This window comes from Comamonas resistens (assembly GCF_030064165.1).
GTDB classification, from domain to species: Bacteria; Pseudomonadota; Gammaproteobacteria; order Burkholderiales; family Burkholderiaceae_C; genus Comamonas; species Comamonas resistens.
In genome coordinates, this window is sequence record NZ_CP125947.1 from 1,139,238 (window position 1) to 1,196,535 (window position 57,298).

At 62.1% G+C, this 57,298-nt stretch carries 50 protein-coding genes and 2 riboswitches (2 of these 52 only partly in view); of the genes, 35 read left to right on the plus strand and 15 right to left on the minus strand.

Translation table 11 applies throughout. From position 1 onward, the window contains the following. The 5 genes from QMY55_RS05160 to pbpC all read left to right on the plus strand — a co-directional run. Window positions 1-411: the final stretch of a carbohydrate ABC transporter permease gene (locus QMY55_RS05160; RefSeq protein WP_283487606.1), read on the plus strand. The gene continues 444 nt to the left of window position 1, outside the view; only the last 411 of its 855 coding nucleotides appear in the window; its start codon lies beyond the left edge, outside the window; its stop codon occupies window positions 409-411. Window positions 412-465: 54 nt separating this feature from the next. After that, the gene (locus QMY55_RS05165; protein WP_283487607.1) at window positions 466-861 is read left to right on the plus strand and encodes a VOC family protein; all 396 of its coding nucleotides are present in this window, start codon (window positions 466-468) and stop codon (window positions 859-861) included. A gap of 97 nt (window positions 862-958) precedes the next feature. Beyond that, window positions 959-1,831 (plus strand): endonuclease/exonuclease/phosphatase family protein, encoded by an 873-nt coding sequence (locus QMY55_RS05170; RefSeq protein ID WP_283487608.1) that lies wholly within the window; start codon window positions 959-961, stop codon window positions 1,829-1,831. A 54-nt stretch (window positions 1,832-1,885) separates the two neighbouring features. Further along, window positions 1,886-2,440: an HdeD family acid-resistance protein gene (locus QMY55_RS05175; RefSeq protein WP_283487609.1), complete on the plus strand. Its 555-nt coding sequence runs from the start codon at window positions 1,886-1,888 to the stop codon at window positions 2,438-2,440. Window positions 2,441-2,565: 125 nt separating this feature from the next. After that, window positions 2,566-4,962: a penicillin-binding protein 1C gene (gene pbpC, locus QMY55_RS05180; protein ID WP_283487610.1), complete on the plus strand. Its 2,397-nt coding sequence runs from the start codon at window positions 2,566-2,568 to the stop codon at window positions 4,960-4,962. Window positions 4,963-4,973: 11 nt separating this feature from the next. On the opposite strand, the gene QMY55_RS05185 is transcribed toward pbpC, so the two are convergent. After that, window positions 4,974-5,873 (minus strand): LysR family transcriptional regulator, encoded by a 900-nt coding sequence (locus QMY55_RS05185; RefSeq protein ID WP_283487611.1) that lies wholly within the window; start codon window positions 5,871-5,873, stop codon window positions 4,974-4,976. 80 nt (window positions 5,874-5,953) lie between these two features. On the opposite strand from QMY55_RS05185, the gene QMY55_RS05190 reads away from it, so the two are divergent. Both QMY55_RS05190 and QMY55_RS05195 read left to right on the plus strand, forming a co-directional pair. Next, window positions 5,954-6,574, plus strand: coding sequence for a nitroreductase family protein (locus QMY55_RS05190; RefSeq protein WP_283487612.1), 621 nt, complete (start codon window positions 5,954-5,956; stop codon window positions 6,572-6,574). Then, a complete protein-coding gene (locus QMY55_RS05195) occupies window positions 6,571-7,446 on the plus strand; it encodes an EamA family transporter (protein ID WP_283487613.1) in 876 nt (291 codons plus the stop codon). Before QMY55_RS05190 ends, QMY55_RS05195 begins: the two co-directional genes overlap by 4 nt. Before the next feature lie 33 nt (window positions 7,447-7,479). Here the strand turns inward: QMY55_RS05195 and lldD are convergent, their stop codons facing one another. From lldD to QMY55_RS05215, 4 genes are all read right to left on the minus strand, one after another. Continuing rightward, complete coding sequence (gene lldD, locus QMY55_RS05200; protein WP_283487614.1) at window positions 7,480-8,616, minus strand: FMN-dependent L-lactate dehydrogenase LldD; 1,137 nt, start codon at window positions 8,614-8,616, stop codon at window positions 7,480-7,482. Next, the gene (gene lldR, locus QMY55_RS05205) at window positions 8,613-9,383 is read right to left on the minus strand and encodes a transcriptional regulator LldR (protein WP_283488887.1); all 771 of its coding nucleotides are present in this window, start codon (window positions 9,381-9,383) and stop codon (window positions 8,613-8,615) included. The genes lldD and lldR overlap by 4 nt, the downstream gene beginning before the upstream one ends. Window positions 9,384-9,400: 17 nt before the next feature. Beyond that, entirely contained in the window at window positions 9,401-11,065 is a 1,665-nt protein-coding gene (lldP, locus tag QMY55_RS05210; RefSeq protein ID WP_283487615.1) for an L-lactate permease, read from the minus strand. A 470-nt stretch (window positions 11,066-11,535) separates the two neighbouring features. Further along, on the minus strand, window positions 11,536-13,194 hold the full coding sequence (locus tag QMY55_RS05215) for an L-lactate permease (protein WP_283487616.1): 1,659 nt from the start codon (window positions 13,192-13,194) through the stop codon (window positions 11,536-11,538). A 205-nt stretch (window positions 13,195-13,399) separates the two neighbouring features. Here QMY55_RS05215 and QMY55_RS05220 point away from each other — a divergent pair, with 205 nt between their 5' ends. Beyond that, window positions 13,400-14,578, plus strand: a complete 1,179-nt coding sequence (locus QMY55_RS05220; protein WP_283487617.1) for an alpha-hydroxy acid oxidase — start codon at window positions 13,400-13,402, stop codon at window positions 14,576-14,578. A 55-nt stretch (window positions 14,579-14,633) separates the two neighbouring features. Here QMY55_RS05220 and QMY55_RS05225 read toward each other — a convergent pair whose 3' ends face one another. Beyond that, window positions 14,634-15,392: a tetratricopeptide repeat protein gene (locus tag QMY55_RS05225; RefSeq protein ID WP_283487618.1), complete on the minus strand. Its 759-nt coding sequence runs from the start codon at window positions 15,390-15,392 to the stop codon at window positions 14,634-14,636. A 390-nt stretch (window positions 15,393-15,782) separates the two neighbouring features. After that, a complete protein-coding gene (nhaA, locus tag QMY55_RS05230; protein WP_283487619.1) occupies window positions 15,783-17,171 on the minus strand; it encodes a Na+/H+ antiporter NhaA in 1,389 nt (462 codons plus the stop codon). A 352-nt stretch (window positions 17,172-17,523) separates the two neighbouring features. Between nhaA and QMY55_RS05235 the strand changes: the two genes are divergently transcribed. Next, the gene (locus QMY55_RS05235; RefSeq protein ID WP_283487620.1) at window positions 17,524-18,456 is read left to right on the plus strand and encodes a DMT family transporter; all 933 of its coding nucleotides are present in this window, start codon (window positions 17,524-17,526) and stop codon (window positions 18,454-18,456) included. Window positions 18,457-18,623: 167 nt separating this feature from the next. Here QMY55_RS05235 and QMY55_RS05240 read toward each other — a convergent pair whose 3' ends face one another. Beyond that, window positions 18,624-20,051 (minus strand): amino acid permease, encoded by a 1,428-nt coding sequence (locus QMY55_RS05240; RefSeq protein ID WP_283487621.1) that lies wholly within the window; start codon window positions 20,049-20,051, stop codon window positions 18,624-18,626. Window positions 20,052-20,151: 100 nt separating this feature from the next. After that, window positions 20,152-21,420: a D-amino acid dehydrogenase gene (locus QMY55_RS05245; protein WP_283487622.1), complete on the minus strand. Its 1,269-nt coding sequence runs from the start codon at window positions 21,418-21,420 to the stop codon at window positions 20,152-20,154. A gap of 53 nt (window positions 21,421-21,473) precedes the next feature. After that, window positions 21,474-21,594, minus strand: a riboswitch (glycine riboswitch). Beyond that, window positions 21,595-21,693: riboswitch (glycine riboswitch) on the minus strand. Window positions 21,694-22,236: 543 nt separating this feature from the next. On the opposite strand from QMY55_RS05245, the gene QMY55_RS05250 reads away from it, so the two are divergent. From QMY55_RS05250 to QMY55_RS05265, 4 genes are all read left to right on the plus strand, one after another. Beyond that, a complete protein-coding gene (locus QMY55_RS05250; protein ID WP_283487623.1) occupies window positions 22,237-23,769 on the plus strand; it encodes an amino acid permease in 1,533 nt (510 codons plus the stop codon). A gap of 122 nt (window positions 23,770-23,891) precedes the next feature. Continuing rightward, complete coding sequence (dinB, locus tag QMY55_RS05255; protein ID WP_283488888.1) at window positions 23,892-25,109, plus strand: DNA polymerase IV; 1,218 nt, start codon at window positions 23,892-23,894, stop codon at window positions 25,107-25,109. Between the two features lie 132 nt (window positions 25,110-25,241). Continuing rightward, window positions 25,242-26,798, plus strand: coding sequence for a methyl-accepting chemotaxis protein (locus QMY55_RS05260; RefSeq protein ID WP_283487624.1), 1,557 nt, complete (start codon window positions 25,242-25,244; stop codon window positions 26,796-26,798). A gap of 93 nt (window positions 26,799-26,891) precedes the next feature. Continuing rightward, entirely contained in the window at window positions 26,892-29,219 is a 2,328-nt protein-coding gene (locus QMY55_RS05265) for a hypothetical protein (RefSeq protein ID WP_283487625.1), read from the plus strand. 153 nt (window positions 29,220-29,372) lie between these two features. Here QMY55_RS05265 and queF read toward each other — a convergent pair whose 3' ends face one another. The 4 genes from queF to QMY55_RS05285 all read right to left on the minus strand — a co-directional run bounded on the left by queF (window position 29,373) and on the right by QMY55_RS05285 (window position 35,211). Beyond that, window positions 29,373-30,218 (minus strand): NADPH-dependent 7-cyano-7-deazaguanine reductase QueF, encoded by an 846-nt coding sequence (gene queF / locus QMY55_RS05270; RefSeq protein ID WP_283487626.1) that lies wholly within the window; start codon window positions 30,216-30,218, stop codon window positions 29,373-29,375. A gap of 74 nt (window positions 30,219-30,292) precedes the next feature. Beyond that, entirely contained in the window at window positions 30,293-31,192 is a 900-nt protein-coding gene (locus QMY55_RS05275; protein ID WP_283487627.1) for a 2OG-Fe(II) oxygenase, read from the minus strand. 45 nt (window positions 31,193-31,237) lie between these two features. Next, window positions 31,238-32,023 (minus strand): peroxide stress protein YaaA, encoded by a 786-nt coding sequence (gene yaaA, locus QMY55_RS05280; protein WP_283487628.1) that lies wholly within the window; start codon window positions 32,021-32,023, stop codon window positions 31,238-31,240. A gap of 191 nt (window positions 32,024-32,214) precedes the next feature. Further along, a complete protein-coding gene (locus QMY55_RS05285) occupies window positions 32,215-35,211 on the minus strand; it encodes an Rne/Rng family ribonuclease (RefSeq protein ID WP_283487629.1) in 2,997 nt (998 codons plus the stop codon). Window positions 35,212-35,808: 597 nt separating this feature from the next. On the opposite strand from QMY55_RS05285, the gene QMY55_RS05290 reads away from it, so the two are divergent. From QMY55_RS05290 to QMY55_RS05305, 4 genes are read left to right on the plus strand one after another with little or no spacing between them, the layout of a single operon-like run. Then, window positions 35,809-36,813: an RluA family pseudouridine synthase gene (locus QMY55_RS05290; RefSeq protein ID WP_407650631.1), complete on the plus strand. Its 1,005-nt coding sequence runs from the start codon at window positions 35,809-35,811 to the stop codon at window positions 36,811-36,813. Between the two features lie 10 nt (window positions 36,814-36,823). Then, window positions 36,824-37,519: an HAD family hydrolase gene (locus QMY55_RS05295; protein ID WP_283487631.1), complete on the plus strand. Its 696-nt coding sequence runs from the start codon at window positions 36,824-36,826 to the stop codon at window positions 37,517-37,519. Window positions 37,520-37,529: 10 nt separating this feature from the next. Then, on the plus strand, window positions 37,530-37,895 hold the full coding sequence (locus QMY55_RS05300) for a Rieske (2Fe-2S) protein (RefSeq protein WP_283487632.1): 366 nt from the start codon (window positions 37,530-37,532) through the stop codon (window positions 37,893-37,895). Between the two features lies 1 nt (window position 37,896). Next, window positions 37,897-38,937, plus strand: a complete 1,041-nt coding sequence (locus QMY55_RS05305) for a S49 family peptidase (protein WP_283487633.1) — start codon at window positions 37,897-37,899, stop codon at window positions 38,935-38,937. A 196-nt stretch (window positions 38,938-39,133) separates the two neighbouring features. On the opposite strand, the gene QMY55_RS05310 is transcribed toward QMY55_RS05305, so the two are convergent. Both QMY55_RS05310 and QMY55_RS05315 read right to left on the minus strand, forming a co-directional pair. Further along, window positions 39,134-39,922 (minus strand): SAM-dependent methyltransferase, encoded by a 789-nt coding sequence (locus QMY55_RS05310; protein WP_283487634.1) that lies wholly within the window; start codon window positions 39,920-39,922, stop codon window positions 39,134-39,136. Continuing rightward, entirely contained in the window at window positions 39,919-40,527 is a 609-nt protein-coding gene (locus QMY55_RS05315) for a Maf family nucleotide pyrophosphatase (protein WP_283487635.1), read from the minus strand. Before QMY55_RS05315 ends, QMY55_RS05310 begins: the two co-directional genes overlap by 4 nt. A gap of 25 nt (window positions 40,528-40,552) precedes the next feature. Between QMY55_RS05315 and QMY55_RS05320 the strand changes: the two genes are divergently transcribed. The 18 genes from QMY55_RS05320 to recO all read left to right on the plus strand — a co-directional run. Beyond that, window positions 40,553-41,107, plus strand: a complete 555-nt coding sequence (locus QMY55_RS05320) for a YceD family protein (RefSeq protein WP_283488889.1) — start codon at window positions 40,553-40,555, stop codon at window positions 41,105-41,107. 149 nt (window positions 41,108-41,256) lie between these two features. Beyond that, window positions 41,257-41,439, plus strand: a complete 183-nt coding sequence (gene rpmF / locus QMY55_RS05325) for a 50S ribosomal protein L32 (RefSeq protein ID WP_003058062.1) — start codon at window positions 41,257-41,259, stop codon at window positions 41,437-41,439. A 182-nt stretch (window positions 41,440-41,621) separates the two neighbouring features. Beyond that, complete coding sequence (gene plsX / locus QMY55_RS05330; RefSeq protein WP_283487636.1) at window positions 41,622-42,662, plus strand: phosphate acyltransferase PlsX; 1,041 nt, start codon at window positions 41,622-41,624, stop codon at window positions 42,660-42,662. Between the two features lie 8 nt (window positions 42,663-42,670). Beyond that, window positions 42,671-43,651: a beta-ketoacyl-ACP synthase III gene (locus QMY55_RS05335; RefSeq protein WP_283487637.1), complete on the plus strand. Its 981-nt coding sequence runs from the start codon at window positions 42,671-42,673 to the stop codon at window positions 43,649-43,651. Between the two features lie 51 nt (window positions 43,652-43,702). Next, window positions 43,703-44,647 (plus strand): ACP S-malonyltransferase, encoded by a 945-nt coding sequence (gene fabD / locus QMY55_RS05340; RefSeq protein WP_283487639.1) that lies wholly within the window; start codon window positions 43,703-43,705, stop codon window positions 44,645-44,647. Then, a complete protein-coding gene (gene fabG / locus QMY55_RS05345) occupies window positions 44,644-45,387 on the plus strand; it encodes a 3-oxoacyl-ACP reductase FabG (protein WP_283487640.1) in 744 nt (247 codons plus the stop codon). Before fabD ends, fabG begins: the two co-directional genes overlap by 4 nt. Window positions 45,388-45,545: 158 nt before the next feature. Continuing rightward, the gene (acpP, locus tag QMY55_RS05350; protein WP_003058049.1) at window positions 45,546-45,785 is read left to right on the plus strand and encodes an acyl carrier protein; all 240 of its coding nucleotides are present in this window, start codon (window positions 45,546-45,548) and stop codon (window positions 45,783-45,785) included. Between the two features lie 36 nt (window positions 45,786-45,821). Continuing rightward, window positions 45,822-47,069, plus strand: coding sequence for a beta-ketoacyl-ACP synthase II (gene fabF / locus QMY55_RS05355; protein ID WP_283487642.1), 1,248 nt, complete (start codon window positions 45,822-45,824; stop codon window positions 47,067-47,069). Between the two features lie 122 nt (window positions 47,070-47,191). Beyond that, entirely contained in the window at window positions 47,192-47,674 is a 483-nt protein-coding gene (locus tag QMY55_RS05360; RefSeq protein WP_283487643.1) for a hypothetical protein, read from the plus strand. A gap of 39 nt (window positions 47,675-47,713) precedes the next feature. Beyond that, window positions 47,714-48,343 carry an RNA polymerase sigma factor RpoE gene (rpoE, locus tag QMY55_RS05365; RefSeq protein ID WP_283487644.1) on the plus strand — a complete coding sequence of 210 codons (630 nt, stop codon included), beginning with the start codon at window positions 47,714-47,716 and terminating at the stop codon, window positions 48,341-48,343. A 26-nt stretch (window positions 48,344-48,369) separates the two neighbouring features. Next, entirely contained in the window at window positions 48,370-49,167 is a 798-nt protein-coding gene (locus QMY55_RS05370) for a sigma-E factor negative regulatory protein (protein WP_283487645.1), read from the plus strand. Window positions 49,168-49,445: 278 nt separating this feature from the next. Continuing rightward, window positions 49,446-50,942: a DegQ family serine endoprotease gene (locus tag QMY55_RS05375; protein WP_283487646.1), complete on the plus strand. Its 1,497-nt coding sequence runs from the start codon at window positions 49,446-49,448 to the stop codon at window positions 50,940-50,942. Window positions 50,943-51,369: 427 nt separating this feature from the next. Beyond that, a complete protein-coding gene (gene lepA / locus QMY55_RS05380; RefSeq protein WP_283487647.1) occupies window positions 51,370-53,178 on the plus strand; it encodes a translation elongation factor 4 in 1,809 nt (602 codons plus the stop codon). Beyond that, a complete protein-coding gene (gene lepB, locus QMY55_RS05385) occupies window positions 53,178-54,155 on the plus strand; it encodes a signal peptidase I (RefSeq protein WP_283487648.1) in 978 nt (325 codons plus the stop codon). Before lepA ends, lepB begins: the two co-directional genes overlap by 1 nt. 132 nt (window positions 54,156-54,287) lie before the next feature. Then, complete coding sequence (locus QMY55_RS05390) at window positions 54,288-54,638, plus strand: DUF4845 domain-containing protein (protein ID WP_283487649.1); 351 nt, start codon at window positions 54,288-54,290, stop codon at window positions 54,636-54,638. Between the two features lie 9 nt (window positions 54,639-54,647). After that, a complete protein-coding gene (rnc, locus tag QMY55_RS05395; protein WP_283487650.1) occupies window positions 54,648-55,331 on the plus strand; it encodes a ribonuclease III in 684 nt (227 codons plus the stop codon). After that, window positions 55,328-56,431 (plus strand): GTPase Era, encoded by a 1,104-nt coding sequence (gene era, locus QMY55_RS05400; RefSeq protein ID WP_283487651.1) that lies wholly within the window; start codon window positions 55,328-55,330, stop codon window positions 56,429-56,431. Before rnc ends, era begins: the two co-directional genes overlap by 4 nt. Window positions 56,432-56,699: 268 nt before the next feature. Next, on the plus strand, window positions 56,700-57,298 hold the 5' portion of the coding sequence (recO, locus tag QMY55_RS05405; protein WP_283487652.1) for a DNA repair protein RecO. Its footprint extends 181 nt past the window's final position; the window shows 599 of its 780 coding nt (coding positions 1-599); its start codon is at window positions 56,700-56,702; its stop codon lies off the right edge, out of view.

Here is a 57,298-nt window from a genome sequence, read left to right on the forward strand (position 1 = left end):
CTGGGCATAGGCCTGCCGTATTTCGCCTCGGCCTTTGCGATCTTTCTGCTGCGCCAGACCTTTATGGGCATCCCCAGGGAGCTGGACGAGGCCGCGCGCGTGGAAGGCGCCAGCACGTTGCAGATCCTCTGGCGTGTCTACGTGCCGCTGGCAAAGCCCGTGTACACGGCGTTTGCACTGGTGTCGGTGAGCTTTCACTGGAACAACTTCCTGTGGCCGTTGATCATCACCAACAGCGTGGAATCGCGTCCGCTCACGGTGGGCCTGCAGGTGTTCTCCAGCGTGGAGTCGGGCGTGGAGTGGTCCACCATCTGTGCGGCCACGCTGATGACCTCGGGCCCGCTGCTGCTGGCCTTTTTGCTGTTCCAGCGCCAGTTCGTGCAAAGCTTTATGCGCGCCGGCATCAAGTGATTAGCAGGCGGGCGGCGGGGTACAGTGGCGTTCTTGTGTAATGGAGTATTTGCCATGTCCGGACCCGCTGCAGCAGGCGTGCTGATCTACGCCAAACACCGCGATGCGCTTGCGAACTTCTACGGCAGCGTGCTGGGCATGCAGCAGCTGTATCGTGACGAGCATCTGACGGTGATCGCGTCGCCGCAGCTGCAGCTGGTCGTCCATGCCATTCCCGAAGCCATTGCCAGCCAGGTCGGCATTGCCTCGCCGCCGGCGCGGCGCGAGAACGTGGCGCTCAAGTTCTTTGCCACCGTGCCTTCCATTGCCGAGGCCGCCAGGGCTGCCGAGGTTCTGGGTGGCCAGGTCTTCGACGAGCGCTGGCAGGGAGCGGGTTTTGCGGTCTGCAATGCCATGGACTGCGAAGGCAATGTGTTCCAGCTGCGCGAATGGACGGCGGTCCAGGAGTGACGCAGCGCCTCTGGTCTGGCGTTGCAGGCTTTTAAAACGATAGCTGAAGGCACTTGCTGAATCGGCGTTAGCCCCTTGTTTGATGCAAAGGAAAAACATGCAGATACTGACCTGGAATACGCAGTGGTGCTGTGGCATGGACGGCATGGTCAGCGTGGAGCGCATAGTCCGTCACGCCCTGGAAATGGGCGAAGCAGCTGGCGGGCTGGATGTGCTGTGCCTGCAGGAAATCGCGGTCAATTACCCGGCGCTGCAGGGCTCTCCTGGCGATCAGTTGGCCGAACTGCGTGCGCTGCTGCCGGGCTGGGCGGTATTCATGGGCGCCAGCGTGGACGAGTTCACCGCTCAGGGGCGCCAGCGTTTTGGCAATGTGATTGCCACCCGCATGCCCGTGCTGCAGCTGCAGCATCACCTCTTGCCCATGCCGGCGGATGCCGATATGCGTTGCATGCAGCGCATGTGTTCGGTGGTGACGGTCAGCGATGCAGCTCTGGGGCTGGTGCGCATCATGACCACGCATCTGGAATATTTTTCAGGGATTCAGCGCATGGCCCAGGCCCAGGCATTGCGTGCCCTGCAGATGCAGGCCTGTGCATTGGCCGATGTACCGCCTCGGCCCGCCAGCGATGGCTCTCCCTACCAGACCAAGCCGCACACCCGCCATGCCGTGCTGTGCGGAGACTTCAACTTCGAGCCGCATGAGGCCGAGTATGCGCAGCTGTCTGCACCATGGGACGGAACCAGCGATGGTGCAAAGCCCGGTCGGTGGCTCAACAGCTGGAGCGTGCTGCATCCGGACAAGCAGCAACCGCCCACTTTCCGCCTGCTCGATAGAACCTGGGGGCCAGCGCCCGGAGCCTGTGATTTCCTGTGGGTCAGCGATAGCCTGCAAAGCCATGTGAGGGACTGGCGGGTGGACAGCAGCACTCAGGCGTCCGATCATCAACCTGTATTGCTGGGGTTGGGCTGATCTTGGCCAGAGGCCTTGTGCCCATGTTTTGATAGTCATCTGAAGGAGGATTTCATGCATAGCAATATTGCTTCCATGTCCGTCATGTTCCGTCGCAACTGGTGGGCACTTCTGTTGCGTGGTCTGGCCGCCATCGTGTTCGGCGTGCTGACCTGGCTGCAGCCCGCCGCATCGGCGGCAGCCCTGGTGCTGGTGTTCGGCATCTATGTGCTGGTGGACGGTGTGCTGGCCATTGTTTCTTCCTTCCAGAGCCGTCAGGAGTCACGCCACTGGTGGGTGGTATTGATCTGGGGGCTGATCAGTGCCGTGGTGGGTCTGCTGATGCTGTTCCAGCCTGCGGTCACGGCGCTGGTGATGACGATCTATATCGGAATCTGGGCGCTGATGACGGGAGTGATGGAGATCGTGGCGGCTATGCGTCTGCGCAAGGAAATCCAGGGGGAATGGCTGTTGATCCTGGGCGGCTTGATTTCCGTGCTGTTTGGAATTTTTGTCCTCATGCAGCCGGCTGCCGGAATGATGGCCATGCTATGGGTGCTGGCTACCTATGCTGTGGTGTTTGGCGTGTTGATGGTGATCCTGGCTTTCAAGGTCAGAAGGGCTTTCTGAGGGCAGGGAGCCGATCAGCAGCGGCCCCGGTGCAGGGCCGCTTTTTTGTGTCCATCCGTTGTGCGTGATGCTCCTGTGCCTGGAGCTGCTGCGCATCTTTGGGACAATGGCTCAAAAGGCAAACCATGCAGACAACGGACAAGCAACAAGGCAAGAAACTGGCAGGCAGCGCAGCGAGACGGCTGCTATGGGGCGGTACGCTATGGCTGGGACTGATTGGCAGCAGTCATGCATTGCCGAACTTTGACGAGGTCCGGCGTGAGCATCGTTCGTCGGAGACCCTGCTGCTTTCACGCGAGGGCGAGGAGCTGCAGCGCATACGTACCGACAGCACCGTGCGCCGTGGCCCATGGGTGGGCCTGGGCGATGTGTCGCCGGCGCTGCGTACAGCGCTGGTGCTCAGCGAGGACAAGCGGTTCTATGAACACAGCGGTGTGGACTGGGCGGCGGTGACGGCTGCGGCCTGGGGCAACCTCTGGAACAGCCGCACGCGTGGTGCCAGCACCATCACCATGCAACTGGCCGGTCTGCTGGACGGCGACTGGCGCCAGGGCCCTGGCGGCCGCACGGTGGTGCAGAAGATCGGCCAGACGGTGGCCGCCCAGGTGCTGGACCGGCGCTGGCGCAAGGATCAGATTCTGGAAGCCTATCTGAACATGGTGCCGTTTCGCGGCGAGATCGTGGGCATCGAAGCCTTGTCTCAAAGCCTGTTCGGCAAGGCGCCGCATGGCCTGGATGCGCGAGAGGCGGCCATTGCGGCAGCGCTGGTGCGTGCACCCAATGCCTCGGCCGAACGTGTGGGCCAGCGTGCCTGCGGTGTGCTGCAGGTGATGGCGCCGGACGATGTGGCGGCCAAGGATTGCAGCGCCATGCAGCTGTATACGGCCAGCGTGTTGCAGCGCAGGCAGTGGCAGCCGGTGGAAGGCATAGCACCGCACTTTGCGCGGCGCTGGCTGGCGCTGCCGCAGAACAAGGGGCAGGAGCAGGTGCGTTCCACCCTGAGCGCGCCGCTGCAGCGCTTTGCGGTCAGCAGTCTGCAGCAGCATCTGCGCGAGCTGCAGGGCCGCAATGTGGAGGACGGTGCACTGGTGGTGCTGGACAACCGCAGCGGTGAAATTCTGGCCTGGGTGGGCTCTTCGGGCACGCTGAGCCAGGCCTCGGAAGTCGATGGCGTCACCGCCATGCGCCAGCCCGGCTCCACGCTCAAGCCTTTTCTCTATGCACAGGCGATTGCGGAAAAGCGCATCACCGCTGCATCGCTGATCGAGGATTCCTCGGCCCATATTCCCACGCAGAACGGCCTCTACATCCCGCAGAACTACGACCGGCGCTTCAAGGGCTGGGTTTCTGCGCGCACGGCGCTGGCTTCTTCGCTCAACGTGCCGGCGGTGCGCACCCTGGTCATGGTCACGCCCGATGCATTTTTCGACCAGCTCAAACGCCTGGGCCTGCCGCTGCGCGAAAGCGGCGGCTATTACGGCTTCAGCCTGGCGCTGGGCAGCAGCGAAGTGCCCTTGCTCTATCTGACCAATGCCTACCGCGCGCTGGCCAATGGCGGCCAATGGCAGCCCGTGAATTGGGGAGAGAAAACAAAGGAGGGTGCCGTGCAAGCCGTGGATGCGCGTGCTGCCTTTATCGTGGGCGATATTCTTTCCGACAATATGGCGCGTGCCCCGACCTTCGGTACCGACAGTGTGCTGGCCACGCGCTTCTGGACTGCAGTGAAGACCGGCACCAGCAAGGACATGCGCGACAACTGGGCCGTGGGTTGGTCGCAGCGCTACACGGTCGGTGTCTGGGTGGGCAATGCGCGTGGCGAGGCCATGCACTCGGTCAGCGGCACCAGCGGGGCCGCGCCCATCTGGGCCGAGGTCATGGGCTTTTTGCACCGCAATACGCCAAGCCGTGCGCCCAAGGCTGCACAGGGCCTGGTGCAGCAGCAGGTGCAGTTCGGCGCAGGAGCAGGCGGCTCTCCCATCGAAAGCCAGCGTAGCGAATGGTTTGTCGCGGGAACGCAGCAGGCGGTTTTTGCTATGGATCACATAGCTGATGGCGCTGGACCATCAAGCGCTACAGGCCAAAAAGGCTCAAAGACTGGCGGCACCACAGGTGCGGTGAGCTCAGTGCGTATCTCGCGTCCGGCCAACGGCACCATCCTGGCATTGGATCCAGACATCCCGCCCGACAGCCAGCGCGTGCAGCTGATTGCCCGTCAGGCTGGCATGGCCGCAGAGCAGGACTGGCGCGACAGCAGCTTGCGCTGGCGTCTGGTCACGCGCCAGTATGTGGCGCCGCCCAAGGCTGCAGATGGCAAGCCGCAAGCGGTGACCCCTGTGGTGCGAGAAGTCCCGCGCGAGCTGGGGCGCGGCAGCCAGCTGGGCTGGTTGCCCTGGCCGGGCCGCCACCGGCTGGAGCTGCTCGACGCCTCGGGCAAGGTGCTGGACAGCATCCAGCTGGAGGTGCGTGGGGCAGGGGCTCTGGTGGCCGGACCCGAGCAGATCCGCAGCACGCCACGGCGCTGAGTGCCCGCGCTTCAGCCGCTCTTGCCCTGATCGAACTGCGCTACCAGAAAGTCCAGCAGTGCACGCAGCTTGGGGGCCATATGCTGGCGCGATGGATAGACGGCATAGAGCGTGGTCTTCACCGTGCTCCAGTCCTCCAGGGCGGCCTGCAGCCGGCCTGTGCGCAGGTCTTCCTCGACATAGGGGCGCGGGATCAGGCTGATGCCAAAGCCCGCGCGCAGCGCATCGCGCACCGCCAGGCTGGAAGACACCGAATAGCGGGCGTTGACGGCAATTCGTTCCATGTGCCCGTCTTGCTCGAATTCCCAGACATCCGCGTGGCCCGAAAGGCTGAAGCGTATAGGGTCCAGGCCCTTGAGATCGGCTGGCGTGCGGGGGCGGCCATGCTTTTCGAAGTAGCCGGGAGCGGCGCACAGCACATGTGACATGGCCGTCAGCGGGCGCGCGATCAGCGAGCTGTCCTCGAGCCGGTCGCTGCCGCGTATGGCCAGATCGAAGCCTTCGCGCACGATATCGACACGCCGGTCGTCCAGGTGCAGATCCAGCTGCAGCTCGGGGTAGCGCTCCAGGAAGGCGGGGATGGCAGATGAGATCTGCGTCAGCGTGAATGTCATCGGGGCGCTGACCTTGAGCAGCCCGCTGGGCGAGGCCTTGATGGGGCATAGCGCCCTGTCGGCATCGGCCAGCGCATCCAGCGCCCGAGTGACATGTTCCAGATACAGGCGGCCTTCTTCCGTCAGCGCCATGCGCCGCGTGGTGCGATGGATCAGGCGTGCGCCCACATGAGCTTCCAGCTCGGCGATGTTCTTGCTGATGGCGGCGGGTGACAGTCCCAGGCTGCGGCCGGCCTCGGCAAAGCTGCCGCGCTCGGCTACGCGGTGAAAGACTTGCAGGGCAATCAGTCGGTCCATGGGATTCTTATTTATTGGTGAATGGTTTCTTTTGAAATACGCCAATTATCAATTGATAGTGAATTATCTACAGTCGAGCCATGACCACACCACATCCCACGCTTACCCTCATCGAGCAGCGCATCTCGGCCAACCGCTTCGATGCCTCCCACCGCCTGGCGGACGCCGAGATCGAACGGTTGGTAGAGCTGGCCACGCGCGCCCCTACGGCCTACAACCTCCAGAACTGGCGTTTCATCGCCGTGCGCACGCCTGCGGCCAAGGCCAGGCTGCGTGCCGTGGCCCAGGACCAGGCCAAGGTGGAAGAGGCGGCCGTCTGCTTCATCGTCTGCGGCGTACTGGCCGACCCTCAGTCCCTGGCCGAGCGGCTGCAGCCATTCGTGGGCGCGGGCTTCATGCCTGCGGGCATGGCACAGGGCTGGCTGCAGGCCGCGAGCCAGCAGTACGCCAGCGCGCAGGCGGTGCGTGATGAGGCCCTGCGTTCGGCCAGCTTGGCCTCCATGACGCTGATGCATGCGGCGCAGGCGCTGGGTCTAGCATCCTGTGCGATGACAGGCTTCGACGCCGAAGGCGTGGCAAGTACCTTCGGCCTGGCGCCCGAGGAGGTGCCGGTCATGCTTGTCACCGTGGGCCGTGCCGCAGCGGGCAACTGGCCGCAGAAGCCGCGCCGGCCGCTGGCGCAGGTGCTGGAGCTGGCATGAGCGTCCATCAGTCCGAGCGGGCACAAGCATCGGCACGCGATCTGCTGCTGACGGCGCTGGCTCCAGCTATCTGGGGCAGCAGCTACATCGTCAGCACCGAGCTGCTGCCCCAGGTACCGCCGATGACAGTGGCCCTGCTGCGTGCTCTGCCCGCAGGCTTACTGTTGCTGGCGTTTGCACGGCGCCTGCCGCAGGGCATCTGGTGGTTGCGGGTGTTCATCCTGGGGGCGCTCAATTTCTCGGTGTTCTGGAGCATGCTGTTCGTCTCAGCCTACCGCCTGCCGGGTGGCGCGGCCGCCACCGTCGGGGCCGTGCAGCCACTGGTGGTGGTGTTTCTTGCGGCCTGGGTGCTGGGCAGCGCGGTGCGGCCGGCTTCGGTGCTGGGGGCTCTGGCCGGGCTGGCGGGCGTGGCCTTGCTGGTGCTTACGCCGGGCGTGGCGTTGGATGCGACGGGCATTGCGGCAGGTCTGGCCGGAGCGGTCTCCATGGCCTGCGGCACGGTACTCACGCGCAAATGGCGCCCGCCCGTGCCGCTGCTGACTTTCACCGCATGGCAGTTGACGGCTGGCGGCCTGTTGCTGCTGCCGGTGGCACTGTGGGCAGGGCCGGATTTTCCGTCTCCCACGCTGGGTCATCTGATCGGGCTGGCCTGGCTGGGCCTGGTGGGCGCGGCGCTGACCTATGTGCTGTGGTTTCGCGGCATTGCCCGGCTGGAGCCGGGCGTGGTGGCATCGCTGGGCTTTCTCAGCCCGGTGACGGCGATTGTGCTGGGATGGATGGCTCTGGGCCAGACGCTGACGGCCGTGCAGGTGGCCGGCGTGGTTCTGGTCCTGGGCGGCATCTGGCTGGGGCAGAGAGGCGCGGTGCGCTGATTTCCCCAGTCTGGGCAGGCAGCTATCGAGTTGTCATTCCCGCACCAGCAGATCGCCGGTGATCTCGCCCACGTTCTTGACGCTGGTCAGCGTCATGGCCACGCGCATTTCCTTTTCGAGCAGCTCGAGCAGATGGCTGACGCCGGCGCCGCCTTCGGCCGCCAGCGCATAGATGAAGGCGCGGCCGATCATGGTGCAGTCGGCGCCTAGGGCCAGCATGCGCACGATGTCCAGGCCGTTGCGGATGCCGGAGTCGGCCAGGATCTTGATCTGACCCTTGACGGCGTCGGCGATGGCCGGAAGGGCTCGGGCCGAGGAGAGGGCGCCGTCGAGCTGGCGGCCTCCGTGGTTGGAGACGATGATGCCGTCGGCGCCAAAGCGCACCGCATCCCTGGCGTCCTCGGGGTCGAGAATGCCCTTGATGACCATGGGGCCCTTCCAGAAGTCGCGTATCCATTCCAGGTCCGCCCACGAGATCGAGGGGTCGAAGTTCGCGCCCAGATAGCCCATGTAGTCTTCCAGGCTGACGTTCTTGCCCAGGTAGGTGGAAATATTGCCCAGCGTGTGCGGACGGCCCAGCAAACCCACGTCCAGCGCCCACTGCGGATGGGTCACGGCCTGTAGATAGCGGCGCATGGCCGCATTGGGGCCGCTCATGCCTGAATGCGCATCGCGGTAGCGGGCGCCGGGCACGGGCATGTCCACGGTGAACACCAGCGTGGAGACACCGGCGGCCTGGGCGCGCTCCAGCGCATTCTTCATGAAGCCGCGGTCCTTGAGCACATAGAGCTGGAACCACATCGGGCGGCCCAGCTTGGGGGCCACTTCCTCGATCGGGCAGACCGAGACGCTGGACATGGTGAAGGGGATACCCTTCTGATCGGCGGCCATGGCGGCCTGTACCTCGCCGCGGCGCGCATACATGCCGGTCAGGCCGACGGGGGACAGCGCCACGGGGAGGGAGAGCTTTTCGCCGAACAGCTCGATGCTGGTGTCGAGCTGGCTCATGTCCTTGAGCACGCGCTGGCGCAGCGCCACATCGGCCAGATCGTCGACATTGCGGGCTAGCGTCTTCTCGGCGTAGGCACCGCCGTCGATGTAGTGGAACAGAAAGGGCGGCAGGCGCTTTTGCGCGGCCGCGCGGTAGTCGGTGGTGGAGGAGATGATCATGAAAAAATGACTGCGGAGGATGAGAAACGGTCCAGGCGCTTGCGCCGGGCCGCTTCTGCATCCGATTCGGACAACTTGTCGTGAACGTAGGCCAGGTGTTGGCCGATGGCGCTTCTGGCCTGCTCGGGATCGCCGTCGACAATGGCCTGCATGAGGTTCTGATGTTGGGCGGTCAGATGCTCGAGTGTCGAGAGATCGTCGTGCACAAACATCAGGCGCCGGTTCTGAGCCACGGTGCCCAGCACCAGCTCGAAGAGGCTGCCCATGAGCTGCACCAGCACAGCGTTGTGCGAGGCCTCGGCAATGGCCAGATGGAACTGGGCATCGGAGCGGGCGGCGCTGGCCGCGTCGTGCGCCTGCTGGTGGCGCAGCATGTCGTCAAAGCAGCGGCGGATGCGGTCCCGGTCCTTGTCGGTGGCGCGCTGGGCTGCGTACCAGGCGGTGCTCAGCTCCAGCGCCTGGCGAGCTTCCAGCACGTCGTAGCGGTACTGGGGGTCGTCGCGCAGCAAGGACTCCAGCGGCGCGACGGCCTGCTCGTGCCACAGCGGCTGGCGCGACCCCACAAAAGTGCCGGCACCCACGCGGCTTTCGAGCACGCCGCGGCTGGCGAGCTTCTGAATCGCCTCGCGCAGCGCCGTACGAGAGACGCCCAACTGCTCGGCCAGCGCCCGTTCGGTGGGCAGCTTGTCGCCGCTCTGGAGCTGAGTGTTCTGGATCAGCTCCAGCAGTTGCTGGGCAACGCGGTCGGACAGGCGTAGGGCGGGCATGGGATCGGGCTTGAGTTTCAGGTGGTTGGAATCATCCACGGAAACACATAAGCCTGCAGCGTGCAGATGATGCCGATCAGCACCAGAAAGGCCAGGCTGTGCTTGACGGTGAAGCGGAACAGGTCTGATTCCTTGCCGGCCAGGCCCACGGCCGCGCAGGCAATGGCAATGGACTGGGGCGAGATCATTTTGCCGGTCACGCCGCCGGTGGTGTTGGCGGTCACCGCCAGTACCTCGGGCAGGCCCAGCTGCGCCGCTGTCGTGGCCTGCAGCGCGCCGAACAGCGCATTGGCCGAAGTGTCCGAGCCCGTGAGGAACACGCCAACCCAGCCCAGGAAGGGCGAGAAGAACGCAAAGGCCTTGCCGGTGTGGGCCAGGGCCATGGCCAGCGTGGTGGACAGACCCGAGTAGTTGGCGATGAAGGCAAAGGCCAGCACCATGCCGATGGAGTAGATGGGCAGGGCCAGTTCCTTGAAGGTCTCGCCCAGGGTGCGCACGGCCACCGAAGGCTTCAGGCGCAGCAGCGCGATGGCGATCACCGCCGCGATCAGGATGGCCGTGCCCGTGGCCGACAGCCAGTTGAAGGAATAGACCGCACCATAAGGCGTGGGCGTGGCGACGACGGGAGCCATTTTCTGCACCAGGTTGTGCAGCATGGGCACTGGAATGCTGACCACTGTGCCGGCCAGCGCGCCGCCCGAGGCGAACAGTGCCTTGAAGGGCTTGAGGCTCCAGATGGTCACCATGGCCGTGAGGATGATGAAAGGCGACCAGGCCTTGAGCACCACACCGGCCGTCAGCTTGACGGAAGACGTGGTCTGGATCTTGGCTGCGCCGGGCTCGGTTTCGAAGCGGAAGATGCGCTTGGGCTGCCAGAACTTCAGGAAGGTGGTCAGCGTCACCAGGGCGAAGATGGCCGAGGTGATGTCCGGCAGCTCGGGGCCCACGTAGTTGGCCGTCAGAAACTGTCCGAGCGCAAAGCTGCCGCCGCCTACCAGCACGGCAGGCCAGGTTTCCTTGACGCCGCGCCAGCCGTCCATGATGGCCATGAGCCAGAACAGCACGATGATGGTCATGAACGGCAGCTGGCGGCCGGCCATCTGGCTGATGGCCATGGCGTCCACGCCCGAGACCTGGCCCGCCACGATGATGGGAATACCCATGGCGCCGAAGGCCACCGGTGCCGTATTGCCGATCAGGCACAGCCCTGCTGCGTACAGGGGACGAAAACCCAGGCCCACGAGCAGCGCCGCCGTGATGGCCACGGGCGCACCGAAACCGGCGGCGCCTTCGAGGAAGGCGCCGAAGCAAAAGCCCACCAGGATCAGTTGCAGACGCTGGTCCTCGGTGACCGACAGAATCGACGAACGGATGATGTCGAACTGTCCGGTCTTGACCGAGACCTTGTAGAGAAACACAGCCGCGACAATGATCCAGGCAATCGGCCACAGGCCGTAGAAGAAGCCATAGACGCCTGCGGCCAGCGCGTTGGCGACTGGCATGCGGTAGAAGAGCAGCGCCACGGCCAGGGACAGCGCCACCGTGATGGTGCCCGCCACATAGCCCTTGAGGCGCAGCTTGGTCAGCGCGAGAAAGAAAAAGATGATGGGTATCAGCGCCACCAGCGCCGACACCCACACATTGCCTGCGGGGTCGTAGTTCTGCGACCAGATTTCTTGCATTGCCTTGATCTCCTGGAGATGCGCGGGGAGGTCAACCCTCCTGACTGTCCAGAAGTCTTCCCCGTCAAATTTTCAAAAATGACCGTGTGCAAAACCGGCTGTGCCGCTCAGGGGTGGGCCCGATGTATTCCAGCCTTGCTTGCTAAATTGGTATTACCAAATTGGATCTATTTCGATTGGAATGGATTGTATGAAGCGGAATTAATCTTGAATTTCATGGTTTTCCCTTGATTTTTGAAATTAATTGGTAATACCAATTGAAGAAAAAGATGAAATTCTGAGGACATAAAAAAGCCGCAGGCCTGGAGCGCTGCGGCTTTTATGGACAAGCTCATTGCCGGTCTGACGGCGGGTTTTGAGCGCGGTGCTTAAAACCGCGGCACCCAAGCCAGAGACGGCCAGCAAGGGCCGCCCCGCAGCAAAGGCCGTCGTCCCCCTGGGGGGAAGCCGCAAAGCGGCTCAGGGGGGGACTAGTTCACCATCAGATGGAAGGGCCAGACATAGGCCTGCAGGGTCACGAAGATGCCCATCAGGCATGCCAGGGCGATCGAGTGGAAGAACACGTAGCGCAGGATGTCGCCTTCATGGTTGAACCAGCGCGTGGCGGTGGAGGCCACGACGATGGACTGGGCGTCGATCATCTTGCCCATCACGCCGCCCGAGCTATTGGCCGCGCCCATGAGGTTGGGCGACAGGCCCAACTGGTCGGCCGCCACTTTCTGCATGCCGCCAAACAGCACGTTCGATGCCGTGTCCGAGCCCGTGAGCGCCACGCCTAGCCAGCCCATCAAGGTGCCGAAGAAGGGGTAGAGCACGCCGGTGTTGGCAAAGGCCAGGCCCAGCGTGGTGTCGGTGCCCGAGTAGCGCGTCAGCGTGCCCAGGGCCAGCATCAGCACGATGGTCAGCAGCGAGTAGCGCACGATGTAGATGGTCTTGAAGAACTGGCCCACAAGCTGCACGGGGTTGTACTTCATGACCAGGCCGCCAACGATGGCCGACAGCAGAATGCCGGTGCCTGTGGCCGACAGCAGGTTCAGCGTGTAGACCGCGCCTTCCTTGGTGGGCTGTTTGACCACGGGCGGCATCTTCTCGATCAGATTGTGCAGGCCGTCCATGGGGAAGGCGGGGCTGAAGATGCCGTTGAGTGCGGTCTTGACCGAAGGCAGGCCCCAGATGAAGACGAAGACCGTGAGAATGGCCCAGGGGGTCCAGGCACGGATTACATCGGCGCGTGAATGCTTGGTGATGGCGCGTGGTGCTTCACCTTCACCCTGACCGCTTTCATGGCCACGCAGTGTGGTGGTGCGCCAGATGTTCTTGGGCTGCCAGACGCGCAGGAAGGCGACCAGGCAGACCATGGAGATGATGGCGGCGATGATGTCCACCAGCTCAGGGCCAATGAAGTTGGACACCAGGTATTGAGGGATCGCGAAGGACACGCCGGTCACCAAGATGGCGGGCCAGATCTCCATCATGGCCTTGCGGCCCGCAAAGGCCCAGATCAGCCAGAACGGCACCAGTACCGAGAAGAAGGGCAACTGGCGGCCGATCATGGCCGTCACTTCCATCAGGTCGTAGCCGTGCACCTTGGCCAAGGTGATCACGGGCGTGCCCAGGGCGCCAAAGGCCACGGGCGCGGTATTGGCGATCAGCGACAGGCCCGAGGCGGCCAGCGGCGAGAAGCCCAGGCCGATCAGGATGGCGGCCGTCACGGCCACCGGTGTGCCAAAACCTGCCGCACCTTCGAAAAAGGCGCCGAAGGCGAAGGCAATCAGCAGCAGCTGGATGCGGCGGTCCTCGGTGATGCCGGCAATCGAGTCCTGCAAGATCTTGAAGCTGCCGTTCTTCTCGGTCAACTGGTGCAGGAAGATGATGTTGAGCACGATCCAGCCAATGGGCAGCAGGCCGGTGAGGCCGCCCAGCATGGCCGCGCGGCCGGCCATGTCGGCCGGCATGTTGTAGACGAAAACGGCAATGATCAGCGCTGCCACCAGGCCCGCGCCTGCGGCCCAGTGGGCTTTCATATGCAAAAAGCCCAGACCCACGAGCATGACCACTACCGGTATGGCAGCCAGCAAGGTCGATAACCACATATTCGATAGCGGGTCGTATACCTGTTGCCAAATCATCTTTTACTTCTCCTCCATGAATGAATGGAAGTGATGGTGGCGGCGTGGATGGCTTCCCACACTAGCGAAAGCCCTTGGTTTGCCATCGCTGCAGAAAATTTCAATACGGGAATAAATCACTTCAAACCCGAGTCCGAGAAAGAAAGGCCTTGTCGGTACTACCATCAACCGCAACTCAGAAACACAAGTTACAGAGGTAGAAACCGTGGCTGATCTTTCCAAAATCACCTGTATCGAAGACCTGCGCGTGGTGGCAAAGCGCCGTGTGCCGCGCATGTTCTATGACTATGCGGACTCGGGGTCCTACACCCAGGGCACCTACCGCGCCAATGAGGATGACTTTCAGAAGATCAAGCTGCGCCAGCGCGTGGCGGTGAACATGGAAGGGCGCAGCACGCGCAGCACCATGATCGGCCAGGAGGTGGCCATGCCGGTGGCGATCGCGCCCACGGGTCTGACCGGCATGCAGCATGCCGATGGCGAGATTCTCGGGGCCAAGGCTGCGAAGGCCTTTGGTGTGCCGTTCACGCTGTCCACCATGAGCATCTGCTCTCTCGAAGACATCGCCGAGCACACCGATCACCATCCGTTCTGGTTCCAGCTCTATGTGATGCGCGACAAGGCCTTCATGGAGCGATTGATCAACCGCGCCAAGGCGGCCAACTGCTCGGCGCTGGTGGTGACGCTGGACCTGCAGATCCTCGGCCAGCGTCACAAAGACATCAAGAACGGTCTGTCCACCCCGCCCAAGCCCACGCTTGCCAACATGATCAATCTGGCCACCAAGCCGCACTGGTGCCTTGGAATGCTCGGCACCAAGCGCCGCAGCTTCGGCAATATCGTAGGTCACGTCGATGGCGTGGGCGATGTGTCCTCGCTATCGTCCTGGACGGCCGACCAGTTCGATCCCTCGCTGAACTGGAGCGATGTGGAATGGATCAAGAAGCTCTGGGGCGGCAAGATCATTCTGAAGGGCGTGATGGACGCCGAAGACGCGCGCCTTGCCGCGCAAAGCGGTGCCGATGCTCTGGTGGTCAGCAATCATGGCGGCCGCCAACTCGACGGCGCGCCTTCGTCGATTGAAGCCCTGCCATCGATTGCAGAAGCTGCGGGCAAGGATATCGAGGTCTGGATGGATGGCGGCATCCGCAGCGGTCAGGATGTGCTCAAGGCCCGCGCTCTGGGTGCTCAGGGAACGATGATCGGCCGCAGCTTTCTCTATGGTCTGGGGGCCTATGGGCAGGCCGGCGTGAGCAAGGCGCTGCAGATCATCCACAAGGAGCTGGACACCACCATGGCCTTCTGCGGCCACACCCAGATCGACAAGGTGGGCCGGGAGATTCTGTTGCCCGGCACCTATCCCAAACCGTTTGCAGTGATCTGATCTGTGCTGTCGGCGGCTTGCTGTACTGCGAGCCGCCGCGATCTCAGACGGGAGTTCAGGAATTGCTGGCCTTGGGCTTCCACTCCTGCACCTGCTGCTGGATCTTGGCCCTTTGTGCGGGCTTCAATTTCTTGGCAATGATTTCCTGCTGCTTGGCGGAATCCTTCTCGCCATCCTTGGCTGCCAGCAGCGCCCAGAAATAGGCCTGGGGCCAGCTTTGCTCCACACCGCGGCCCAGCGCATACATGGAGCCGACGTTGAACTGGCTGTTGGCATCGCCCTGTTCTGCGGCCACCATGTACCACTTGAAGGCCTCCTTGCTGTCTTGCGCCACGCCACGGCCCTGGTCGTACATATAGCCGAGATTGCTCTGACTCGAGACATGGTTCTGTGCCGCCGCCAGGCGGTACAGCCGGACGGCTTCTTCCTGGTTCTCTGCCACGCCGCGGCCGTCGTCATACATCAGAGCAAGGTTGAACTGCCCATCGGCATCTCCCTGTTCTGCAGAGAGGCGGTACCACTTGAAGGCTTCCTTGTCGCTTTGCGCAACGCCGCGCCCCCGGTCGTACATCAAACCGAGATTGGCCTGGCTTTCGGCATGCCCCTGTGCTGCAGCGAGGACAAACCACTTGGCCGCCTGTTCGTCATTCTTTGGCACGCCGCGGCCCTTCAGGTACACCGCAGCCAGGTCGAACTGGGCTTGTGCATCGCCGGCCTGTGCATTTTTCAGCAGATCGGCTGGTTGCGCGGTCGCCAGCGTGCTACTCAGCAGCAAAGCTGCGGAACATAAAAAGTGACTGAAGTGTTTTTTCATGGTTTCCTGATAGTTTCTTTGTCGCAGACGAGGGCGCATTCATTGAGGCAAGGCAAAGCTCTTGCCTCGATGGGTGTTGAGCGGGGTTGTGGTGCGCCGGGCGTGAACGTTCAGGGGAGCCGGCCATGCCAGACAGGCTATCGAGCCCTGCCTGTGTGCATGTCCGGCAATTGATCTTCCACGCTCCGAAATGCAGTGAACCTCTCTGAGAGGGGCCAGCCATTGCAGCTGGGTGGAGCGGTTTCAGATGAGCGAAGCCATTGTAGCCACGCGCCGGGCCTGGTCTTCGCCAGCCCTGCTGTGGCCCGGACTGTCGGCTATGCGCCGTCAGATCAGGGCTCCTCTTTTTTGTCGCGCTTCAGCTCGTAAGTGCTTGAGCGCGAGAGACTCTCAATGGCTCTGCAAACGTTTGCGGAACACAAAGCCGTAGCTCAGGCCCAGCACTGCGGCCATTGCCGAACCCGCCAGAATGCCCAGCTTGGCCGCGCCTAGCAGGCTGGCGTCGTCAAAGGCCAGTCCACCCACAAAGATGGACATGGTGAAGCCTATGCCTGCCAGCAGACCCACCAGCAGCACGCCGCGCCAGTTCAGGCCTTCGGGCAGGCTGCACAGCCCGCTCTTGACGGCCAGCCAGGTGCAGACGAATACGCCCAGCGGCTTGCCCAGAACCAAAGCCAGCATCACGGCCCACATGGCGCTCTGGGGTCCACTCGCCTGCAGATCGGCGCCGCTGAACTGCACGCCGGCATTGGCCAGCGCAAAAATCGGCATCACGCCAAACGAGACCCAGGGATGCAGCATCATGGGCAGGCGCAGGGCAGGGGGCAGCATGTCGCGCTGGGCTGCCTGCACGGTGCGCAGGTTCTGGTGGACTTGCTGGGCATCGGGCTCGGGCCGTGCCAGCTGGGCCTGTGCGCTTTGCAGCGCCTGGCTGGCCATGGCCTGGGCTGGTCGGACCGATGGGCGCATCAGCACCGGCGTCATCAGGCCCAGCACCACGCCGGCCAGCGTGGGGTGGGCACCGGTCTTGAGCAGACCGAACCACAGCACGGCACCCGGCAGCACATACAGCGGCGCAGACGCAATGCCCATGCGGTTGAACAGCAGCACCAGCAACACGCCGGCACCGGCAATCACAAAGCCCATGGCTTGCAGGCCACCCGAGTAGAAGAAGGCAATGATGAGCACGGCCACGATGTCGTCGATGATGGCCAGCGCCAGCAGGAAGATGCGCAGCGACCCCGGGATATTGCGCCCCAGCAGCGCCAGCACACCGACGGCAAAGGCGATATCGGTGGCGGTGGGAATGGCCCAGCCGTTGAGCAAGGTCTTCTCATTGCCAACCCAGACCATGTAGATAAGGGCGGGAACAATCACCCCGCCCACGGCCGCGATCAGCGGCAGACTGGCCTGGCGCAGGCTGGCCAGGGCGCCGTCATGCAGCTCGCGCCGGATCTCCATGCCGACCACCAGGAAGAAGATGGTCATCAGCACGTCGTTGACGATGAAGTGCAGATCGGTGCTGAAGCTCCAGGCCCCCAGCGTCATGGCGACGGGGGCATGCCAGGTGGCGAAGTAGCTGGCTGCCCAGGGGGAGTTGGCCCAGATCAGCGCTGCAGCTGCGGCCAGCATGAGCACCATGCCGGCAAAGGATTCGATATGCAGCAGATGCGCGATTTTTTCCTGCAGCCGTTCGGTGGCGATTTGCAGGGCAGGAATGCGGGGCTCGTTTTGGGGTGCAGAAGGCGCAGGGGCCTGCACAAGAGTCTGTGGGTCCATCTGTCGGTAGGTGAGGCAGTCGTTTGGCCTGTTGAGCACTCGGTGCGCGAGACAAGACCCGCATGCTGCACAAAGCGCTGCAAACGACTGGCGCGCTGGCGGCCCGACCTGCGCATGAACATTCACCTGCCATCGCCACCTTGTGTGACGGGCACCCAACGGAAATTGTAGCGAACATTGCTTAAACGGTCTGGATTTCGGGTTATTTGGCGCTAAAGCCGGCATCGTGAACCGGCCGATCTTGGCTCGCATTCCACGTCGCCTTGACTGATGGGGCCGGGCTGCGCGGATGGCGTCAGCGCCGCACCGTCGTGGCCGCTATGCTGACGGCCTACAAGGATTGGGGCGGCAGATGTCTGGTATGGGAATGGAATATTTATGGGTGTTCGTGGTGCTGTTTGCGGCGGCGGCGCAAACGGTGCGCAACACGGCGCAGCGCTCGCTGACGGCGCAGATCGGCACGCTGCCGGCCACGCTGGTGCGCTTTCTCTACGGCTTGCCATTCGCCGCCGTCTATCTGCTGGCGCTCTATGCCCTGGGCGATGGCAGCCAGGCGCTGCCGCAGTTCTCCTTGGCCTATGTGGGCTGGATTGCGCTGGGTGCCTTCTTTCAGGTAGCGGCCACGGCAGCCTTGCTGATGGCCATGAAGGAGCGCAACTTTGCCGTGGCGGTCACGCTCTCCAAGACCGAGGTATTGCAAGTGGCCTTGTTTGCGGCCATGTTCCTGCACGAGCTGCCGACCCGGCTGGCGCTGCTGGCCATGGTGCTGGCCACGGTGGGTGTGCTGATGCTGTCGCTGCCGCCGCGCGGTCAGGTCTTCAGCCTGTCGGCCTGGACCAGCAAGTCCTCGGTGTATGGCCTGATCTGCGGCGCCTGCTTTGCGCTGGCCACCATAGGCTTTCGCGGTGGCGCGGTGGAAATTGCCAAGCTGGGCGTGAACTCGCCCTGGCTGTCCGGCGCCTGGGGGGTGTTGATTGCACAGGCCATGCAGTCGGTGGGTCTGGGCGCCTGGATTGCCAGGACCCATGAGCAGGGCCTGCACCCATTGATCCAGTCCTGGCGCATTTCCCTGCTGGCCGGCAGCATGGGCGCTGCCGCATCGCTGGCCTGGTTCACGGCCTATGCCATGCAGGGCGCGGCGCCGGTGCGCACGCTGGGCATGGTCGAAGTGGTGTTCAGCTACATCGTCTCGCGCCGCGTGTTCAGCGAAAAGCTGTCTCTCACCGAGAAGCTGGGCATGGCGCTGATGATGCTGGGGCTGGTGCTGATCTGTCTGCAGCTCTGATTTTGAGAGCTGCCTGCGCTTCATCTCTCTCGTTTTTAGATTGAAAAATATCTGAAACCAAAAGGAATGGAGCGTAAGTAGCTCTTGAATCAATAGCTTGCCATTGCAGTATCAGCCGCGGTATCAAACAGCGCAGGCGCGACGTTGACTTGCGGCTGTCATGCATCTCAGGCGACTTGCTGCGCTTGGGTCAGGCTTTGATGCGGTGCGGGCTTGACCGCGTAGAGCCGGTAGCCAATCGTCAGCAGCGCAAACCATACGGGAGCGATATAGAGCGCCACGCGGGTGCTGGCGTCCAGCGACAGGCAGACCAGCACCGCGGCCAGAAAGGCCAGCACAAACCAGTTGGTGAACGGTGCCCCCGGCATGCGGTAGGCCACGGCTGCGGCGCGTCCCAGTCTCACGGCGCGGCGGTAGCGCAGATGGGCAAAGACGATGATGCCCCAGGTCCACACGGCGCCTATGGTGGCAATGCTGGTCACATAGATGAAGGCCTCCTCGGGCACCAGATAGTTGAGCACCACGCCGACCAGCATGAAGGCCGCAGAGATCACAATGCCGGCGGCCGGCACATGGCGTGAATTGACCTTGCCCAGGCGGGCGGGCGCCTGCTTGAATTGCGCCAGCGTGTAGAGCATGCGGCCCGTGCTGAAGATGCCGCTGTTGCACGAAGAGGCTGCGGCGGTGATGACCACGAAGTTGATGATGCCGGCAGCGGCAGGAATGCCCAGCTTGTCGAAGACATGGACGAAGGGGCTCATGTCGGGACTCAGCTCGTTCCAGGGTACCAGCGACATGATGACCACCAGGGCGCCGACGTAGAAGATCAGGATGCGGTAGACGATGCTGTTGGTGGCTTTGGGCAGCACCTTCTCGGGCGACTCGGCCTCACCGGCAGTCACACCTATCAGCTCCACGCCGGTATAGGCAAAGCAGGCTATCTGCAAGGTGAAGACCACGCCGACCATGCCCATGGGCGCAAAGCCGCCGTGCGACCAGAGATTGGAGAAGCTGGCGGTCTGGCCCAGCGGGCCCCAGCCCGTGGTGATGATGGCCACGCCCAGCACCAGCGTGGCCACAATGGTCACGACCTTGATCAGCGCGAACCAGAATTCCAGCTCGCCAAAGACCTTGACCGCAATCAGATTCACGCCCAGCAGCAGGGCCAGGGTGGCGAGCGCCGGAACCCATTGCGGAATGGCCGGAAACCAGTAGTGGGTGTAGATGCCTATGGCCGTGAGCTCGGCCATGCCCGTCACCACCCAGGTGAACCAGTAGGTCCAGCCGGTGACGAATCCAGCCCAGGGGCTGACGTAGGTTTCGGCATAGGTGGCAAAAGAGCCAGCCACCGGGCGGTGCACCAGCAGCTCGCCCAGCGCCCGCATGATGAAGAAGATGGCCAGCCCGGCAATGGCGTAGCTGACCAGCAGCAGCGGCCCGGCTTTGTGAATGGCCTTGGCCGAGCCCAGGAACAGGCCCACGCCAATGGCGCCACCCAGGGCGATCAGCTGGATATGCCGGTCCTTGAGGCCGCGCTCCAGCTCCCCTGTCTGCTGCAGCGACTCCCCGGCTGCGATTGGATGATTTCGGCTCATGTTGTATGTCTCCGTTTTGCCATTCACACGGCAACAGTCGCCCCTCACGGGGCGCTGCGGCTGCCGTGTCTGGCTTGTTGGTGAGGTTTTCAGGTGGTGCTCAGGCGCGAGCGGTGGTCAGCGTGGCCGGTCGGGGCTGTCTGCTGGTGCTGCCCATGGACTGCAGCACGACATCGCCCACCATGTCGGCAGTGATGGCCGACAAGGTCCAGCCCAGATGGCCGTGGCCGGTGTTGTAGAACACGCAGGGCTTGTTGCCGCGTCCCACGCGCGGCAGCATGTCCGGCATCATGGGGCGCAGACCGGCCCAGGGCACGACGCTGCGTGTGCTGACGCCCGGAAAGCATTGCTGCACCCATTCGATGAGCGGGCGAATGCGGTCGGCGCGGATGTCCTTGTTGTAGCCGTTGAACTCGGCCGTGCCGGCCACGCGGAAGCGATCGTCACCGAGACGGCTGGTGACCAGCTTGGTTTCGTCATCGAGCAGGCTGACCACGGGAGCTGCGGCGCGGCTGGCTGCATCGGGCAGATTGACGGTGATGGAGTAGCCTTTGACCGGATAGATGTTGACACTGTCGCCGAGCTGGCTGGCCAGCGCGCGGCTGGCCGTGCCGGCGCAGACCACCATGGCGTCGAAGGTCGAGGTCGCGGTTTCCGCGCCTTGGCGCACGGTCACGCTGGCCTGCTTGCCGTTGCTGTCCACCGCCACGATCTCCTGGTCGTAGCGGCATTGCACGCCCAGTCGTTCGCAGGCAGCAGCCAGGCCGCTGGTGAACTTGTGGATGTCGCCGGTGGAATCGCTTTCGGTGAAGTAGCCGCCATAGAACTTGCCCGACAGCGTGGGCTCGATGGCATGCATTTCATCGGGAGTGACGGCACGGCGCTCCAGTCCGCCTTTGGCCAGCAACTGCGAAACCCTGCCCGCATGTTCAAAGCCCGCCTGGTCGCGATAGATATGCAAGATGCCCTGCTTTTTGAGGTCGAAATCAATGCCTTCGCGTTCGGCCCAGGTGAACAGATGTTCGCGCGCCGCAATGGCTAGGCGCGCGGTTTCGACCGTGTTTTTCTCGTAGTGAGGAATGGCTGCCAGAAACTGGCAGAACCAGGAAATCTTGTGCCAGCTGGGCTTGGGGTTGAGCAGCAGCGGAGCATCGCTCTTGAGCATCCACTTCAGGCCCTTGAGGATGGTGGACCAGTGGGTCCAGACCTCGGCGTTCGATGCCGAGAGTTGTCCGCCATTGGCGAACGAGGTCTCCATGGCGGCATAGCGCTGCTTCTCGAACAGGGTGACGGAAAATCCGCGGCGTGCGAGGGCATAGGCGGTGGTCACGCCCGTGATGCCACCACCGATGACGGCGATTGTCTTCATGATTCAGATTCCAGATACGTCAAAGGTGGAGCCCGTGCGCGATATGCGCAGCGGACGCCCCCTCTGTTCTGGACCTGAGAGATTCACGAGGCAGATGCCCTGGGGCGCTGCTCGCTTGCTCCTTCGGTATGCCCGGCGGACGATGACGTCCGGACATTCTTCAGAGTGTGTGAAACGGTGATGCCGATCCTTTTGCCTGAGAGTTTCCGGGGCGGTTGCTCCTTCGGCGCTGCCTGCTTTTTGACGAGTGGCAGTCTCTCTCGATATCACCGGGCTGAAAGCCTGCGAGCAAATGTAGAAAGAACGCCAGTCATTGGATATACGGGTTTTCTAGACTTACAAATGCTGACGTGGTGGCAATGTCTTCGAATAGCGCTCTGCTTTGGATAGCTGATGACGCTTTGTGCCCCAGGGTTACATGAATAAAAAACCAGAAAAGTGATGCAGACAAAGCGATAGATGCTTGTACTTTCATAGCAAATCACTCTGTCAAGCGAGCTGGAGCAGCCCCAGAGCCCGTCATTGCATTGACCGGGGCCAAAGTGGCGGGACGGGGTTTTGGGCAGAATACGGGTTTTGCCTGTCAAGGGGTCTGGTGATATCTGCGCCCGACCTTTGAAGCACCCGACTGGGGTGGCTACCGATACAGAGTGCAGCCGGCTTATCTGCCGCCATCGCGTTCTGCCTCATGGCTTTGTTCCTTTGTCCTTGTTGTCTGCGATCGCAATGGTCGCTTTTTTGCGTTGCATGCAGCAGCGCCTGCGGGATGGTTTGGTGCTTTGGCTTGAACAGGCGCAAACCAAGACAACAAGACTTATGTCCCAACCCAACTCCGGCCAGCAGCCCACGCAGACGGTGCAGGCCTCTTGCAGCAGTGACAGCGAGCAACCCCGGCTGCACCGGGTGCTCAAGCAGCGTCACCTGAGCATGATTGCCATTGGCGGGGCCATCGGCACGGGCCTGTTTGTGGCCTCCGGCTCGGCCATCGCCCAGATCGGTCCTGGTGGCGCGGTACTGACCTATCTGCTCATCGGCATCATGGTGTACTACATCATGACCAGCCTGGGCGAACTCGCGGCGTTCATGCCTGTCGCCGGTTCTTTTTCGACCTATGCCTCGCGCTATGTGGATCGCGGCTTCGGCTTTGCGCTGGGCTGGAACTTCTGGTTCAGCTGGGCCGTGGTGGTGGCGGTGGACCTGGTGGCCTCGCAACTGGTCATGGCCTACTGGTTCCCCGATGTGCCGGGCATCATCTGGAGCCTCTTGTTCCTGCTGCTCATGGTGGGGCTCAATGCCTTCTCGGCGCGCGGCTTTGCCGAGGCCGAATACTGGTTCGCGCTGATCAAGGTGCTGGCCGTGGTGGCATTCCTGATCACGGGTGTGCTGATTCTGTTCGGCATCGTCAGCAACGGCCATGTGCCCGGCTTTGAAAACTGGACCACGGGCGACGCGCCTTTCGTCGGCAATTTCGCCACCTTTGTGGGCGTGGCCATGATCGTGGCCTATTCCTTCCAGGGCACGGAGCTGGTGGGCGTGGCAGCGGGCGAATCCGAAAACCCGCGCGAGAACGTGCCGCGTGCCATTCGCAAGGTGTTCTGGCGCATTCTGCTGTTCTATGTGCTGGCCATCATCGTCATCGGCTTTCTGATTCCCTATACCGATCCGCAGCTGCTGCGCACCGACGTGGCCGACATTGCCGTCAGCCCCTTCACGCTGGTGTTCCAGCATGCGGGCCTGCTGTCGGCGGCGACGGTGATGAATGCGGTGATTCTGACCTCGGTGCTGTCCGCCGGTAACTCGGGCATGTATGCGGCCACGCGCATGCTCTACAACATGGCGACCGAGGGCAATGCACCGCGCATGTTTGCCAGGCTGACGAAGAACGGCGTGCCCCTGGTGGCCCTGGTCGGCAGCACGCTGGTGGCCAGCCTGTGCCTGTTTTCCTCGCTCTACAGCCCGCAGGCCGTCTATATCTGGCTGCTGAATCTGGCCGGCATGACGGAGTTCATCGTCTGGCTGGGCATTGCCGTCAGCCACTATCGCTTCCGCCGCGGTTATGTCATGCATGGTCATGATGTGGGCCTGCTGCCCTACAAGGCCGGCGCCTTTCCCTTCGGCCCGATCTTTGCCTTTGTGCTGTGCCTGGTGGTGACGCTGGGTCAGAACTATCAGGCCTTCCTCGAAGAGCGCATCGACTGGGGTGGTGTGATCTCCACCTATCTGGGCATTCCCTTGTTCCTGCTGTGCTGGCTGGGCTACTGGCTGGTCAAGCGCAAGACCTGGGTCCGCTATGCCGATATGCGCTTTGAAGAGGTGGATGAGCTGCGCCGTGAAGCCGCCGCCAGATAAAGCTCCCGGGGCCGATGGCATCAGCCTTGCTGCCGACGCTTGCCAGCGCAGGCAGAATCGGCACTGTGAGCGATCTTCCCGTCAGCCCTGAAACCAAGCCCAGGCGCATAGCGCATCTCGATATGGATGCGTTCTATGCCTCGGTGGAGCTGCTGCGCTATCCGCAGCTCAAGGGCTTGCCCGTGGTGATTGGTGGCGGGCGGCGCAGCTTTGACGATGCGCTGCTGGCACGGCATGCGCATCTGCCGCTGTCGGAAATCCCCGTTCAGGATTTTCCGCTGCTGCGCGATTACACGGGGCGCGGTGTCATCACCACGGCCACCTATCCGGCGCGGCAGTTTGGCGTGGGTTCGGCCATGGGCATGATGAAGGCCGCCAAGCTGTGCCCGCAGGCCATTTTGCTGCCCGTGGATTTTGCCGAGTACCGGCGCTTTTCACGCGCATTCAAGGAAATCATTGTCTCGATCGCGCCGCTCATGGAGAACCGCGGTGTGGATGAGGTCTATATCGACTTCACCGATGTGCCGGGCGGCCAGCGCGAAGGCGGGCGTGTGCTGGCGCGGCTGATCCAGAAATCCATTTTCGAGGCCACAGGCCTGACCTGTTCGGTGGGCGTGGCCCCCAACAAGCTGCTGGCCAAGATGGCCAGCGAGTTCAACAAGCCCAATGGCATCTCCATCGTCCAGCCCGAGGATCTGCAAAGCCAGATCTGGCCGCTGGCCTGCCGCAAGGTCAATGGCATAGGCCCCAAGGCCGATGCCAAGCTCAAAAGTCTGGGCATAGAAACCATAGGCCAGCTGGCGCAGCAAAGCCTGCCGCAGCTGCTGCACTGGTTTGGCAAGAGCTATGGCCACTGGTTGCATGAAGCGGCCTGGGGGCGCGACGAGCGCCCCGTGGTGACGGAGAGCGAGCCGGTTTCCATGAGCCGGGAGACCACGTTCGAGCGCGATCTGCATGCGGTGCGCGACAAGGCGGAACTGGGGGGCATCTTCACCGATCTGTGCGAGCGCCTGGCCGAAGACCTGCAGCGCAAGGGCTATATGGGGCGCACGGTGGGCATCAAGCTGCGCTACGACGATTTCAAGATTGCCACGCGGGATCAGACTTTGTCGCTGCCCATACTCGATGCTGCAGCCATCCGGCAGGCGGCGGGCCAATGCCTCAAGCGCGTGCCGCTGGAGCGGCGCATCCGGCTGCTGGGAGTCAAGGTCGCCAGCCTGATACGGACGGCCGACTGGCTGGCCTCGGAGCATGATCCGGTAGCACGCGAAGCCTTGCTCAGACCCGCAGGTTTGACTTCCGTCAAGAACTCGGATCCCTATACCGCCTCTCTGTTCTGAACACTGCACGTGGACATGCTGGCTGTGCGATGATCCAAGTGTGAGATTGTGTATCTTGGTAATCAGTGCCTGCTGAGCCCGCCAGTCTGCCGTCTCGAACGATAAAAAACAGGCTCATTGAGGAGTGAGGGCATGCGCCTGAATCTGCCAGTAACCCAAAAAAACTACGACTTCCCGGGCGACGAACTGCTGGTCTCCAGCACCAACACCAAAGGCGAGATCACCCATTGCAACCCCGCCTTCGTGCGCGTCAGCGGATATGTGTATGAGGAGCTGATCGGTCAGCCCCACAACCTGATCCGCCACCCTGACATGCCGGCCGCTGCCTTCAAGGACATGTGGCGCACCATTGCCCATGGTTACCCCTGGACGGCGCTGGTCAAGAACCGTCGCAAGAATGGCGATCATTACTGGGTGCGTGCCAATGTCACGCCCATCATGGAGGGTGGCAAGCCCAGCGGCTATCTGTCGGTGCGCACCAAGCCGTCGGCCAAGGAAGTGGCCGAGGCCGAAGCTCTTTACGCGCGCATGCGCGCCGAAGAGCAGAAAGGCCAGGCGAGCTTTCGCCTGCGTGCCGGCGAAGTGCGGCGCCTGGGCCTGATGGGACTGTGGGAGAGCCGCAAGGACGTGGGTCTGGTCGCGCGCATGGCCTGGTTGCTGGCCCTGGTGGCGCTGATTGCCATGCTGCCCGATATGCTGGGCTGGCAGGGGTCCATGGCCTGGGGCTGGCGTGCCGCCACTTTGGTGCTGGGCGGCAGCTTTGTGCTGTGGCGCTTCTACCGCCGCTGCGTGGCCGGGCTGGAGGAAGCCAGCCGTTTTGCGGCCGATGTGGCCAGCTGCAACCTCAGTACCGAATGCAGCCATGATTACAACGGCGATATGGGGGCGCTGATGCTGCGGCTGCAGCAGATCCAGATCAATCTGCGGGCCGTGGTCGGCGATGTGCGTACCGAGGTGCGTGGCTTTGCCGATACCGCGCACGATATTGCCCAGAGCAGCTTCGAGCTGGCGGGGCGCACGGAGGCTCAGGCGGCCAGCCTGCAGCAGACGGCCGCGTCCATGGAGGAAATCTCGGGCACGGTGTCCCAGACGGCCGATACGGCCCAGTTCATGGCGGGCGCCAGTGACGAGAGCCGAGGCGTGGCCAGCCGCAGCGGCACGGCCATCAGCGAAGTGGGCGTGGCCATGGAGCATATTCGTGGTTCCTCGACCCGCATGAGCGAGATCATCGGCGTGATCGAAAGCATTGCCTTCCAGACCAATCTGCTGGCGCTCAATGCAGCGGTGGAAGCGGCCCGCGCGGGCGAGCAGGGGCGTGGTTTTGCCGTGGTGGCCGGTGAGGTGCGGGCCCTGGCCCAGCGCAGTGCCGAGGCCGCCAAGGAAATCAGCAGCCTGATCAACCGCACGGTCGACGGCATCAACGACGGCAACTCGCGCATGCGTGCAGCGGGCAAGACCATTGATGGCATGGTCGAGTCCGTGGACAAGGTCAGTGCCTTGGTGCATCAGATCAGCATCGCCACGCGCGAGCAGTCGATCGGCATCTCTCAGGTCAACGAAGCCGTGGCTCAGCTGGACTCCGTCACGCAGCAGAATGCGGCGCTGGTCGAGCAGTCCACCAGCGCGGCGGATTCGCTGCGCCTGAGTGCCAAGACGCTGGAGAGATCGGTCGACGTGTTCCATCTTTGATAGCATCGGGCGCTAGTCTGAAGACCTATTGGCAGCTGACACAGACAGCTGCCTTTTTTGTATCTGCCGTATCTGCTGCTTGAGGATTGCAGAATGAATGTTGTGCTGACTCTGGTGTCGATTTCGGCACTGGCCCTGTGTCTGCTGATCTGGCTGCTGTCGCGCCTGCGTGATCGAAAAGGAACTGGAGCGGAGGCGAAGCCGCAGGCCGAGCAGTCTGCGGAGCCGGCTCGCGTCGGCCAGCAGGAGCTATCGAATCAGGAGCTGCCAGCGCAAGAGCAGCAAGTGCTAGAGGCCAAAAAGGATGTGAATTTCCGCATCCAGGGCGAGCGCGGCATGGGCGGCCCCGTCTATGGCGATGTGATGTGCGCTGATGGCGTCTATCTGCCCCATGTCTGGGAGTCGGACATTCATACCTCGTTTGATGGGCGCTGGCTGCGCACCGGCTTTTACGACAGCGAGACTGCGCATCTGGTGGACCGCAAGACCCGGCGCAGCTGGGTGATCCAGGCCGGCGAGGCCGAGGCACTCGATGCCGTGCATTGGCGTATGCCGCGCTGGAGCGGCGAGACCATCAACGAAAGCGGTATTGCCGACGACGCCCATGTCATCTTTTCCGATGCCAGCTTCGAGGCCTGGCTGACCGAGCATGTCGGCGCCCAGGCCGAGCCGCTTTTGCAGCTCAGGGACATCTGGCTGCCCAAGGAATACCTGCCGGCCCATGCGGGCGAGCAGGCGCCGGAACTGGTTGCGGCCCCCGTACTCAAGGCCGAACCAGGCAAGCTGGCCATTCCTGCGCCAGAGCTGGCGCTGGAGCGGCATTGGCCACCATCCCTGCGCCATCTGCACTCGCCGCTGGCCCCTTTGCAGCAGCCCAACTGGCGTCTGCTAATGGCGGGCAAGCCCACGCCCTGGATGATTGATGACGACCATGCCATGGTCTGGCGTGACGATGCCCAGGCGCTGGCCCTGTATGCCTATCCGGCCGACGATGCGCAGGAGTATCTGCAAAGACGGCTGGTGGTATGGACCGCAGAGCAGGGCTGGCAGCAATGGGCTGGATATCAGCCCCATGACCGCAAGTCCTGGAGCGTGAATGCCTATTGGCCTGAACCCGAGGAATCCAGCCCGCTGCCGCCATTGAGCTGGGCTGAAACGCTGCTGTTGCAGCGGGTGCAGGTGGACACGCCGGAGACAGAGCGGCTGCACGATGGCACCAGCATCAGCTGCGTGGCCAGCCGTATCGAAGGCTGTGCGGAGCATGAGCGGGATGGGCAGGTGAGGCTAAAACCCATTCCTGTCGTGAGCTTTTGCTGGCTGCGCGACCCTGCCCGACCGGAGGTCTGGCGGGCGCAGAGCGAACCGGTGCGGGGCAAACCGCTGATCTGGACCTTGAGCAAGGATGCCAGGGACGAGCAGGGCGAGACATCGGCCTGGAATCTGCAATGGGGTGACAAGCATTTCAGCGGCAGCTGGGCGCTCGAACATGTGATTGTGCGGGGACGCTGGGCCGTGCTGATGCCATTCGGCCGTGCTCCGATTCGTGGTGGTGCGGGCCAGCTTCAAGTCTGGGATGGAGAGCGCCTGCAGACCGTGGACCTGCCCTGGCCCGTGGAGCGCATCAGGCCTGTGCCTGGCAAGAACAATGGCCCATCATTGCGTGTACGGCTGATCGCACTGGTGGCCAGCCTGGATGACAAGGACTGGGACCCCAGCCTGGGCAGCTGGCGCTGGCCTGTGCATTCGGTCTCGTCCAGCCATCTGGCCAGGCCCGACTGGCGCCCCGTGTATATGCACAGGGAGATTGCGCCGGATGTCCAGGGCCGCTGGCGGCTGCTGCCGCGCTGGCGTGAGGTCAGCCAGATCCAGCACCCTTGTGCCGACGGCGACTATGTCTGGCGCGATGCCGCACGCGGCGATGCGCTGTGGTGGTGGGGCGGCCAGAACCAAAGGGTCAACAGCTACTGGAGCGAGGACGAATGCCGCATCGAAGGCGTGACCATGACACGCAGCGGCCTGGCGCTATGCGGCACCGGCCCTTGCGCCTGCCCTCATCCCGCTGGCGAGGGCTGGGCCGTGCTGGAGTTTGTGGATCACCATTACGCGCGTGCCAATGAGTGGAAGCTGCACTGGCTCAACCCCGTGGAAAAAGAGCTGCGCACGCTGGTGCTGGCAGGCAATATGCCGCTGCTCACTGCCTGGGATACCCAGGGCCTGCATTGGGTGGATACGCAGCCTGACGAAGAGGATGCTACTGCTTCTGATGGTTCGAGTGCAGCTCAGCTGATCACGCTATCCATGTGGGACAAGGCCGAGGTGGAGCCGCTGCGCCAGGGCCAGAACGGCCTGTGGCTGCGCAAGCAGGACCTGCGCTATGCGCAGACCTTGCAGGCGCAGGATGATTGCCCCTGGAGGAGTTGACCCCCTGAGAGGCATCGCATCTTCCCCCAGAGGGGGGCGACAGCATCGCTGCGGGGGCGGCCCTTGCTTGCTGTCTCTGGCCTGGGCGGTTGAGGTTTAATGGCTCCGCCCTGGGTCTGCCTCTGGCTTGCGGCGTGGCGGGTTTAGCCGGTTTTATTGGCGTGCGGTGCGCACATTGGCTGGCAGGGCGCCGGGGTGGCTGGTGCGGAAGGGGTTGATGTCCAGGCCGCCGCGGCGGGTGTAGCGGGCGTAGACGGACAGCTTGATGGGTTTGCAGCGTGCCCAGACATCCATGAAGATGCGCTCCACGCATTGCTCATGGAATTCGTTGTGGTTGCGAAAGCTCACCAGGTACTGCAGCAGGCCTTCCTGGTCGATCTGAGGGCCGCTGTACTGGATCTGCACGCTGCCCCAGTCGGGCTGGCCGGTGACCAGACAGTTGCTCTTGAGCAGGTTGCTGACCAGGGTTTCGGTCACGGGTGCTTCGTCGTGATTGGCCCGCAGCAGCTCCGGGGCAGGCGTGTACTGCGTGCATTCCACATCGAGTCGATCCAGCAGCAGGCCGTCCAGCTCATGCACCTGCTGGGCGTCGAACTTTTCGAAGTCCAGCAACTGCACGCCGACGCTGCCCTTGCTTTCGCTGCCGCGCCATGCGGCTTCGGACAGATCGGTGCGCAGACGGGCCAGAACCTCACTGGCATCGGCAAAGCGGCTGTTGTTGAAGCTGTTCAGATACAGCTTGAAGGATTTGCTTTCGATGAGGTTGGGTGTCTCGCAGGGAATGGTGAAGTGCACCAGCGCCACCTGGGGCTTGCCGCGCAGATTGAGCCAGGACAGCTCGAATGCGGTCCAGAGGTCGGCGCCAAAAAATGGCGGCTTGCTGCCTGCACCGATTTCCTCGCGCTTGACCAGGCGAGGAATGGGAAAGAGCAGGGATGGGTCGTACTGGTCCACATAGGCCGAGCTTTTGCCCAGCTGCGATTGTTCAGGGGTGTTCATGGCAGTTCAGAAAACCAGGGCGCAAGCAATATGAGAGCTGCTTGCGCCCGTGTGAATGGGGATCGAGCTCGTTTTTACTTGAATTCGCGTTCACGCAGCCACTTGGTGGCTATCCACTTCTCGCCTTCGAGCACCGGTGCTCCGCCATGCAGGGTCTTGGTGCTCGGGTCCGGGCGGTCGTAGCTGAAGAATACCGCGTTGCCGCGACGTGGCACCACCTGCAGGCCCGCATCCGGAAAGGTGGTTCCACCGCCGCGTGTGGGCTCGTTCAGATACATGACCAGCGTGCCCACACGCTGACCGCCGCGTTTGACGATGGTGGGCGTGCCCGGCTCGTTGGGGGCAAAATAGTCGTAGTGGGGCTTGTATTCGGCGCCTGGCCGGTAATGGAGCACCTGCAGGCCTTCGCCGTTTTCCAGCGGCCAGTTCAGCAGCCTGGCAATGCGTTCCTCGATGCGGCGGATCAACTCGTTTTCGCCACGCTGAAAAAACATGCCGTTGCTGGTGCGGTCGTCGTTGATGGACTCGCCGCCGCTCTGGTTGTCCACGGTCAGCGAGCGCTGCATGCGCGGGCGGGCCTCGGCAATGATGGCCTCGCACTCTTCATTCGAGAGCAGATTGCCGAACACCACGACCCGGGGATGGCGCATGCTGGTGAGCACATGGACTTCGCGGTCCCCGGCATGGATGCAGCAGGGATCGGTCTTGAGGTCGGGCTCGGGAACGCCCGAGGCGGGTGTCTGGATCTGCAGCTCGGACGAGGTGGTGGCCGCCACAAAGGGAAATGGCAGCTCGCCTTCCTCTGGTAGTGTGAGGGCACGGCGTGCCAGATGCTCGGCCCAGCCTGCCTTGCGCATTGACTGCAGCAGGGAGGGCAGAGGCACGCCAGCCGCGCTTTGCGTGCGCACCCATTGCATCAGCTCGGGTGTCAGGCCGGGAGGTGTGACGAACTCGTCTTGGGTGGAGGTGCTCATGTCGACAATGCTAGTGCGCACTGATACCGATTTCAATGCGCAGGGTCAGTCTTCCAGCTTGCGGCGGAACACCAGTCTGGCAGGCGTGCTGGCCGGCTCGGCCAGTGCATAGCCTTCGAGATCGAACTTGCGCAGATCGGCCACCTTCTTCGCCTTGTGCTGCACGGCCCAGCGCACCATAAGGCCCCGTGCGCGCTTGGCGTGGAAGCTGATGACCTTGTATTTGCCACCCTTGAAGTCTTCAAACACGCACTCCACCACGGGGGGCTTGAGGGCTTTGAGATCCACGGACTTGAAGTATTCCTGCGAGGCAAGATTGACCACGATGCGCTCGGCCTCGGGTTGTTCATCGCTGCGCTGGTTCAGATAGTCGGCAATCTGGCTGCCCCAGAACTGGTACAGATTGCTGCCCTTGGCGTTGTGCAGGCGTGTGCCCATTTCCAGGCGATAAGGCTGCAGCAGGTCCAGTGGACGCAGCGCGCCGTACAGGCCGCTGAGGATCACGACATGGTCCTGCGCCCAGTCCAGTTCCTTGGGCTTGAGGCTATGGGCGTCCAGGCCTTCGTAGACATCGCCGTTGAATGCCAGCACGGCCTGGCGCGAGTTCTTGGCTGTGAACCTGGGGCTGAAGGCTTCGTAGCGGCCCACGTTGAGCACGGCCAGCTTGTCGCTGATGCTCATGAGCTCGGAAATTTGCTGCGGGGATTTTTCACGCAGAACCTCGATCAATTCCAGCGGCTGCTTCTTGAAGACGGGCAGTGTGTGGGGGAGTTCGCTGGGAACAGGGCTTTCATAGTCCAGCGATTTGGCTGGCGAGATCAGAAACAACATGGCTCGACGCTAACAAAATCAAAAAACAGGTGCATGAAAGAGGGCTCCCCACGCTCCCCACTGCCTGTGGTTCGCTGCCCCTCCAGGAGGGGGGGGTCATCTTGGGGCAGCCCGGCGATGAAAAAGGGCCAAGGCCCCATCCACTGCAGTGGACAGTACCCTTGGCCCTGTGATGCCGGAAGGCAGTCTGCTTAGGCGTTTTGGCCAGCAGCCTGTTCTTCCTTCTCGAACGGCAGCTGCATCAGGCTCAGATCCTTGCGGGTCTCGACCAGAATCAGCGGGCCTTCGTCGAGCACTACCACCGGTGGGCGCTCGCGCGGAATGCGCACGGGCTTGGGCTCGGCGGCAATTGCTGCTTGCACGGCCGCCACCTTGTCTGCATCGGAATTGATCCACTGCAGACCGCAGGCGCTAGCCAGCTCCTGCAACTGCGTCATGGGCAGCTCGTAGGCCTGGGCCTTGGCCATGACCTTTGCTGCAGGCTGCTCTGGCGCGGCTTCAGCTGCTGCGGGTGCAGCAGCCTCTGCGACAACAGCCGCTTGCTGAGGCTCGGCAGCGATAGCCGCCACAGGGGCCACAGCCTCAGCAGTCACCGATGGAGTCTGTGCAACGACTTCGGCCACTGGCGCAGCTGGTGCTTGCACTTCTGTAGCTGCTGGCGCTTGCTCTGCCTGGGCTTGAGGCGTAACAGAGTCAAAGTAGCTGCGGCGTGCGGGCTGCTCGGACACTTCGGCAGCAGGTGCTTCTGCGGGAGCCTGGGTTTCTGCAAGCTGTTCAGGCAATTGCCCTTCGGCTTGTGAATCGCGTGGTGCGCGGTCACGGCGGTCGCGGCCGTAGCGGTCGCGAGAGCGGCGCTGGCGTTGCTCGCGCGGCTGCTGTTCGCCCTGGGCATCCTGAGCCTGGGCGTCAGCACCTTCCATCTGAGCGGACTGCTGCAGACTCTCATCTGCCACAGGCTGCATCACGGCTTGGGCATCGGCGTTGCGAGGCTGGCGCTCGCGACGATTGCCGCCTTCATTGCGCTCACCGCGATCACCACGTTCGGAGCGTTCACCGCGTTCCTGGCGGTTGCGTTCCTGCTTGGGCGCTGCCTGGGCGTTGAACTCCTCGTTGGCGTTCAATGCGGCTTCTGCCACCTGGGGTTGACGGTCGTCACGGCGCTCGTTGTTGCGTTCACGGCGGTTGCCGCGTTCCTGGCGCTGTTGCTGCTCGGGACGCTCGCTGCGTTGTTGCTCTCCATCACGGTTGGCACCGTTGCGCCGGTTGTTGCGCTCGCCACCACGCTCGGCGCGTTGTTCGCCGCTGTTGCGTTCATTGCGTTCGCTGCCACGGCGGTTGCGGTCGCCACGACCTTCGCTGCGGCGGCCGTCACGACTGCCTTCGCGGGCTGCGGGTGCTGGGGCCTCGGCCACAGGGGCGGGAGCCGCCACGGGTGCCGGTGTGCCAAAGCCGAACAGGTTCTTGAGCCAGGCAAAGAAGCCTTGCTCGCGCACCAAGGGGCGAGCGGCTGCTGCGGGCGCGGCCGCAGGTGTGCCCGCTTGAGGGCGTGGCTGGCGTGGAGCGCGGGGCTCGGCAATCGGGGCCGGAGCATCGGGCAACACCCCCTTGATGACGGGAGTCTGCTTGTTGGTGGGTTCTTGCGAGCGGCGTGTGACGGTGGTCACGTCTTCCACTTCATCGGCCAGCTTGTAGCTTGCTTCCATGGATTCCAGGCGTGCATCGTCGTGCTTGAGGCGCTCGAGCTTGTAGTGCGGCGTGTCCATGGACTTGTTGGGCACCATGATCACGTTGACGCGCTGCTTGAGCTCGATCTTGGTGATTTCGCTGCGCTTTTCGTTGAGCAGGAAGGAGGCCACTTCCACGGGCACCTGGCAGTGCACGGCGGCCGTGTTGTCCTTCATGGACTCTTCCTGGATGATGCGCAGGATCTGCAGCGCCGAGGACTCGGTGTCGCGGATATGGCCGGAGCCGCCGCAGCGCGGGCAGTTGATGTGCGCGCCTTCGGAGAGGGCGGGCTTGAGGCGCTGGCGGCTCATCTCCATCAGGCCGAACTTGCTGATGGTGCCGAACTGCACGCGGGCACGGTCCTGGCGCAGCGCGTCGCGCAGGCGGTTTTCCACTTCGCGGCGGTTCTTCGACTCTTCCATGTCGATGAAGTCGATCACGATCAGGCCGCCCAGGTCGCGCAGGCGCATCTGGCGTGCCACTTCGTCGGCGGCTTCCAGGTTGGTGCGGGTGGCGGTTTCCTCGATGTCGCCGCCCTTGATGGCGCGGGCCGAGTTCACGTCCACGGAGACCAGGGCCTCGGTGTGGTCGATCACGATGGCGCCGCCCGAGGGCAGGGTCACGGTGCGCGAGTAGGCCGACTCGATCTGGTGCTCGATCTGGAAGCGGCTGAACAGCGGCGCATCGTCGCGGTAGCGCTTGACGCGGGCCGCATGCTCGGGCATGACGTGCGCCATGAACTGCTGGGCCTGCTCGTAGATGTCATCGGTATCGATCAGGATGTCGCCGATGTCATTGTTGAAATAGTCGCGGATGGCGCGGATCACCAGGCTGGATTCCTGATAGATCAGGAAAGCGCCCTTGGAAGCCTTGGCAGCGCCGTCAATGGCGTTCCACAGCTTGAGCAGGTAGTTCAGGTCCCACTGCAGCTCGGGCGCGGTGCGGCCGATGCCGGCAGTGCGCGCGATGATGGACATGCCCTTGGGGTACTCGAGCTGGTCCATGGCCTCCTTGAGCTCGGCGCGGTCCTCGCCCTCGATGCGGCGCGAAACGCCACCGCCACGGGGGTTGTTGGGCATCAGCACCACATAGCGGCCGGCCAGCGAGATGAAGGTGGTCAGGGCCGCGCCCTTGTTGCCGCGCTCTTCCTTCTCGACCTGGACGATCAATTCCTGGCCTTCACGTATCACATCGTTGATGCGGGCCTGGCTGGGGGAGACACCCTCGGCAAAGTATTGCTTGGAGATTTCCTTGAAGGGCAGAAAGCCGTGGCGGTCTTCGCCGTAGTCCACGAAGCAGGCTTCGAGCGAGGGCTCCACGCGGGTGACAACCGCCTTGTAGATATTGCCCTTGCGTTGTTCGCGGCCTTCGATTTCGATCTCGTAGTCCAGCAGCTTCTGGCCGTCCACAATGGCCAGGCGGCGTTCTTCGGACTGTGTTGCGTTGATCAGCATCCGTTTCATGATGCGTTTCCTTTATTCGTTTTATGGGGCGCGCTGGTCAGGGCACATGCCATCAGACCAACGCACCTTTGACTGGTAATCAAAGATGGACTCGACAGGGAGCCTTGATGCCAGACGAACGCGTTGAAACGAATGAGGAATCGGGGCAGTGCAGGACTGCGCTACTGACCTGGAATCAAGTCAGTAGCGGAGGTGCAGGCCGGGGGACGAGCGAAAGAGGGCGCGCATGCATGCGAGGCGTAAACATAACCGGGGGGCGCGCCAGGGAGGTGGGTGGTCTTTTCTGCACACGGCTCACCCCGGCAACAGGTCTAGCCCTGCCCCAGAAGTTGATCATCCATGTCCAAAAAATCCACATGCTCGTTGTGATTCACCGGCAGTTGCAGGCGGCTTTGGCCTGGAACAACTACCGGGATGAGATTCCGTATCAGCGTTTCAATTTGTCAGCCTTTACCAGGATTCCACAGGCGGCTGCAGCGCTTCGGGCTGCAATTTGCGTGTGTAAAACTGACGGGCATCGACCTGCCTGTGCGGTGGGAAATGGCTGTTTGGACTAAACTCCATGCGAATCAACCACTTACAACTAGCTCGGCACAGGTGAAACACATTATAGAGGGCAAACCGGCACAGGACCGGTCCCAGAACGCAGCCGCGGTCTCCGTGCGGCTCGTAGAAGTCGATGCCGATTCCGCTGGACAGCGTCTGGACAACTTTCTTTTGCGCCACCTCAAGGGCGTACCCAAAACCCATGTCTACCGCATCATTCGCAGTGGCGAAGTGCGCATCAACAAAGGACGCGTGAGCGCCGAAACGCGCGTGCAGGCCGGCGACGTCGTGCGCATTCCACCGGTTCGGATTTCCGAGAAAGTGGCTGAAAAAGCAGAACGACCTGCACCGGCTAAGGACTTTCCCGCCCTGTTGGAGGATGAGTACATGGTGGCGCTGTCCAAGCCGGCTGGCGTGGCCGTGCATGGCGGCTCCGGTGTGAGCTTTGGCGTCATCGAGCAGATGCGTCAGGCGCGGCCCGAGGCCAAGTTTCTGGAACTGGTGCACCGCCTGGATAGAGAAACCTCGGGCATCTTGCTGGTGGCCAAAAAGCGCTCATCGCTCATCAATCTGCAGGATCAGTTCCGCGAGCGCGAGACGGGCAAGACCTATCTGGCTCTGGTGCAGGGGAATTGGCCGGCCAATAAAAAGGTCATTGATGCGCCGCTGCACAAATATCTGCAAGCCGATGGCGAGCGCCGTGTGCGCGTGACCACCGAAGATGACCCCGATGGCATGCGCTCCATCACGCTGGTCAAGGTGCGCAAGCTCATCGAGCCGCGCCCCATGCAGGGCCTGCCGGCCATGAGTCTGCTGGAGGTGACCATCAAGACGGGGCGCACGCACCAGATTCGCGTGCATCTGTCGTCGCAGGGGCATCCCATCGTGGGCGACGACAAATACGGTGATTTTGATCTCAACCGTCGTGTGCAAAAGCAGGGGCTCAAACGCATGTTTCTGCACGCCTGGCGGCTACAGTTCAACCATCCTGCCAGTGGCGAACGCGTGGAGCTGCGTGCCGAACTCCCGCCCGAACTGGCCGATTTTGTGAACTGACAAGAGTTTCATGACAACTGAGAACCATAGCGAAAACTCTGGCGAAAAGCGTCCTCGCCGCTTCGATCTGATCGCTTTTGACTGGGATGGAACCGTGGCGGACTCCACGGCCATCATCACGCGCAGCATTCAGGAGGCCGTACGTGATGTGGGCGGTACCGTACCCAGTGACGAGCAGGCGGCTTATGTCATCGGCATGGCGCTGATGCCTGCGCTGGCCCGCGCTGCGCCCGATGTGCCGCCCGAAAAATATCCCGAGCTGGGTAATCGCTACCGCCATCACTTCTTCAAGCATCAGGACGATATCTGCCTGTTCGATGGCATCTTGTCGCTGCTGGGCGATATGCGGGCTCGCGGCCATTGGTTGGCCGTGGCCACGGGAAAGAGTCGCATGGGGCTGAGCCACGCGCTGCAGGATCCTCAGCTCAAAGGCATGTTCGACGGCTCGCGCACGGCGGACGAAACGGCGGGCAAGCCCAGTCCGCTGATGCTCCATGAACTGATGGCCGAGTTCGGCGTGGAGCCTGAACGCACGTTGATGATTGGAGACACCACGCATGATTTGCAGATGGCCGTGAACGCAGGCTGTGCCTGCGTGGGCGTCTCTTACGGAGCCCATGCACCAGACAATTTTGCGCAGTTCGATCCGCTGTTTGTGGCCGATTCGGCCAGGCAACTGCACCAGTGGCTGGCTGAAAACGCCTGAGGATGCATTGATGACCGATGTCATGGAACTGTGTCCCAGCACCGATCTGGTCGATGGCGGCAAGGCCGTGGCCTTTGAGGTGAATTACGCGGGCCAGCTCAGCCGTGCTTTTGCGATTCGCTATCAGGGTCAGGTTCATGCCTATCTGAATCGCTGCAGCCATGTGCCGATGGAGATGGACTACCAGGAAGGTCAGTTCTTCGATGACACAGGCCGCTGGCTGTTGTGTTCTACCCACGGTGCGGCCTACGAACCTGACAGCGGAGCCTGTTCCGGAGGCCCATGTCGCGGCGGTTTGGTGAAAATCAAACTCTCCGAGAGCAATGGTGTGGTGCACTGGCATACTGGAGCGCAACTGAAATCCGTAGCATTTTGAGATGAGTTCCCCAATCCCCCCCGAGAACAATGACTCCCAGCAGCCGGTGACGCCGGGGGCTGATCTATGGTCCAAGGCGGCAGCTCCTGCTGCGCCCGCGCCAGCGGCCAATGCAGCCGGCTGGGAGCGTGATGTGCTTGAAAAGCTGGTTTTTGCCTCGCTGAGCGAGCAGCGCGCCGCGCGCCGCTGGCGTCTTTATGGCCGCTTGCTGTGGACGGTTGTGGTGCTGCTGGTGCTGTGGGTGGTGTTTTTCAAGGACACGACGGCCAAGACCAGTACCTCGCCGCATACCGCCGTGGTGGAGATCAAGGGTGAGATCGCTTCGGGTGCGGATGCCAGTGCCGAGTTCGTGGTGGCAGCCATGCGCAGCGCTTTCGAGGACTCTGGCTCGCGCGCCGTGGTACTGCTGATCAATTCGCCCGGTGGCAGCCCCGTGCAGGCCGGCATCATCAATGACGAGATGACACGTCTCAAGGCCAAGTACAACAAGCCTTTGTATGCAGTGGTCGAGGAGTCCTGTGCGTCGGCTGCTTACTACATTGCTGCTGCGGCCGATGAGATTTTTGTCAACAAGGCCAGCATCGTGGGCAGCATCGGCGTGCTCATGGACGGTTTCGGCTTTACCGGTGTGATGGATAAAGTGGGTGTGGAGCGCCGTTTGCTGACAGCTGGTGAGAACAAGGGCTTTCTGGATCCCTTCAGTCCCATGTCCGAGCGGCAGAAGGAATATGCCCACACCATGCTGGAGCAGATTCATCAGCAGTTCATCGGCGCGGTGAAGCAAGGCCGTGGTGAGAAGCTGCGCGAAACCCCGGAGATGTTCAGCGGCCTGTTCTGGACCGGCCAGCAGGCCGTGGAAATGGGGCTGGCCGACAAGCTGGGCAGTCTCGACTATGTGGCACGCGAGGTGGTCAAGGCCGATGAGGTCATCGACTACACCCGCCGTGACAATATGGCCGAGCGCCTGGCCAAGAAGTTTGGCGCCGCGATTGGCGCCGGATCGGTGCAGGCGGTGCAGGGCCTGATGCCCAGCATTCGTTGATTCATAGTAAAAATGGCCGCCAACGCTGATGGATAAAGCGCTGGCAGCTATCAAATCACGACTTGCGCAAACAAGGTTCGGGTATGAACTGCGCCTCAAGAAAGCAGCTTTGACGAATCTTGTTTGCGTAAGTCCTGTAAATAAAAGCCCGCAGTGTTTGCTGCGGGCTTTTTTGTCCGAGGGGCGCTCGGGCGTTCTATCGGCCGATCGAAAACACCACCGGCGTGCGGTTGTCGGGCGGCGCGTTGCGCTGGCGCCATTCGCGCACCAGATGGCTTTCGATGCGAGCCGTTTCCAGCGTCAGGCCGCTGGCCAGCGCCAATCGGGTATTGGGCTGCAGCGTTTGCAGCAGCGCCTGCCACAGCGCGGCGTTGCGGTAGGGAGTCTCTATGAACTGCTGGGTCTGGCCATGGCGCAGTGCCAGGCTCTCCAGTTCCTTGATGCGGGCCGTGCGCTCGCTGCCGTCCTGGGGTACATAGCCGACAAAAGCGAAGTTCTGGCCGTTGAGGCCGCTGGCCGCCAGGCCCAGCAGCAGGGAGACGGGGCCGATCAGCGGCACGACGCGAATCCCCAGATCATGGGCGGCGCGCACGATGGAGCTGCCGGGGTCGGCTACGGCGGGCATGCCTGCTTCGCTGATCAAGCCCATGTCATGGCCGGCCAGCGCGGCCGCCAGCAAGGGCTTGGGGTCGAACACGGCCGCGCCCTTGTTGCCATGGTCGCCTTTCTTATGGGCTTCGCGTGGCAGCTCGGCAATATTCTGGGCCTGCAGCGGCGCGGCCAGCGGGAAGAGGGTGTCTATGCGTTTGAGATAGGCGCGCGCGGTCTTGGCGTTCTCGCTGATCCAGTGGGTCAGGCCTGCTGCACGGCGCAGCGTGCCCTCGGGCAGTACCTCGGTCAGCGCGGTCTGGCTTTCGCAGCCGAAATCGAGTGGCGCGGGGACCAGATAAAGGGTGCCTGCTTTATTTTCAGTAGCGGAACTCATGGGAGCACAACTCCGGCAGCGCGCAGCAACTGGCAGGTGCGGATCAATGGCAGGCCGATCAGCGCCGTGGGATCATCGCTGACGATGGCATCCAGCAGCGCAATCCCCAGGCCTTCGCTCTTGGCCGAGCCCGCACAGTCATAGGGCTGCTCGGCGCGCAGATAGCGCTCGATCTCGGCGTCGCTCAGTTCGCGAAAGCGCACCTGCACCGTCACCACGCTGGATTCGGCAAAGCCGGTTTCTGCGCAGCTTACGCAGACGCCGGTATGGAAATTCATCTGGCGGCCGCTCATCTGGCGCAGTTGCTCGGTGGCACGCTCGTGAGTGCCGGGTTTGGACAGAGGTTGACCATCCAGCTCGGGCACTTGGTCGGAGCCGATCACGATGGCACCGGGATGCAACTGAGCCACTGCCTGGGCTTTGGCTCTGGCCAGACGCAGGCTCAGGTCGTAGGGTGTTTCGCCGCCAAGCGGGGTTTCATCCACTTCGGGGGAGACCGTTTCAAACGGCAGTTGCAGGCGGCTGAGCAGCTCACGGCGATAGCGGGAGGTGGAGCCGAGGATCAATGGACGCATGAGTCGTCCGGTAATCAAGGATTCGGGCATGGCGGGATTCTCTTACACTGGCTGCATGAGCAAGGATTTTTCTGCGACCCGTCTCGATGTGCGCGCTTTTGCACAGGCAGCGGGTCATTTGCAAGGCCAGACCCCATTGTCCGACTTCAAGCGTCTGGCTGCGGATGCGCTGTCTGTGGAAGGCGAGCAACCCATGGTGCACTGGGAGGCCGAGGGCGAGCTGGTCGAGCAGACCGGTGGCGCAGGTCATGTGTGGCTGCACCTGACCGCCGAGGTGGCTCTGCCCATGACCTGCCAGCGCTGCCTGACCGAGGCCGATATTCCCCTTTATGTGGATCGGTCATTCCGCTTTGTCGCGGACGAAGTCACGGCAGAGCAGGAAGATGACGACAGCGATGAAGACCTGTTGGCCATGAGCCGCGAGTTCAATCTGATGGAGCTGATCGAGGATGAGTTGCTGATGGAAGTGCCTGTGGTGCCCCGTCACGAAGAATGCCCCGTGCCCGTCAAGCTGGAGTCCAGCGACGCTGACTTCGAGCAGGCCAATGAGCAAAAGGAAAACCCTTTTGCGGTGCTGCAATCACTCAACGTCGGCAAATCTGCCGATTGATCATTCCAGCGACACGCTGGGGATTTGATAATGGCTAGGTCACGAAAAGCGTTTGCGCTATAATCGTGAGCTTCGCGCGAATCCCCCTCGTGTCTTTAATGGGCTGATCGCGTTTTTTACCAACCCTTTCAAGATACACAGGAGCCATCATGGCTGTTCAGCAAAACAAGAAGTCCCCCTCCAAGCGCGGCATGCACCGTTCGCACAATGCACTGAATGTGCCTGGCATCGCTGTGGAAGCCACGACTGGTGAAACCCACCTGCGTCACCACATCAGCCCCAACGGCGTGTATCGCGGCCGTCAAGTGCTGAAGAACAAGTCCGAAGCCTAAGCGACGACTGCATTCGCAAGGCCCGTTGCTACATTTTTTGTAGCGCGGGCTTTTGTGTTTTCTTGGGGGAGATATTTGCAAAATCAGTGCAGGATTGCGCTGACTTTGCTGATAGCTCCCGTTTGTGGTCGCTAGACCGTTCAACCTTTTTATCCAAGCCCGAATGGACTTGACAGTCGCCCATGATTACTTTGGCTGTTGACTGCATGGGGGGCGACCATGGCCCCCGCGTCACGCTGGCCGCGTGCCGTCAGTTTCTGAACTCTCATCCTGATGCCCATCTGCTGCTGGTCGGCAAAGCCGAGGAATTGGAAAATTTCAAGCACGAACGTGTGACCATCGTGCCTGCTAGCGAAGTGGTGGGCATGGATGATCCCGTGGAAGTGGCGCTGCGCAAGAAAAAGGACTCGTCCATGCGCGTGGCCGTGCAGCAGGTCAAGGATGGTGCGGCCCAGGCCGCGGTCTCTGCGGGCAATACCGGTGCTCTGATGGCGATTTCGCGCTATCTGCTCAAGACGCTGGATGGCATTGACCGTCCCGCGATTGCTTTTGGCTTGCCCAATGCCAAGGGCAGCGACACCACCATGCTGGACCTGGGTGCCAATGTGGACTGCACAGCCGAGCATCTGCTGCAGTTCGCGGTCATGGGCTCGGCCCTGGTTTCGGCGCTCAAGAATACCGAAGCGCCCAGCGTGGGCCTGCTCAATATCGGCGAGGAGCTGATCAAGGGCAGCGAGGTCATCAAGCGTGCGGGCGAGCTGCTGCGCGCCGCTGGCGAGGCCGGCAACCTCAACTTCTACGGCAATGTCGAGGGCAACGACACCTTCAAGGGCGTGGTGGACATCGTGGTCTGTGACGGTTTTGTCGGCAATGTGGCGCTCAAGACGACCGAAGGTGTGGCGTCGATGATTGCGGGTATTCTCAAGGAAGAATTCAAGCGCAATATCTTCACCAAAATTGCGGCCATCATTGCTTATCCGGTGCTAACTGCACTGATGAAGCGCGTGGATCATCGCCGCTACAACGGCGCGGCGCTGCTGGGCCTGCGTGGTCTGGTGTTCAAAAGCCACGGCTCGGCTGATGCAATGGCTTTCGAGCATGCGCTCAACCGCGCGTATGATGCGGCACGCAACAACCTGCTTGACCGTGTTCGCAGCCGTATTGCCGCCGCCGCACCTTTGTTGCTGGCAGCGCAGACGGAACAAGGAACTTCGGCGCCCTGATAGAAGACATGAGACGCTACGCACGCATCACTGGTACCGGCAGCTACCTGCCTCCCCGCCGCCTGACCAACAACGATCTGGCTGCAGAACTGGCCCAACGCGGCATCGAGACCTCGGACGAGTGGATCGTCGAGCGCACCGGTATCCGCGCTCGCCACTTTGCCGCCCCTGATGTCACCAGCAGCGATCTGGCACTAGAGGCTTCCAGAAAGGCCATCGAGGCTGCGGGCATCAGCGCGCAGGACATCGACCTGATCATCGTGGCGACCTCCACGCCAGATATGGTCTTCCCCTCGACGGCGGCGATTCTGCAGCACAAGCTGGGCATTACCAATGGTTGCCCGGCCTTTGACGTGCAGGCGGTGTGCAGCGGTTTCGTCTATGCAATGACGGTGGCGGACTCCATGATCCAGACCGGCGCGGCCAGGCGTGTGCTGGTCGTGGGCTCGGAAGTCTTCAGTCGCATCCTCGATTTCAATGACCGGACAACCTGCGTGCTGTTCGGTGACGGGGCTGGTGCCGTGGTTTTGGAAGCCTCGGATGAACCAGGCATTCTTTCCACCGAACTGCACGCCGATGGCAGCCATGTGGGCATTCTTTGCGTGCCAGGCAATGTCTCCGGTGGCAATGTGCTGGGCGACCCTCTGCTTAAGATGGATGGTCAGGCCGTGTTCAAGCTGGCTGTAAGCGTGCTGGACAAGGCTGCACGTGCCGCGCTGGAAAAAGCGGGGCTTACCGATGCCGACATCGACTGGCTGATTCCACATCAGGCCAATATCCGCATCATGCAGAGCACGGCGCGCAAGCTCAAGCTGTCCATGGATAAGGTAGTCGTGACTGTCGATCAGCATGGCAACACTTCGGCGGCTTCGATCCCTCTGGCGCTGGACCATGGCGTGCGCTCGGGCCAGGTCAAGCCCGGCCAGACCGTGCTGCTCGAAGGCGTGGGCGGTGGTTTCACCTGGGGTGCGGTGCTCCTTAAGATGTAGCATAAAGCGCTTGGCATGCAAGCGTTTTAAGTACTTTTTATACTAAGAAATATGAAAAAGTTCGCATTTGTATTTCCCGGCCAGGGTTCGCAATCCGTGGGCATGCTGGACGGCTGGGGAGATCACCCCGTGGTCGCACAAACCGTGGCAGAAGCTTCGGATGCTCTGGGTGAAGATGTGGGCCTGCTGATCAAGCAAGGCCCCAAGGAAGCTTTGGCGCTGACTACCAACACCCAGCCCGTGATGCTGGTGGCCGGTGTCGCTGCCTGGCGTGTCTGGCAGGCCGAAGGTGGTGCGCTGCCTGATGCGGTGGCCGGTCACTCCCTGGGTGAATACTCGGCATTGGTGGCTTCCGGCGTGCTGACGCTGGCCCAGGCCGCGCCTTTGGTGCGTCTGCGTGCTGCCGCCATGCAGGATGCCGTACCCGTGGGTACGGGCGGCATGGCTGCCGTGCTGGCGCTCGATGCGGACAAGGTCAAGGCGGTCTGCGCCGAAGTGACGGCCCAACTGGGCGGTGCCGAAGTGGTGGAAGCGGTGAACTTCAACGATCCCGGCCAGACCGTGATCGCCGGCAGCAAGCTGGCCGTGGAAAAGGCCTGCGAAGCCGTGAAGGCTGCGGGCGCCAAGCGTGCCCTGCCTCTGCCTGTGTCCGCGCCTTTCCACTCCAGTCTGATGAAGCCTGCTGCTGAAAAGCTCAAGATTGCCCTGGCCGAGCTGACGCTGGCTGCACCTCAGATTTCCGTCATCAACAATATCGACGTCACCGTCCAAACGGACGCTGATGCAATTCGCGATGCCCTGTATCGTCAGGCCTTCGGTCCTGTGCGTTGGGTGGAATGCGTGCAGGCCATTAAGGCTCGCGGTGTGACCCATATTGTTGAATGCGGCCCCGGCAAGGTGCTGGCTGGCATGGTCAAGCGCATTGACGCCGACCTGACGGGTGCCCCTCTGTTTGATACAGCCACTTTGGCTGACGTGAAAGAATTGCTCGCATGACTGATAACCAGACCAAGCCTCAAGTTGCCCTGGTGACCGGCGCCACCCGTGGCATCGGTGCCGCCATCGCGCAGGAGCTGGCCTCCAAGGGCTATCAAGTGATCGGTACGGCCACATCGGATGCCGGTGCCGAGAAGATCACCCAGGCGCTGTCCGCCTTCGGCGGTCGTGGCGTGAACCTGAATGTGACTGACGGTGCGGCCGTCGATGCCCTGATCGACTCCATCGTCAAGAACGACGGCGGTCTGCATGTGCTGGTCAATAACGCCGGCATCACCCGCGACACCCTGGCCATGCGCATGAAGGACGAGGATTGGGATGCCGTGACGGACACCAATCTGAAGGCGGTTTTCCGAGTCAGCCGTGCGGCTATTCGCCCCATGATGAAGCAGCGTTTCGGCCGCATCATCAGCATTACCAGCGTGGTCGGCGCCTCCGGCAATGCCGGCCAGGCCAACTATGCAGCCGCCAAGGCCGGTGTGGCCGGCATGACCCGTGCTCTGGCCAAGGAGCTGGGCAGCCGTGGCATCACCGTGAACTGTGTGGCCCCGGGCTTTATCGCCACCGATATGACGGCCGATCTGCCGGAAGCGCAGAAGGCTGCTCTGAAGGCGCAGATTGCCATGGGCGATCTGGGCCAGCCCAGCGACATCGCGCATGCCGTTGCCTATTTGGCATCCACAGGTGCAGGCTATGTGACGGGCCAGGAGCTACACGTCAACGGTGGCATGTACATGTAAAAATTCGGCAGTTTGTGCGGCGTTTGTCGCACTTGCTGCCAGAAGCTGAACACTTTTGCAAGTTCAGTGGCCGATTCCTCGCGACGGCCTGCCGAAAAAGGTCTTGGGCCTGAAACGGCTAGAATCGCGGGTTCATTCACAACCCCCTGAGGGAAACCATGAGCGATATCGAAGCACGTGTCAAAAAAATCATTGCTGAACAACTCGGCGTTGAAGAGTCCCAAGTGACCAACGAAAAGGCCTTCGTGGCCGACCTGGGCGCTGACTCCCTGGACACAGTGGAACTGGTGATGGCCCTGGAAGATGAATTCGGCATCGAGATCCCTGACGAAGACGCAGAGAAGATCACGACGGTGCAAAACGCCATCGACTACGCCAATACCCACCAAAAGGCCTAAGGTCTTTTTTCAGCGATCAGTTAAAGGTTTGAACGCATGAGCCGTCGTCGCGTTGTCGTGACCGGCCTGGGTTGCATTTCCCCCGTGGGTAACACGGTTGGAGACGCCTGGGCCAATCTTTTGGCCGGCCAGTCCGGCATTGACCTCATCACCAAGTTCGATGCGTCGAGCTTCTCTTGCAAGATTGCAGGTGAGGTCAAGGGATTTGATGTGGAGAAATACATGAGCGCCAAGGATGCGCGCTCCATGGATACCTTCATTCATTACGGCATCGCGGCTGCGGAGCAAGCCGTTCTGGACGCAGGCCTGCCCACAGGCGAAGCCCTGTCCGAAGACCTGGCCACACGCATCGCCTGCGTGATCGGCTCGGGTATCGGCGGCCTGCCGCTGATCGAGAATACCCACGCAGAACTGGCTGCCCGCGGTCCTCGCCGCATCACGCCGTTCTTCGTGCCTGCTTCCATCATCAATATGGTGGCAGGGCATGTGTCCATGCGATTTGGCTTCAAGGGGCCGAATCTGTCGATCGTGACAGCCTGTACCACAGGCCTGCACTGCATCGGCGAAGCCGGACGCATGATCGAATACGGCGATGCCGACATCGTCGTGGCCGGTGGCACGGAAGCCACTGTTTCGCCTCTGGGTGTGGGCGGCTTTGCTGCCATGCGTGCGCTTTCCACGCGCAACGACGACCCCAAGGCAGCTTCGCGCCCCTGGGACAAGGACCGTGACGGTTTTGTGCTGGGCGAAGGCGCCGGTGTGCTGGTGCTCGAAGAGTACGAACACGCCAAGGCCCGTGGCGCCAAGATTTACGCGGAGCTGGCAGGCTTTGGCATGAGTGCCGACGCCGGTCACATGACGGCTCCCAATATGGACGGCCCGCGCCGCGCCATGCTCAATGCTCTGCGCAACGCCGGTGTGAACCAGGATCAGGTCAATTACCTGAATGCACACGGCACTTCCACGCCCCTGGGCGATGCCAACGAGTCCAACGCCATCAAGGCGGCCATGGGCGAGCACGCGAAGAAGGGTCTGGTGGTCAGCTCGACCAAGTCCATGACGGGTCACCTGCTGGGTGGCGCTGGTGGTATCGAGAGCGTGTTCACCGTGATGGCTTTGTACGATCAGAAGATCCCGCCCACCATCAACCTGGACAACCAGGATCCCGAGTGCGATCTGGATTACTGCGCCAATGTGGCGCGTGATGCCAAGCTTGACGTTGCGGTGAAGAACAACTTCGGCTTTGGCGGTACCAACGGTACGCTGGTCTTCAAGCGCGTCTAAGCCCCGGTTTCGACCTTTCCAGGTCAAGACAAAAGCCCGCACAGGCATGGCCTTGCGGGCTTTGCTGTTTCTGCGGTGCTTTCCCTAGGTGGTAGTGACCGGGCTTTTTGCACACTGCAGCCATGAGCACCCGCTACCACGCCCCTGCAGTGAGTTATGGCTTTGAGCGGCCGGGCCTGGCTGCTGCGGCGTTGGCATTGTCATGGCTGCTGCTTGCCACGGTTTTGCTGGCCTGGTGCCATATGGCTCAGTGGCATGGTGTGCAACTGTTGACGGCTTTTGCGGTGTCGATGCTGGCTGCAGGGCTGTTGTTCGGGCAATGGCGAGACTGGCCGCGCGGCCGGCTGCGATGGGATGGAGAGCAGTGGCGGGTCGATCTGGCGGATCAGGTCGGCAAGCAGGGGCGGTTCGTGCAACTGAAAGTGGGTTTGGATGGCGGTAACTGGCTGTGGTTGAGTGCCGCAAGTCTTTCGCCTTCTCAGTCTTTGCCCTTTAAGCGCAAGGTGCTATGGATTTTGCTGCGACGGCAACACAGCCCTGTCCAGTGGGGCGACTTGCGGCGTGCGGTATATTCTTCGGTCGTGCTGCTGGCAGAGCAGGGCTAGAGTCCGCGCCGGTTATGGCAGCACGCCGCTTGGCTATTCATGACACCTCCCGATTTCCCCACTCCATCCGCTGACAGCGATCTGGCATTGGTCGAGCGCGCCAATGCGGGCGACACCCGGGCCTTTGAGCTGCTGGTCATCAAATACCAGCGCCGTATCGAGAGGCTGGTGGGCCGCATGGTGCGCGATGTGGATATCGTGCAGGACATTGCGCAGGAAACCTTCATCCGCGCCTACAAGGCGCTGCACCAGTTTCGGGGCGAGGCGCAGTTCTACACCTGGCTGTACCGCATTGCCGTCAACACGGCCAAGAAGACGCTGATGGAAATGCACCGCTCTCCGGTCGTGACCGAGAGTGCGTTACACACTGGGGGTGACGAGGATGAAACTTCTTCTCTCGGACGAGAACTAACTACCCAGGAAACCCCGGAAACAGTATTGGCAGCTCAGGAAATTGCCGAAGCCGTCAACGCTGCGATGGAGGCTCTGCCCGAGGATTTGCGCCAGGCGGTCACGCTGCGCGAGATCGAGGGCCTGAGCTATGAGGAAATTGCCCAGGCCATGGACTGTCCCATTGGCACGGTGCGATCACGCATCTTTCGGGCGCGTGAGGCAATTTCGGCAAGGGTCAAGCCCTTGCTGGAGCGCCAGACTGGCAAGCGTTGGTAGTACAGCAGGACGAGCAGGTGAACTTCATGAATGACGATCTGATCAAGCGCGAGCAGCTTTCGGCTCTGGTGGATGGCGAAGCCGCCTCGCAGCACATGCAGGCCGTGCTTTCTTATGCGGAAAGTGACGATGGTCAGCAATCCTGGCGCATGTACCACCTGATTGGCGACGTGCTGCGTTCGCCCGAGTTGGCGCATCACAGCTGCCACGACATTCTGAGCGGTGTGCGTGCCCATATGGCGCGCGAGCCCCTGTGCGGTATCGATCTGGGTATCCAGCCAGAGTCTGCCCATAGCCTGCTGACTGGCGAGCTTGAGCAAATTGCGCCAGCAGACATGGGCAAGAAGCAAGGCGGTAGCGCGACTGTGGTGTCCATGCCCGCACGGCAGGCGGCCAATGCATCGGTGTTCCGCTGGAAGATGGCCGCCGGCTTTGCCTCGGTGGCTGCGGTTGCGGCCGTGGGTTGGGGCGTGATGCTGGCGGGTGGCGGTTTGGGCGGCCGCCAGGGCACGCAGCTGGCTGCGGTCACGCCTGATGCGGTGGTCGTGGCTTCGGCCCCGGCCAGTGCTGCAGCACCTCTGTCGGTCAATACACTGGCCGGCATTCAGGCTGCCGAGCAGGAATCGGGCATTCCTCTGGGGGCACAAGCCCAGTCTTCTTCCGTGGTGGCGGTTGCCGGCCCCAATGGCCAGACCGTGATGCTGCGTGATCCCCGTCTGGATGAGTTGCTGGCAGCCCACCCGCAATACAGCAGTGCCCCGAATCTGCAAATGCCGGCCAGTTTTTTGCGCAATGCAAGCTTTGGCTCGGCCACTCGCCATTGATGCCGGATATAGAGGTGCCGATAAGGTTTCAGGTCTTTTGGCGCTCTAACGCTTATCCTGTCTGTGCAGGAAGCTATTGATTTTGAAATTCTGGTCCTCAGTTGCTATAACAGCCGTGACTGCTGGGCAGCAGATTTCGGCTGAAAGCTGTCTTTGCCCCTACCGGCGCCTTCATGGCTTTGCCAGAATGGGGCGCTAAGCCTGTGAACTCACGATCAGACTGTCCCGTTGGACAATGACCCGGTCTCTTCAGACATATTGAACAAGGAACGATAACGATGCGCACACCTGCCTGGAGGATGCTCAAGTCCCAAGTCTCCGCCACCGCCTTGGCTTCTGCCATGGTCGTGGCCGCTCTGGCGGGTGGCGCTATGCTGCCGGTCACTGCGGCACATGCGCAGAGCGCCGCCGCCGCGCGTGGTTTGCCAGACTTCACGGACCTGGTCGATCAGGTCGGGCCCTCGGTGGTGAATATTCGCACGCTGGAGAAAGTGTCCAACAACGCCGGTGATGCCCTGGGCATGGATGAGGACATGCTGGAGTTCTTCCGTCGCTTTGGCCTCCCCGTGCCCAATGTGCCGCGCCAGCGTGCGCCCAAGGGCGGGCAGTCCGAGGAAGAGCAGCCACGCGGCGTGGGCTCGGGCTTCATCCTCACGGCCGACGGCTATGTGATGACCAATGCTCATGTGGTCGATGGTGCCGATGAAGTCATAGTCACGCTGACCGACAAGCGCGAGTTCAAGGCCAAGATCGTAGGGGCCGACAAGCGCACCGATGTGGCCGTGGTCAAGATCGACGCCAAGAACCTGCCTGCCGTGAAGATCGGCGATGTGAGCAAGCTGCGCGTAGGTGAATGGGTGATGGCCATTGGTTCGCCCTTCGGGCTGGAGAACTCGGTCACGGCCGGCATTGTCTCGGCCAAGCAGCGCGATACCGGCGACTACCTGCCCTTCATCCAGACCGATGTGGCCATCAATCCCGGCAATTCGGGTGGCCCGCTGATCAATATGCGTGGCGAAGTGGTGGGCATCAACAGCCAGATCTACTCGCGCTCGGGCGGCTTCATGGGCATCAGCTTTGCGATTCCCGTGGATGAGGCGATTCGCGTCAGCGATCAGCTGCGTGCCAGCGGCAAGGTCACGCGCGGACGCATCGGTGTGCAGATTGGTCCCGTGACCAAGGAAGTGGCCGAGTCCATAGGCCTGGGCAAACCTGAGGGCGCTCTGGTATCGGCCGTCGAGCCGGATTCTCCTGCAGCCAAGGCAGGGGTGGAAGCCGGTGACGTGATCACCAAGTTCGAAGGCAAGGCCATCGAGAAGGTCTCCGATCTGCCGCGCATGGTGGGCAATACCAAGCCCGGCACCAAGAGCACGATCACGGTGCTGCGCCGTGGCAAGCTCAAGGATCTGAGCTTGGTGATTGCCGAAGTGCCCAGCGACGAGGCGGTCAAAACCAAGGCGGGCGCTGACAGCAGCAAGCCATCTCAGGGCGCGTTGGAGAACAAGTCCCTGGGCTTGAAGCTGGGTGAGCTGACCGCCGCGCAGAAGAAGGAGCTGGCCGTCAAGGGCGGTGTACGCGTCATGGCGGCCGTGGATGCCGCAGCCCGCGCCGGCCTGCGCGAAGGCGATGTCATCCTGCAACTGGCCAATGCGGAGGTCACGGACCTCAAGAGCTTTGAAGCGGCCTGGGCCAAGGCTGACAAGTCCAAGCCCGTTAACGTGCTGGTGCGCCGTGGCGACTGGGCGCAGTACGTGCTGATTCGCCCGTCCAAGTAAGCGCGATGAAACCAACAGGTCTGGCATTCATTTCATGATCTGGAATGAGGTGCAAGACCTGTCCCCTCAGTGACCCTATGCCATTGGGTAGAATCCAACGCAAATGCATGGTGGTTGGACGCAAAAAAATCAGCACTTACGGGCGGTTTTCAAGCGGTGCAAAAGCCTTTGCAATCCCCGGCCGCTGATGGGTAAAAGGCATCTTCTGGTTTGTGAATAAGTTGTTGATAAATGAAGTCGAAAATCACAAACCGGAACTTGTCAAGCCTTGCTGGGTCTTTGTTTGAGGCCAGTTTTGCCTACAATGAAGTCCCAACTATCGCAGTTGCCAAAGATTGTTGGTTAAGGGCGCGCCGCTGAGGGTCGCGCCCTTTTTTCTTGTCTCTGCAGACCACTGTTTTTCAATTCCAAGCTGTCTTTCTCGTTGATGAACCACATCCGTAATTTTTCCATCATTGCGCACATTGACCATGGCAAGTCCACGCTGGCGGACCGTCTGATCCAGCGCTGCGGCGGCCTTGCTGCGCGTGACATGGAGGCGCAAGTGCTTGACTCGATGGACATCGAGAAAGAGCGCGGCATCACCATCAAGGCCCAGACTGCGGCCTTGCAATACAAGGCTCAGGACGGCAAGGTCTACAACCTAAACCTGATCGACACCCCAGGCCACGTGGACTTTTCCTATGAAGTCTCACGCTCGCTGTCGGCCTGCGAAGGCGGCTTGCTGGTGGTCGATGCCTCCCAGGGCGTGGAAGCCCAGACCGTGGCCAACTGCTACACCGCGCTGGATCTGGGCGTGGAAGTGTTTGCCGTGCTCAACAAGATGGACCTGCCCCAGGCCGATCCCGACAATGCCAAGGCCGAGATCGAGGACGTGATCGGCATCGACGCCAGCGACGCCATCCCCTGCTCGGCCAAGACCGGCATGGGCATTGACGAGATCCTGGAAGCGATCGTGGCCAAGGTGCCTGCTCCCAAGGGCAACCCCGACGGTCCTCTGCGCGCCATGATCGTGGACAGCTGGTTCGACCCTTATGTGGGTGTCGTGATGCTGGTGCGCGTGGTCGATGGCGAACTCAAGAAGAACGAACGCTTCAAGATGATGGCGACCAATGCCGCCTATGAAGCCAACAGCGTCGGTGTGTTCACCCCTGCCAACGAAGCGCGCGATTCGCTCAAGGCCGGTGAGGTGGGCTACATCATTGCCGGCATCAAGGAGCTCAAGGCCGCCAAGGTGGGCGACACCATCACGCTGGAAAAAAAGCTGCCCAATAATCAGGGCCCTGCCAGCGAGCCGCTGCCTGGCTTCAAGGAAGTCAAGCCTCAGGTGTTTGCGGGCCTGTACCCGACCGAAGCCTCCGAATACGACCAGCTGCGTGATGCGCTGGAAAAACTGCAGCTCAATGACGCCGCCCTGCAGTTCGAGCCCGAAGTCTCGCAGGCGCTGGGCTTTGGCTTCCGTTGCGGCTTCCTGGGCCTGCTGCACATGGAGATCGTGCAGGAGCGCCTGGAGCGCGAATTCGACCAGGACCTGATCACCACCGCTCCCAGCGTGGTCTACGAAGTGGTCAAGGCCGATGGCGAAGTCATCCAGGTGGAGAACCCTTCCAAGATGCCCGATCAGGGCCGCATGGAGGAAATCCGCGAGCCCATCGTCACCGTGCATCTGTACATGCCGCAAGACTATGTGGGTCCGGTGATGACGCTGGCCAACCAGAAGCGCGGTATCCAGAAGAACATGGCTTATCACGGCCGACAGGTCATGCTGACCTATGAGATGCCGCTGGGCGAAATCGTGCTGGACTTCTTCGACAAGCTCAAGTCGGTCTCGCGCGGATATGCCTCCATGGACTACGAGTTCCTCGAGTACCGTGCCTCCGACGTGGTCAAGGTGGACATTCTGCTCAACGGCGACAAGGTCGATGCGCTGTCCATCATCGTGCACCGCTCGCAAGCCACCTATCGCGGCCGTGCCGTGGTGGCCAAGATGCGCGAGATCATCAGCCGTCAGATGTTCGATGTGGCCATTCAGGCCGCCATCGGTGCCAACATCATTGCACGTGAAACCGTCAAGGCCATGCGCAAGAACGTGCTGGCCAAGTGCTATGGCGGCGACGTCAGCCGCAAGCGCAAGCTGCTTGAGAAACAGAAGGCCGGCAAGAAGCGCATGAAGCAGATCGGCTCGGTGGAAGTGCCGCAGGAAGCCTTCCTGGCGATTCTGCAAGTGGAGGAATAATGCAAGTCATGCAGTGGATCACAGCCGTCATCCTGGCGGCCTTTGTCGGCTATATCGCAGCCTGGTACACCGGCTCCATCGAAGGCAACTTTGCCCTGCTGCTGTTTCTGGCGACCGTGGTGACCGGCATCTACTGGCTGGCAGAGCGCTTTTACTTCCTGCCCCAGCGCCGCGCTGCGGCAGCAGCGGTGGAGCAGGCCGCCGTGGAGCGCCGTGCCGAGCTCGATCGCATGGGCATCGCCAAGACGGATATCGAAGTCTCGGAAGAGGCCAAGGGCCGCATCCTCATGCAGCCCTGGTGGCTGGACTGGACCGCGGGTCTGTTCCCGGTGATCGCCATCGTGTTCGTGCTGCGCTCGTTTCTGTTCGAGCCCTTCAAGATTCCCTCGGGCTCCATGATCCCGACGTTGATGGTGGGCGACCTGATCCTCGTGAACAAGTTCACCTACGGCATCCGTCTGCCCGTGATCAACAAGAAGATCACCGAAGGCAACAAGCCTCAGCGTGGCGATGTGATGGTGTTCCGCTACCCGCCCCAGCCCACGCTGGACTACATCAAGCGTGTGGTCGGTGTACCCGGTGACGAGGTGGCCTACATCAACAAGCGCCTGACCATCAACGGCAAGGAGCTGCCCACACGCGAGCTGCCAGACTTTCTGGATCGCGACGTGATGCGCTACTTCAAGCAGTTCGAGGAAACACTGGGCGATGTGCCGCACCGCACCATCGTCAACAACGATGTGCCGGCCTTCATCCAGGGCGCCAGCAACTTCGAGTTCAAGGAAAACTGCCGCTACAGCGTCGAAGGCGTGACCTGCAAGGTTCCCGAGGGCTACTACTTCATGATGGGCGACAACCGCGACAACTCGCTGGACTCGCGCTACTGGGGCTTTGTGCCCGACAAGAACATCGTGGGCAAGGCCTTCTTTGTCTGGATGAACTTTGGTGACCTGAGCCGCATCGGCCGTTTCCAATAATTCACGGCCACGACTTACGCAAATCAGGCTCAGGCAAGCACTGTCTTGGTTGCGTAAGTCCCAATAGCATTCGTTTCGTCAGTTTTCAGGAATGCGCGGGCAGGGACATGTCCGCCTAGGGAGGGAAAAAGCATGAAGCATCTCGCATCGCGTAGCCGCCAGCGCGGCCTGTCCTTTATCGGTCTGGTGTTTCTGGTGGCCATTCTGGTCGCTGTGGTGGGGATTGGCGCACAATCGGTGCCTGTCCTGCTGGAGTACCAGGCCATCACCAAGGCTGCCAACAAGGCCGCCGCTGAGGGCAACACCGTCGCCGAAGTCAAGGCCAGCTTTGACCGATCGGCCGCCATTGACGACATCAAGTCCATCACTGGCAACGACCTGCAGGTGAGCAAAGTCAATGACAAAGTCGTTGCGGGCTTTGAGTATTCCCGCGACATTCATCTGGTAGGTCCGGCCTACCTTGTTTACCGTTTCAAGAAATAGACCTTTCAGGTGGAACCTGCTCTAGTCGCACTGCAGCAAAGGCTGCAACACCAATTCGCCAACCCGACTTTGCTGCAGCGTGCCATCACGCACCGCAGTTTTTCGGCCGACAACAACGAACGCCTGGAGTTCCTGGGCGATTCGGTGCTGAGTCTGGCCATCTCCAGCTTGCTCTATGCCAAGCTGGCCTCCATGCCCGAAGGCGATCTCTCGCGCGTTCGGGCCAACCTCGTCAAGGAAGGCACGCTGCACAAGATTGCATTGCAGCTGCAGCTGCCCGAGCTGCTGCGCCTGGGCGAGGGGGAATCCAAGTCCGGCGGCAAGCAGCGTCCCTCCATCCTCGCGGATGCCGTGGAAGCGCTGATTGGCGCCGTCTATCTGGACGCAGGCTTTGCTGCGGGTGAGAAAGTCGTACACCACCTCTTCGAGGGCGTGGACATCAACCCCCATATGCGTGCTGCGGACAAAGACCCAAAAACCGCACTGCAGGAATTGTTGCAAGGCAAGCGCATGAAGCTGCCGCAATACGATGTGGTGGAAATTACCGGCGCCGCGCACAAGCAGACCTTCAAGGTTCAGTGCACGGTGGCTGAATGGAATATCAGCGCCCAGGGGCAGGGAGCCTCCCGCCGCATGGGCGAGCAGGCAGCCGCTACTGCCGTGCTGGAAATATTGAAAGCCAGAAAACCATGACCGATGCTGCTAAGAAAAAAATAGCAGGCACCGCAGGTGCAGCAACCGCCAAGGGCCAAAAAGGCCCCAAGGCTGTGACTACCGATATCAGCGACCCCAGCCTGGACTACATCAGTGCCATGCTGGCGGCAGCCAAGCCCGGCAGCGCGCCTACGGCCATCCGTGACGAAGAGGAGGCCGAGCCTGCCCGCGTCTACGCGCCAGAAGAGCAGCGCTGCGGCCTGATCGCCATCGTGGGCAAGCCCAATGTGGGCAAGTCCACGCTGATGAATGCACTGGTGGGCCAGAAGATCTCCATCACCTCGCGCAAGGCCCAGACCACGCGCCACCGCATCACGGGCATCCGTACCAAGGATGAAACCCAGTTCGTCTTCGTGGACACGCCCGGTTTCCAGACCAAGCATTCCACGGCCCTGAACAAGTCGCTGAACAAGACCGTGATGGGCGCGATCGGCGACGTGGACCTGATCCTGTTCGTGGTCGAAGCGGGCAGCTTCACCCTGGCCGACGCCAAGGTGCTGAGCCTGTTCAAGCCCGGCATCCCCACGCTGCTGATCGCCAACAAGCTCGATACCGTGGGCCGCCGCGCCGAGATCGCGCCCTGGTTGCGCGACATGCAGGAGCGCCATCCTTTTGCCGAGTTCGTGCCCATGTCGGCCAAGAACAAAAAGGATATCGAGCGCATGTTCGGCATCTGCTCCAAGTATCTGCCCCAGCAGCCCTGGTTCTATGGCCAGGACGAGCTGACCGACCGCAGCGAGAAGTTCCTCGCGGCCGAAACCGTGCGCGAAAAGCTGTTCCGCTTCACGGGCGACGAGCTGCCTTACACCTCCACGGTGGTCATCGACAAGTTCGAGGAAGAACCCAGCCCCAAGTTCGGCCGCTTCATGCGCATTGCCGCGACCATCGTGGTCGAGCGCGATGGTCACAAGGCCATGGTGATCGGCCAGGGCGGCGAGCGCCTCAAGCGCATTTCCACCGAAGCCCGCCAGGAGCTGGAAAAGATTCTGGACGCCAAGGTCTTCCTGGAGATCTGGGTCAAGGTCAAGTCGGGCTGGGCCGACGACGAAGCCCGGGTCAAATCCTTCGGCTACGAATAAGTGACCCCCACGCTCGCTCACTGCGTGTGCTTGCTGCCCCCCGAGGGGGCCCTGACCCGGCTTAGGCCGGGTTTTGCCTTGGGGCGGCCCGGCAAGAAAAGGTGCCCCCACGCTTCCTCACTGCGTGTGGTCGCTGCCCCCCGGGGGGGACTGACCTGGCTTGCGCCGTGCTTTGCCTTGGGGCGGCCCGGCGGCAAAACCGCCTTCCTCTCGGTTCCGTTGGGGTTTCGGGCGCAGCCATGCGCCGCTGCCAAAGCTGGAGTGCCTCATGGCTAGCGCCAAACGCGTCAGCGACGAACCCGCATATATCCTCCACCAGTACGACTGGAGCGAATCCAGCCTGATTCTGGAGGTGTTCACGCGCCACCGCGGGCGTGTGGCTCTGGCGGCCAAGGGGGTCAAGCGCCATACCTCCAACTTTCGTCCCGTGCTGCTGCCGCTGCAGCCGCTCAAGCTCAATTACACGCTGGGGGCCGAAGGCAACGCCGAGATCCACACGCTCAAGGGCGCGGAATGGGTGGGCGGCCATGTCATGCCCCAGGGCGATGCGTTGTGGTCGGGCATGTATCTGAACGAGCTGCTGCTGCGCTTGCTGGCGCGCGACGACCCTTATGCGGCGCTGTTCGATATCTATGCCGGTGTGGTGCGCGTGCTGGCAGGTCAGCATGGCGGCACGACCGAGGCCATCGAGCCCGTGCTGCGCGCCTTCGAGCTGGTGCTGCTGCGTGAACTCGGCCATCTACCCGATCTGGCCCAGGAAAGCACCACGCTCAGCGAGGTTCAAACTTCTTTGCGCTACACGCTGGTAGCCGATGGCGGGCTGCGCCAGGCGTCCAGCCACGAGCGTGCGGCATTGACGGGCCGACA

What these genes read in the sequence shown, in the direction of transcription:
- QMY55_RS05165 (WP_283487607.1), top strand. Translation starts at nt 466, where the DNA reads ATGTCCGGACCCGCTGCAGCAGGCGTGCTGATCTACGCCAAACACCGC.
- QMY55_RS05170 (WP_283487608.1), top strand. Translation starts at nt 959, where the DNA reads ATGCAGATACTGACCTGGAATACGCAGTGGTGCTGTGGCATGGACGGC.
- QMY55_RS05175 (WP_283487609.1), top strand. Translation starts at nt 1,886, where the DNA reads ATGCATAGCAATATTGCTTCCATGTCCGTCATGTTCCGTCGCAACTGG.
- pbpC (WP_283487610.1), top strand. Translation starts at nt 2,566, where the DNA reads ATGCAGACAACGGACAAGCAACAAGGCAAGAAACTGGCAGGCAGCGCA.
- QMY55_RS05185 (WP_283487611.1), bottom strand. Translation starts at nt 5,873, where the DNA reads ATGGACCGACTGATTGCCCTGCAAGTCTTTCACCGCGTAGCCGAGCGC.
- QMY55_RS05190 (WP_283487612.1), top strand. Translation starts at nt 5,954, where the DNA reads ATGACCACACCACATCCCACGCTTACCCTCATCGAGCAGCGCATCTCG.
- QMY55_RS05195 (WP_283487613.1), top strand. Translation starts at nt 6,571, where the DNA reads ATGAGCGTCCATCAGTCCGAGCGGGCACAAGCATCGGCACGCGATCTG.
- lldD (WP_283487614.1), bottom strand. Translation starts at nt 8,616, where the DNA reads ATGATCATCTCCTCCACCACCGACTACCGCGCGGCCGCGCAAAAGCGC.
- lldR (WP_283488887.1), bottom strand. Translation starts at nt 9,383, where the DNA reads ATGCCCGCCCTACGCCTGTCCGACCGCGTTGCCCAGCAACTGCTGGAG.
- lldP (WP_283487615.1), bottom strand. Translation starts at nt 11,065, where the DNA reads ATGCAAGAAATCTGGTCGCAGAACTACGACCCCGCAGGCAATGTGTGG.
- QMY55_RS05215 (WP_283487616.1), bottom strand. Translation starts at nt 13,194, where the DNA reads ATGATTTGGCAACAGGTATACGACCCGCTATCGAATATGTGGTTATCG.
- QMY55_RS05225 (WP_283487618.1), bottom strand. Translation starts at nt 15,392, where the DNA reads ATGAAAAAACACTTCAGTCACTTTTTATGTTCCGCAGCTTTGCTGCTG.
- nhaA (WP_283487619.1), bottom strand. Translation starts at nt 17,171, where the DNA reads ATGGACCCACAGACTCTTGTGCAGGCCCCTGCGCCTTCTGCACCCCAA.
- QMY55_RS05235 (WP_283487620.1), top strand. Translation starts at nt 17,524, where the DNA reads ATGTCTGGTATGGGAATGGAATATTTATGGGTGTTCGTGGTGCTGTTT.
- QMY55_RS05240 (WP_283487621.1), bottom strand. Translation starts at nt 20,051, where the DNA reads ATGAGCCGAAATCATCCAATCGCAGCCGGGGAGTCGCTGCAGCAGACA.
- QMY55_RS05245 (WP_283487622.1), bottom strand. Translation starts at nt 21,420, where the DNA reads ATGAAGACAATCGCCGTCATCGGTGGTGGCATCACGGGCGTGACCACC.
- QMY55_RS05250 (WP_283487623.1), top strand. Translation starts at nt 22,237, where the DNA reads ATGTCCCAACCCAACTCCGGCCAGCAGCCCACGCAGACGGTGCAGGCC.
- dinB (WP_283488888.1), top strand. Translation starts at nt 23,892, where the DNA reads ATGGATGCGTTCTATGCCTCGGTGGAGCTGCTGCGCTATCCGCAGCTC.
- QMY55_RS05260 (WP_283487624.1), top strand. Translation starts at nt 25,242, where the DNA reads ATGCGCCTGAATCTGCCAGTAACCCAAAAAAACTACGACTTCCCGGGC.
- QMY55_RS05265 (WP_283487625.1), top strand. Translation starts at nt 26,892, where the DNA reads ATGAATGTTGTGCTGACTCTGGTGTCGATTTCGGCACTGGCCCTGTGT.
- queF (WP_283487626.1), bottom strand. Translation starts at nt 30,218, where the DNA reads ATGAACACCCCTGAACAATCGCAGCTGGGCAAAAGCTCGGCCTATGTG.
- QMY55_RS05275 (WP_283487627.1), bottom strand. Translation starts at nt 31,192, where the DNA reads ATGAGCACCTCCACCCAAGACGAGTTCGTCACACCTCCCGGCCTGACA.
- yaaA (WP_283487628.1), bottom strand. Translation starts at nt 32,023, where the DNA reads ATGTTGTTTCTGATCTCGCCAGCCAAATCGCTGGACTATGAAAGCCCT.
- QMY55_RS05285 (WP_283487629.1), bottom strand. Translation starts at nt 35,211, where the DNA reads ATGAAACGGATGCTGATCAACGCAACACAGTCCGAAGAACGCCGCCTG.
- QMY55_RS05295 (WP_283487631.1), top strand. Translation starts at nt 36,824, where the DNA reads ATGACAACTGAGAACCATAGCGAAAACTCTGGCGAAAAGCGTCCTCGC.
- QMY55_RS05300 (WP_283487632.1), top strand. Translation starts at nt 37,530, where the DNA reads ATGACCGATGTCATGGAACTGTGTCCCAGCACCGATCTGGTCGATGGC.
- QMY55_RS05305 (WP_283487633.1), top strand. Translation starts at nt 37,897, where the DNA reads ATGAGTTCCCCAATCCCCCCCGAGAACAATGACTCCCAGCAGCCGGTG.
- QMY55_RS05310 (WP_283487634.1), bottom strand. Translation starts at nt 39,922, where the DNA reads ATGAGTTCCGCTACTGAAAATAAAGCAGGCACCCTTTATCTGGTCCCC.
- QMY55_RS05315 (WP_283487635.1), bottom strand. Translation starts at nt 40,527, where the DNA reads ATGCCCGAATCCTTGATTACCGGACGACTCATGCGTCCATTGATCCTC.
- QMY55_RS05320 (WP_283488889.1), top strand. Translation starts at nt 40,553, where the DNA reads ATGAGCAAGGATTTTTCTGCGACCCGTCTCGATGTGCGCGCTTTTGCA.
- rpmF (WP_003058062.1), top strand. Translation starts at nt 41,257, where the DNA reads ATGGCTGTTCAGCAAAACAAGAAGTCCCCCTCCAAGCGCGGCATGCAC.
- plsX (WP_283487636.1), top strand. Translation starts at nt 41,622, where the DNA reads ATGATTACTTTGGCTGTTGACTGCATGGGGGGCGACCATGGCCCCCGC.
- QMY55_RS05335 (WP_283487637.1), top strand. Translation starts at nt 42,671, where the DNA reads ATGAGACGCTACGCACGCATCACTGGTACCGGCAGCTACCTGCCTCCC.
- fabD (WP_283487639.1), top strand. Translation starts at nt 43,703, where the DNA reads ATGAAAAAGTTCGCATTTGTATTTCCCGGCCAGGGTTCGCAATCCGTG.
- fabG (WP_283487640.1), top strand. Translation starts at nt 44,644, where the DNA reads ATGACTGATAACCAGACCAAGCCTCAAGTTGCCCTGGTGACCGGCGCC.
- acpP (WP_003058049.1), top strand. Translation starts at nt 45,546, where the DNA reads ATGAGCGATATCGAAGCACGTGTCAAAAAAATCATTGCTGAACAACTC.
- fabF (WP_283487642.1), top strand. Translation starts at nt 45,822, where the DNA reads ATGAGCCGTCGTCGCGTTGTCGTGACCGGCCTGGGTTGCATTTCCCCC.
- QMY55_RS05360 (WP_283487643.1), top strand. Translation starts at nt 47,192, where the DNA reads ATGAGCACCCGCTACCACGCCCCTGCAGTGAGTTATGGCTTTGAGCGG.
- rpoE (WP_283487644.1), top strand. Translation starts at nt 47,714, where the DNA reads ATGACACCTCCCGATTTCCCCACTCCATCCGCTGACAGCGATCTGGCA.
- QMY55_RS05370 (WP_283487645.1), top strand. Translation starts at nt 48,370, where the DNA reads ATGAATGACGATCTGATCAAGCGCGAGCAGCTTTCGGCTCTGGTGGAT.
- QMY55_RS05375 (WP_283487646.1), top strand. Translation starts at nt 49,446, where the DNA reads ATGCGCACACCTGCCTGGAGGATGCTCAAGTCCCAAGTCTCCGCCACC.
- lepA (WP_283487647.1), top strand. Translation starts at nt 51,370, where the DNA reads ATGAACCACATCCGTAATTTTTCCATCATTGCGCACATTGACCATGGC.
- lepB (WP_283487648.1), top strand. Translation starts at nt 53,178, where the DNA reads ATGCAAGTCATGCAGTGGATCACAGCCGTCATCCTGGCGGCCTTTGTC.
- QMY55_RS05390 (WP_283487649.1), top strand. Translation starts at nt 54,288, where the DNA reads ATGAAGCATCTCGCATCGCGTAGCCGCCAGCGCGGCCTGTCCTTTATC.
- era (WP_283487651.1), top strand. Translation starts at nt 55,328, where the DNA reads ATGACCGATGCTGCTAAGAAAAAAATAGCAGGCACCGCAGGTGCAGCA.